The 57,671-nt window shown below is 41.7% G+C and carries 57 protein-coding genes (2 of these 57 cut by a window edge); 30 read left to right on the top strand and 27 right to left on the bottom strand.

All coding sequences use genetic code 11. From position 1 onward, the window contains the following. Positions 1–1,313, bottom strand: the 5' portion of a protein-coding gene (gene asnS / locus CQ839_RS07030) for an asparagine--tRNA ligase (protein WP_103667565.1). Its footprint begins 88 nt before the window's first position; only the first 1,313 of its 1,401 coding nucleotides appear in the window; it begins with the start codon at positions 1,311–1,313; its stop codon lies beyond the left edge, outside the window. Positions 1,314–1,580: 267 nt separating this feature from the next. Further along, a complete protein-coding gene (locus CQ839_RS07025; RefSeq protein WP_103667564.1) occupies positions 1,581–1,790 on the bottom strand; it encodes a hypothetical protein in 210 nt (69 codons plus the stop codon). Positions 1,791–2,070: 280 nt separating this feature from the next. Between CQ839_RS07025 and pgl the strand changes: the two genes are divergently transcribed. The 3 genes from pgl (at position 2,071) to CQ839_RS07010 (ending at position 4,296) form a co-directional block, all read left to right on the top strand. Continuing rightward, positions 2,071–2,781: a 6-phosphogluconolactonase gene (gene pgl / locus CQ839_RS07020; RefSeq protein ID WP_103667563.1), complete on the top strand. Its 711-nt coding sequence runs from the start codon at positions 2,071–2,073 to the stop codon at positions 2,779–2,781. A gap of 81 nt (positions 2,782–2,862) precedes the next feature. Further along, entirely contained in the window at positions 2,863–3,114 is a 252-nt protein-coding gene (locus tag CQ839_RS07015; protein ID WP_103667562.1) for a DUF3493 domain-containing protein, read from the top strand. Positions 3,115–3,249: 135 nt separating this feature from the next. Continuing rightward, the gene (locus CQ839_RS07010) at positions 3,250–4,296 is read left to right on the top strand and encodes a late competence development ComFB family protein (RefSeq protein ID WP_103667561.1); all 1,047 of its coding nucleotides are present in this window, start codon (positions 3,250–3,252) and stop codon (positions 4,294–4,296) included. 200 nt (positions 4,297–4,496) lie between these two features. On the opposite strand, the gene CQ839_RS07005 is transcribed toward CQ839_RS07010, so the two are convergent. The 3 genes from CQ839_RS07005 to ndhC are packed head-to-tail and all read right to left on the bottom strand — an operon-like array spanning position 4,497 to position 6,122. Then, a complete protein-coding gene (locus tag CQ839_RS07005; protein WP_103667560.1) occupies positions 4,497–5,033 on the bottom strand; it encodes an NAD(P)H-quinone oxidoreductase subunit J in 537 nt (178 codons plus the stop codon). Beyond that, positions 5,023–5,763 (bottom strand): NADH dehydrogenase subunit K, encoded by a 741-nt coding sequence (locus CQ839_RS07000; RefSeq protein WP_219817735.1) that lies wholly within the window; start codon positions 5,761–5,763, stop codon positions 5,023–5,025. The genes CQ839_RS07005 and CQ839_RS07000 overlap by 11 nt, the downstream gene beginning before the upstream one ends. Then, positions 5,760–6,122, bottom strand: coding sequence for an NADH-quinone oxidoreductase subunit A (gene ndhC / locus CQ839_RS06995; RefSeq protein ID WP_103667558.1), 363 nt, complete (start codon positions 6,120–6,122; stop codon positions 5,760–5,762). The genes CQ839_RS07000 and ndhC overlap by 4 nt, the downstream gene beginning before the upstream one ends. 387 nt (positions 6,123–6,509) lie before the next feature. On the opposite strand from ndhC, the gene CQ839_RS06990 reads away from it, so the two are divergent. Continuing rightward, complete coding sequence (locus tag CQ839_RS06990) at positions 6,510–7,247, top strand: heme oxygenase (biliverdin-producing) (protein ID WP_103667557.1); 738 nt, start codon at positions 6,510–6,512, stop codon at positions 7,245–7,247. A 60-nt stretch (positions 7,248–7,307) separates the two neighbouring features. On the opposite strand, the gene hemH is transcribed toward CQ839_RS06990, so the two are convergent. The 6 genes from hemH to CQ839_RS06960 form a co-directional block, all read right to left on the bottom strand. Beyond that, the gene (gene hemH, locus CQ839_RS06985; protein ID WP_103667556.1) at positions 7,308–8,459 is read right to left on the bottom strand and encodes a ferrochelatase; all 1,152 of its coding nucleotides are present in this window, start codon (positions 8,457–8,459) and stop codon (positions 7,308–7,310) included. Positions 8,460–8,778: 319 nt separating this feature from the next. Continuing rightward, positions 8,779–9,546 (bottom strand): cobalt-precorrin-6A reductase, encoded by a 768-nt coding sequence (locus tag CQ839_RS06980; protein ID WP_103667555.1) that lies wholly within the window; start codon positions 9,544–9,546, stop codon positions 8,779–8,781. Positions 9,547–9,558: 12 nt separating this feature from the next. Beyond that, entirely contained in the window at positions 9,559–12,036 is a 2,478-nt protein-coding gene (locus CQ839_RS06975; RefSeq protein WP_181016130.1) for a response regulator, read from the bottom strand. 96 nt (positions 12,037–12,132) lie between these two features. Further along, a complete protein-coding gene (locus CQ839_RS06970) occupies positions 12,133–12,687 on the bottom strand; it encodes a Rab family GTPase (protein ID WP_103667553.1) in 555 nt (184 codons plus the stop codon). Beyond that, positions 12,688–15,486, bottom strand: coding sequence for a BON domain-containing protein (locus CQ839_RS06965; protein WP_103667552.1), 2,799 nt, complete (start codon positions 15,484–15,486; stop codon positions 12,688–12,690). It abuts the gene before it with no gap. A gap of 196 nt (positions 15,487–15,682) precedes the next feature. After that, the gene (locus CQ839_RS06960) at positions 15,683–16,534 is read right to left on the bottom strand and encodes a hypothetical protein (protein ID WP_258040649.1); all 852 of its coding nucleotides are present in this window, start codon (positions 16,532–16,534) and stop codon (positions 15,683–15,685) included. A gap of 158 nt (positions 16,535–16,692) precedes the next feature. Between CQ839_RS06960 and CQ839_RS06955 the strand changes: the two genes are divergently transcribed. After that, entirely contained in the window at positions 16,693–18,384 is a 1,692-nt protein-coding gene (locus tag CQ839_RS06955) for an AarF/ABC1/UbiB kinase family protein (RefSeq protein WP_103667551.1), read from the top strand. 33 nt (positions 18,385–18,417) lie between these two features. Here CQ839_RS06955 and CQ839_RS06950 read toward each other — a convergent pair whose 3' ends face one another. Together CQ839_RS06950 and CQ839_RS06945 are read right to left on the bottom strand one after the other, a co-directional pair. After that, positions 18,418–19,047: a DUF7003 family protein gene (locus CQ839_RS06950; RefSeq protein ID WP_103667550.1), complete on the bottom strand. Its 630-nt coding sequence runs from the start codon at positions 19,045–19,047 to the stop codon at positions 18,418–18,420. A 39-nt stretch (positions 19,048–19,086) separates the two neighbouring features. Next, positions 19,087–20,211 carry a phosphotransferase enzyme family protein gene (locus tag CQ839_RS06945; RefSeq protein ID WP_103667549.1) on the bottom strand — a complete coding sequence of 375 codons (1,125 nt, stop codon included), beginning with the start codon at positions 20,209–20,211 and terminating at the stop codon, positions 19,087–19,089. A gap of 254 nt (positions 20,212–20,465) precedes the next feature. Here CQ839_RS06945 and CQ839_RS06940 point away from each other — a divergent pair, with 254 nt between their 5' ends. Next, positions 20,466–22,157 (top strand): sulfate permease, encoded by a 1,692-nt coding sequence (locus tag CQ839_RS06940; protein ID WP_103667548.1) that lies wholly within the window; start codon positions 20,466–20,468, stop codon positions 22,155–22,157. A 51-nt stretch (positions 22,158–22,208) separates the two neighbouring features. On the opposite strand, the gene CQ839_RS06935 is transcribed toward CQ839_RS06940, so the two are convergent. Both CQ839_RS06935 and CQ839_RS06930 read right to left on the bottom strand, forming a co-directional pair. Then, positions 22,209–22,415 carry a hypothetical protein gene (locus tag CQ839_RS06935; RefSeq protein ID WP_094535358.1) on the bottom strand — a complete coding sequence of 69 codons (207 nt, stop codon included), beginning with the start codon at positions 22,413–22,415 and terminating at the stop codon, positions 22,209–22,211. A 216-nt stretch (positions 22,416–22,631) separates the two neighbouring features. After that, on the bottom strand, positions 22,632–23,291 hold the full coding sequence (locus CQ839_RS06930; RefSeq protein ID WP_103667547.1) for a HEAT repeat domain-containing protein: 660 nt from the start codon (positions 23,289–23,291) through the stop codon (positions 22,632–22,634). 51 nt (positions 23,292–23,342) lie between these two features. Between CQ839_RS06930 and CQ839_RS06925 the strand changes: the two genes are divergently transcribed. Then, entirely contained in the window at positions 23,343–23,924 is a 582-nt protein-coding gene (locus CQ839_RS06925) for a phycobilisome protein (RefSeq protein ID WP_103667546.1), read from the top strand. Between the two features lie 31 nt (positions 23,925–23,955). On the opposite strand, the gene CQ839_RS06920 is transcribed toward CQ839_RS06925, so the two are convergent. After that, complete coding sequence (locus CQ839_RS06920; protein ID WP_103667612.1) at positions 23,956–24,687, bottom strand: phycocyanobilin:ferredoxin oxidoreductase; 732 nt, start codon at positions 24,685–24,687, stop codon at positions 23,956–23,958. Positions 24,688–24,974: 287 nt separating this feature from the next. On the opposite strand from CQ839_RS06920, the gene CQ839_RS06915 reads away from it, so the two are divergent. Continuing rightward, the gene (locus tag CQ839_RS06915) at positions 24,975–27,038 is read left to right on the top strand and encodes a zinc metalloprotease HtpX (protein ID WP_258040647.1); all 2,064 of its coding nucleotides are present in this window, start codon (positions 24,975–24,977) and stop codon (positions 27,036–27,038) included. A gap of 238 nt (positions 27,039–27,276) precedes the next feature. Here CQ839_RS06915 and CQ839_RS06910 read toward each other — a convergent pair whose 3' ends face one another. Together CQ839_RS06910 and CQ839_RS06905 are read right to left on the bottom strand one after the other, a co-directional pair. Next, the gene (locus CQ839_RS06910; RefSeq protein ID WP_258040646.1) at positions 27,277–29,082 is read right to left on the bottom strand and encodes a phosphodiester glycosidase family protein; all 1,806 of its coding nucleotides are present in this window, start codon (positions 29,080–29,082) and stop codon (positions 27,277–27,279) included. A 74-nt stretch (positions 29,083–29,156) separates the two neighbouring features. Then, a complete protein-coding gene (locus CQ839_RS06905; protein WP_103667543.1) occupies positions 29,157–30,209 on the bottom strand; it encodes an NADP(H)-dependent aldo-keto reductase in 1,053 nt (350 codons plus the stop codon). Positions 30,210–30,450: 241 nt separating this feature from the next. Here CQ839_RS06905 and CQ839_RS06900 point away from each other — a divergent pair, with 241 nt between their 5' ends. From CQ839_RS06900 to CQ839_RS06890, 3 genes are all read left to right on the top strand, one after another. After that, positions 30,451–32,205, top strand: coding sequence for a DMT family transporter (locus CQ839_RS06900; RefSeq protein ID WP_103667542.1), 1,755 nt, complete (start codon positions 30,451–30,453; stop codon positions 32,203–32,205). A 96-nt stretch (positions 32,206–32,301) separates the two neighbouring features. Beyond that, positions 32,302–33,036 carry a hypothetical protein gene (locus CQ839_RS06895; RefSeq protein ID WP_103667541.1) on the top strand — a complete coding sequence of 245 codons (735 nt, stop codon included), beginning with the start codon at positions 32,302–32,304 and terminating at the stop codon, positions 33,034–33,036. 64 nt (positions 33,037–33,100) lie between these two features. Then, positions 33,101–33,604, top strand: coding sequence for a hypothetical protein (locus CQ839_RS06890; protein WP_103667540.1), 504 nt, complete (start codon positions 33,101–33,103; stop codon positions 33,602–33,604). Between the two features lie 83 nt (positions 33,605–33,687). Here CQ839_RS06890 and CQ839_RS06885 read toward each other — a convergent pair whose 3' ends face one another. Then, positions 33,688–34,038 carry a hypothetical protein gene (locus tag CQ839_RS06885; protein WP_103667539.1) on the bottom strand — a complete coding sequence of 117 codons (351 nt, stop codon included), beginning with the start codon at positions 34,036–34,038 and terminating at the stop codon, positions 33,688–33,690. A 311-nt stretch (positions 34,039–34,349) separates the two neighbouring features. Between CQ839_RS06885 and CQ839_RS06880 the strand changes: the two genes are divergently transcribed. The 3 genes from CQ839_RS06880 (at position 34,350) to CQ839_RS06870 (ending at position 37,506) form a co-directional block, all read left to right on the top strand. After that, on the top strand, positions 34,350–34,751 hold the full coding sequence (locus tag CQ839_RS06880) for a pentapeptide repeat-containing protein (RefSeq protein ID WP_103667538.1): 402 nt from the start codon (positions 34,350–34,352) through the stop codon (positions 34,749–34,751). A 151-nt stretch (positions 34,752–34,902) separates the two neighbouring features. Beyond that, positions 34,903–35,979, top strand: coding sequence for a PIN/TRAM domain-containing protein (locus CQ839_RS06875; RefSeq protein ID WP_103667537.1), 1,077 nt, complete (start codon positions 34,903–34,905; stop codon positions 35,977–35,979). Between the two features lie 87 nt (positions 35,980–36,066). Then, the gene (locus CQ839_RS06870; protein WP_103667536.1) at positions 36,067–37,506 is read left to right on the top strand and encodes a hypothetical protein; all 1,440 of its coding nucleotides are present in this window, start codon (positions 36,067–36,069) and stop codon (positions 37,504–37,506) included. A 47-nt stretch (positions 37,507–37,553) separates the two neighbouring features. On the opposite strand, the gene CQ839_RS06865 is transcribed toward CQ839_RS06870, so the two are convergent. After that, entirely contained in the window at positions 37,554–38,021 is a 468-nt protein-coding gene (locus CQ839_RS06865) for a tetratricopeptide repeat protein (protein WP_103667535.1), read from the bottom strand. A 272-nt stretch (positions 38,022–38,293) separates the two neighbouring features. Here CQ839_RS06865 and CQ839_RS06860 point away from each other — a divergent pair, with 272 nt between their 5' ends. Further along, positions 38,294–38,632: a rhodanese-like domain-containing protein gene (locus CQ839_RS06860; RefSeq protein WP_103667534.1), complete on the top strand. Its 339-nt coding sequence runs from the start codon at positions 38,294–38,296 to the stop codon at positions 38,630–38,632. Positions 38,633–38,690: 58 nt separating this feature from the next. On the opposite strand, the gene CQ839_RS06855 is transcribed toward CQ839_RS06860, so the two are convergent. Then, complete coding sequence (locus CQ839_RS06855) at positions 38,691–38,876, bottom strand: hypothetical protein (RefSeq protein WP_103667533.1); 186 nt, start codon at positions 38,874–38,876, stop codon at positions 38,691–38,693. Between the two features lie 196 nt (positions 38,877–39,072). Here CQ839_RS06855 and CQ839_RS06850 point away from each other — a divergent pair, with 196 nt between their 5' ends. The 8 genes from CQ839_RS06850 (at position 39,073) to CQ839_RS06815 (ending at position 47,796) form a co-directional block, all read left to right on the top strand. Next, positions 39,073–40,452, top strand: a complete 1,380-nt coding sequence (locus CQ839_RS06850) for an anthranilate synthase component I (protein WP_103667532.1) — start codon at positions 39,073–39,075, stop codon at positions 40,450–40,452. A gap of 69 nt (positions 40,453–40,521) precedes the next feature. Further along, a complete protein-coding gene (gene purC, locus CQ839_RS06845; RefSeq protein ID WP_103667531.1) occupies positions 40,522–41,241 on the top strand; it encodes a phosphoribosylaminoimidazolesuccinocarboxamide synthase in 720 nt (239 codons plus the stop codon). A 212-nt stretch (positions 41,242–41,453) separates the two neighbouring features. Next, positions 41,454–43,457 carry a BamA/TamA family outer membrane protein gene (locus CQ839_RS06840; protein WP_103667530.1) on the top strand — a complete coding sequence of 668 codons (2,004 nt, stop codon included), beginning with the start codon at positions 41,454–41,456 and terminating at the stop codon, positions 43,455–43,457. A gap of 2 nt (positions 43,458–43,459) precedes the next feature. Further along, complete coding sequence (gene lpxC, locus CQ839_RS06835; RefSeq protein WP_103667529.1) at positions 43,460–44,287, top strand: UDP-3-O-acyl-N-acetylglucosamine deacetylase; 828 nt, start codon at positions 43,460–43,462, stop codon at positions 44,285–44,287. Positions 44,288–44,345: 58 nt separating this feature from the next. Further along, complete coding sequence (gene fabZ / locus CQ839_RS06830; RefSeq protein WP_103667528.1) at positions 44,346–44,852, top strand: 3-hydroxyacyl-ACP dehydratase FabZ; 507 nt, start codon at positions 44,346–44,348, stop codon at positions 44,850–44,852. A 98-nt stretch (positions 44,853–44,950) separates the two neighbouring features. Then, on the top strand, positions 44,951–45,769 hold the full coding sequence (gene lpxA / locus CQ839_RS06825) for an acyl-ACP--UDP-N-acetylglucosamine O-acyltransferase (protein WP_103667527.1): 819 nt from the start codon (positions 44,951–44,953) through the stop codon (positions 45,767–45,769). 276 nt (positions 45,770–46,045) lie between these two features. Beyond that, positions 46,046–46,378, top strand: a complete 333-nt coding sequence (locus CQ839_RS06820) for a Mo-dependent nitrogenase C-terminal domain-containing protein (protein ID WP_103667526.1) — start codon at positions 46,046–46,048, stop codon at positions 46,376–46,378. Between the two features lie 149 nt (positions 46,379–46,527). After that, on the top strand, positions 46,528–47,796 hold the full coding sequence (locus CQ839_RS06815) for a hypothetical protein (RefSeq protein WP_103667525.1): 1,269 nt from the start codon (positions 46,528–46,530) through the stop codon (positions 47,794–47,796). Positions 47,797–47,917: 121 nt separating this feature from the next. Here CQ839_RS06815 and CQ839_RS06810 read toward each other — a convergent pair whose 3' ends face one another. From CQ839_RS06810 to argH, 5 genes are all read right to left on the bottom strand, one after another. Continuing rightward, positions 47,918–49,237 carry an ATP-binding protein gene (locus CQ839_RS06810; protein ID WP_103667524.1) on the bottom strand — a complete coding sequence of 440 codons (1,320 nt, stop codon included), beginning with the start codon at positions 49,235–49,237 and terminating at the stop codon, positions 47,918–47,920. Between the two features lie 46 nt (positions 49,238–49,283). Further along, on the bottom strand, positions 49,284–49,574 hold the full coding sequence (locus tag CQ839_RS06805; RefSeq protein ID WP_103667523.1) for a DUF3181 family protein: 291 nt from the start codon (positions 49,572–49,574) through the stop codon (positions 49,284–49,286). 69 nt (positions 49,575–49,643) lie between these two features. Then, positions 49,644–50,216, bottom strand: a complete 573-nt coding sequence (locus tag CQ839_RS06800; protein WP_103667522.1) for a Uma2 family endonuclease — start codon at positions 50,214–50,216, stop codon at positions 49,644–49,646. Between the two features lie 16 nt (positions 50,217–50,232). Continuing rightward, complete coding sequence (locus CQ839_RS06795) at positions 50,233–50,478, bottom strand: 2TM domain-containing protein (RefSeq protein WP_103667521.1); 246 nt, start codon at positions 50,476–50,478, stop codon at positions 50,233–50,235. 99 nt (positions 50,479–50,577) lie between these two features. Then, positions 50,578–51,969, bottom strand: a complete 1,392-nt coding sequence (argH, locus tag CQ839_RS06790) for an argininosuccinate lyase (protein ID WP_103667520.1) — start codon at positions 51,967–51,969, stop codon at positions 50,578–50,580. Between the two features lie 274 nt (positions 51,970–52,243). On the opposite strand from argH, the gene aroF reads away from it, so the two are divergent. The 7 genes from aroF (at position 52,244) to CQ839_RS06755 (ending at position 57,469) form a co-directional block, all read left to right on the top strand. Next, complete coding sequence (gene aroF / locus CQ839_RS06785) at positions 52,244–53,278, top strand: 3-deoxy-7-phosphoheptulonate synthase (protein ID WP_103667519.1); 1,035 nt, start codon at positions 52,244–52,246, stop codon at positions 53,276–53,278. A gap of 39 nt (positions 53,279–53,317) precedes the next feature. After that, entirely contained in the window at positions 53,318–53,737 is a 420-nt protein-coding gene (locus tag CQ839_RS06780) for a thioesterase family protein (RefSeq protein WP_103667518.1), read from the top strand. Continuing rightward, positions 53,737–54,360: a class I SAM-dependent methyltransferase gene (locus tag CQ839_RS06775; RefSeq protein ID WP_103667517.1), complete on the top strand. Its 624-nt coding sequence runs from the start codon at positions 53,737–53,739 to the stop codon at positions 54,358–54,360. The genes CQ839_RS06780 and CQ839_RS06775 overlap by 1 nt, the downstream gene beginning before the upstream one ends. A gap of 112 nt (positions 54,361–54,472) precedes the next feature. Continuing rightward, entirely contained in the window at positions 54,473–55,672 is a 1,200-nt protein-coding gene (locus CQ839_RS06770) for a lipid-A-disaccharide synthase-related protein (protein ID WP_103667516.1), read from the top strand. Positions 55,673–56,073: 401 nt separating this feature from the next. Continuing rightward, complete coding sequence (locus tag CQ839_RS06765) at positions 56,074–56,664, top strand: hypothetical protein (protein ID WP_103667515.1); 591 nt, start codon at positions 56,074–56,076, stop codon at positions 56,662–56,664. A gap of 16 nt (positions 56,665–56,680) precedes the next feature. Next, positions 56,681–57,073, top strand: coding sequence for a hypothetical protein (locus CQ839_RS06760; RefSeq protein ID WP_103667514.1), 393 nt, complete (start codon positions 56,681–56,683; stop codon positions 57,071–57,073). 129 nt (positions 57,074–57,202) lie between these two features. Next, a complete protein-coding gene (locus tag CQ839_RS06755) occupies positions 57,203–57,469 on the top strand; it encodes a hypothetical protein (protein WP_103667513.1) in 267 nt (88 codons plus the stop codon). Between the two features lie 81 nt (positions 57,470–57,550). Here the strand turns inward: CQ839_RS06755 and CQ839_RS06750 are convergent, their stop codons facing one another. Continuing rightward, a protein-coding gene (locus CQ839_RS06750; protein WP_103667512.1) for a TldD/PmbA family protein crosses the window boundary here: on the bottom strand, positions 57,551–57,671 show its 3' end. 1,247 nt of this gene lie beyond the right edge of the window; the window shows 121 of its 1,368 coding nt (coding positions 1,248–1,368); the start codon falls outside the window, past its right edge; its stop codon occupies positions 57,551–57,553.

Genomic DNA, 57,671 nt, shown 5'->3' with positions numbered 1-57,671 from the left:
AAACCAAGTCCAAAACCAGCATGTGGAACAGTACCATAACGACGTAAATCCAGATACCACCAATAATCTTCAGGATTTAGACCAACACTGCGAATTCTGGCTTCCAATACATCAAGGCGCTCTTCCCTCTGTGAACCACCAATAATTTCACCCACCCCTGGGGCAAGAATATCCATAGCTCGTACAGTTTGGCGATCGCTGGATGTATTTTCATTTACGCGCATATAAAATGCTTTGATCCCAAGGGGATAATCCATCACGATTACTGGCTTTTGGAAATGCTCTTCAGCTAAAAATCTTTCATGCTCCGATTGCAGATCTAATCCCCATGACACAGGAAATTCAAAGGTTTTGCTGCACTTCTCGAGAATGGCGATCGCCTCTGTATAGGTAACTCGCTCAAATTGCTCATCGACAATTTTACGAGCATTGGTCATCACTTGATTATTGACCCGTTCTTGGAAAAACTCCATATCTTCGGGACAGGTTTCCAAAACATAATTAAAAATATATTTGAGGAAATCTTCGGCAAGATCAGCATCACCTTCAAGATCGCAAAAGGCAACTTCTGGCTCAATCATCCAAAACTCAGCAAGGTGACGCGAAGTATTCGAGTTTTCCGCTCGAAAAGTAGGACCAAAAGTATAGACATTAGAAAATGCCATCGCCATAATTTCTGCTTCTAGCTGACCACTTACGGTCAAAAATGCTGGCTTTCCAAAAAAGTCTTGCGCAAAATCTATGGGTTTACCCGCTGCCGCCACTTTATTTAAGTCAAAAGTGGTGACACCAAACATTTCGCCTGCACCTTCACAATCACTAGCTGTGACAATCGGCGTATGCACCCACAAAAAACCACGTTCTTGAAAAAACTTATGAATTGCAAAAGCACAGGCATTTCGCACTCGAAACACAGCCCCAAACATATTGGTGCGAGGACGCAGATGGGCGATCGTACGCAGAAATTCAATGGAGTGACGTTTTTTCTGCAAAGGATAAGTCTCTGGATCGGCTGTGCCAAAAACTGCGATCGCTGTCGCTTGCATTTCCACCCTTTGTCCTTTGCCCATAGACTCAACTAGAGTTCCAGATACCTCAATCGATGTGCCTGTTGTTATCTGTTTAACTAGAGTTTCATAGCCATCAATTGTCTGTGGTAAAACGATTTGTAATCCCTGTAAAGACGATCCATCATTAAGTTCTAAGAAGGATATCCCCTTACCTTCGCGCTTTGTCCGTACCCAACCACGAACAATATATGAGTCATTAGTTTGACCACTACGCAATAGGTCAATAATTCTTGGAGATACCATATGCTAGAAATAATCGCTAGAAATATCTGTGAATAGTTGGCAGAGCGATGAAATCAGCAATCACTCAGCTCAGGCAAGTATCCTAACATTTTGGAGCATAGGATCGTCAGAAACCTTATTTCCCCTCTAGAAAAATTCCCCAAATATTTATAGTTTTGCCTCGTCAATGATCAAGTCGTAATACCTGAAAAATGATAAAGCACAGTCAAAATCTAAATAAAATATTAAAATTAAAATCAAATTTAAAGCTTTCAGCCTTCGAGCAGCCTAGTTCTGATATGCCATTTCTCGAATTAAAGGCAAGCGATTACTAATGTAGTTGCTGAGATCATTTTGTTGGTGGGAGTCGAGTGAAGAGCGCTGCTGGACTTGATCAACTAACCAACTCATGAGACCGTCGTCATCAAGATTTAGGAGTAGATTTGGCTGGGCTTGACTGACTGAGTCCCAGAAGAGGCGTATGATAGCAGGTGTCATGACGATTTACCTTAACCTTAATATTGTTCTAACATTTTATAGGTTAGTACATTTGCTCGTTAGTATTGTTAAAAATCACACAAAATGAAATAAAAGACACCTCTCGCAAGATTGATTCATCAAAACAGATTTTGAGGATTTCAGCACCTAAGGTGCTGAAATCCTCAAAATCTGTTTCATAATTGCTGCAATTGATTGATATTACTCAAATCGATATTTATCAAAAAACATACAAAACGCAACATTAGTTCATTCCCTATTCGCAACAGAGGTATTTTTTATGGCTAGACAGGTAGAAATTTGGAACGATCGCGCTGAAATCGCCTCAAGAGCGCTGTTATTGTGTCAGCTTGCCTATGATGAAGCGATCGCTAAGAATCAAAGATTTACTATTGTCGCCGCAGGTGGCAGCACACCTCGCGTCTTGTATGAACTCTTAGCAAATAAAGAATGGGACTGGTCAAAAGTACATGTTTTTTGGGGAGATGAGCGCTATGTACCTGTTAGCGATCCTCAAAGTAATGAAGGTATGACTCGTGCCGCATGGCTTAATCACGTAGCAATTCCTGCATCAAATATTCATGCAGTCCCCACTGATGCTGATGATCCTGCGATCGCGGCAGCAAAATACGAGCAGCATATTCAAGAGTTTTTTGGTGTGAGTGCAGGAGAAATTCCTCAATTTGATTTGATGTTGCTAGGAATGGGTGATGATGGGCATACGGCTTCGTTATTTCCTCATACTAAGGCGCTCAAAGTTATTGATCGTCTTGTAACCGTCGGCGAAAAAGATGGACAACCTCGGATCACGATGACTGTACCTTTGATTAATCAGTCCAAAGAGATTATTTTCATGATCGAAGGTGCTGCTAAAGCGAAAGCTTTAACTGCGGTGTTAGCTCCCAAAGGCGATATTAATCAATATCCATCACGATTGATCACAGGAAATACGATCTGGCTATGCGATCGCACGGCGATGAAATCAAAATAATTAAGAATGGCAATTTGTTCCACCCTTAATTATTTCGATTTTAATTAAGCGAATCTTCATTAAATAGAAATAAAACAAATCGTGGCTAAACTAAATCCTGAGCAGTACGAACGTCTTAGACGTGAAGCTAAATCACCCTATCGTGGTCTCCGCATATTTATATATATTGCTTTTGCTGGATCAGGATTTATTGGCGCGGTTATTTTTTTTGCAAGATTAATTGCTGGGAATGGAGATTTAGAGCCAAATTTAGGAAACTTTGCCTTGCAGATTGGGGTTTTAGCTTTGATGCTATGGCTATACCGAATTGATCGCAGCAAAAAATCAAAGTAGTCCATTGCTATAATGTCTAAATGATTTTAATTTTGACTTCTTTGCAATTCCAAAAAACTTGCAATTTAGTCTAAAATGATATTTTTTTAACCTTAGAAACACTTCAATTTCATATTAGGTTTGGGACGGCTTGATATGCAAAGTTGCAAAAATGCAATAGAGGAATTGGTAATCGCAGAAATTGACTTACAAATTTCTCATTTACCTCAATACCGCCGCGATCAGATTAACTTAAGCGAAGTCGCAGCCTATGCGCTAAATCGCCTACCGCCGATGTATGCCACATCAAAACTAGGTTGGTTGAGACAACGCAAAAAAGCTGCAACTGAAATGAGATCGCAAATTGAATCCGCAGTCCGTCGAGCGTTAGTCAGTGTTAAGCCTGATGCGTTAAGAGACTCAAGACCTCTACCATCGCAAGAGGTCGCCAGTCATGCACGTTCTCTTGCCGCACTCCAACAAATTTTAGGTGCTGAAAATGCATCTTGGAAGGATATTCCCACGGCTCTAGAGAATGCCTTAATGACAGTTAAGCTAAAAAGTGCTGTGAGTAACACCTACTTGGTTACGGGTAGAAGAGAATCAAATGCTGGAAGGGATGAAACCGTTTTTGATCGCAAGCCGCCTGAGATTTCTTGGAAAGGCAGACAGGTTAAAACCTCAGTTAATTCGAGCCGAGATCTGCAAAAAGCTAAAGATTTTCAGACTTACATGGTGGATGTTAATTATCAATTTAGCAATGTATTAGAAAAATTAGTACTATCGCTTGCCTATCATCAAATCCAGAAATTACATCCTGCGATCGCAGAAACAGTAGATCTAGGTGAAGCAACTGCCTATGTATTAAATCGGCTTCCTCCCATGTATGCAACTTCAGAAAAAGGCTACAAATCTTTAAGGCTGAGGGCGCGAGAAGTTTATGGTAATGAGGTAGTTGCAGCACTCAAAGAGGCGATCTCAGTTTGCGTAGAGGCTCCGAATTTAGAAAAAGTCCCCTTGCCTTTAGCTCGTTTTGAAGCGGAGCTAGAAGAATCATTGGAGCAACTGAGTTGGATATTGCAACGCGATGATATCAATTGGCGCAATGCACCATTTATTGTGGAGGAATGTCTACTGAAAGTTGTCAATAATGAAATGGAATGGCGTAAACGCAGCGATTATAACTATCCATACACTCCGTAAATCATCTCTTTTTTGGATGCTTATTATTAAAAAATCGCACCATGTGGGTGCGATTTTTTAATAACTGACGTTAGGACATAAAACCCAAATTAATCAAGGCGGAGCTTTGCTCCGCCTTGATTAATTTGGGTTTTGATTTGTCCTAGTACACTTGGCGACAGCTATATAAGTAAAAAAGCACCCAATGGGTGCTTTTTTACTTAGTATGCGTCTTGTAACTCGTAAAAGTCTGGTGTGACGTAATCCTTTCTCATCGGATAGCCGATCCAGTCTTCTGGCATCAAAATTCGCTTGAGATTGGGATGTCCCTCGTAGATGATGCCGTACATATCGAAAGTTTCGCGCTCTTGCCAATCGGCAGTTTTCCAGATCCAGTAAACCGATGGACAACGTGGATCAGTGCGAGGGAGAAATACTTTGATGCGGACTTCTTCAAAGCGATCGCTTTTATCAATTCCATCATCAGTCAGCTTAGCTAGGTGGTACATACTCACCAAACTGTCACCAGCACCAGCATCATAACCACATTGACACATCATGTAGTTAAAGCCATATGCATACAACGCTGTTGAGAAAGGTAGAAGAAACTGGCGATCAATTTTTAGAATTGGTACACCTTGCTTATCCAATCCCAAAAACTCATGTTCAAAGCCATTGCTAGTTAACCATTGCGAAACTGGCGCAGTTACTTCGGTAGTAGCTAAGGCTGCTTCTTGATTTTCTTGATTATCTGCCAACGGTTTCTACCTCCTTCTGAGCCATTTGCAAAGCGGGTAAAGGAATGCCAGATTCCACCAATTCCTTAGGCGGAGCCATTCGACTAGGCATTTCTAGATATTGTCCAGTCAGAATTGGACTTACTACCTTCATTTCATGCTTAACGGCATAATACCGATGAGTACGGTTGAGGTTAGCTCTTTCGTTAAATCCTTCAGTACCGATCTTTTTCCGCAATTTGATAATTGCATCCATAATCGCTTCAGGGCGAGGAGGGCAACCTGGGATATACACATCCACAGGGATTAGCTTATCAACACCGCGAACTGTCGTGTAAGAATCAGTGCTAAACATGCCACCCGTAATCGTGCAAGCGCCCATGGCAATTACATATTTCGGTTCTTGCATCTGCTCATAGAGACGCACTAGAGCAGGAGCCATTTTCATCGTGACTGTCCCTGCGGTGATGATCAGGTCAGCTTGGCGAGGGCTAGAACGAGGCAATAGTCCAAAGCGATCGAAGTCAAATCTGGAGCCAATCATTGCCGCAAACTCAATGAAGCAACAGCTAGTGCCATAAAGCATTGGCCATAGGCTGGACATTCTCGACCAGTTATAAAGGTCGTTGAGGGTAGTCAAAACGACATTATTTGATAAGTCTTGGGTGACTTGTGGCGTTGCCGCAGGATTGATGAGGCGTTGGGTTTGTTCTTCGATACTGAAGTCCAAGCCAACATTTTCGGATTTCATGACCATTCTAAGGCTCCTTTTCTCCAAGCGTAGACTAGACCTAATACCAGAATGCTAATAAAAATAAGTGCTTCCACAAATGCAAGCAAGCCTAGTTTACTAAATGCAACTGCCCAAGGGTATAAAAATACCGTTTCTACGTCAAAAATAACGAAGGCAAGCGCGAACATATAATAACGAATATTAAACTGTATCCAAGCTCCCCCAATAGGTTCACAGCCTGATTCGTAGGTGGTACGACCTGCGGCTCCAGACTGTTTTGGGCTTAACAGAGCAGAAAGTCCTAGCCCCGATAGCGGGACTAGCGTACAAACGATGATGAATACCAGTAAGTATTCGTATCCGCTTAAAACCAAAATTTATTACCTCTTCAAGCTAGCTTGACTAAAATCTAATTTGTAATGAACCTTAGCTCTTCTACACATTAGGAGATTCTAGATACATTATATGGGAGGGATGGTAGATGAAAATTTGTTACAGACTAGAAATTTTTCTATGGCTTGGCTTATATAATTGAAACTTATGTCAAATGCTGTTGATCTTGAGGCTTTAGCAGCGATCGCAGTTTTTTGGTTCACATGCAATTATCTGCATTAATTTGTCTCAGCATATATTTCTTTAATCGTTTTTATTGCTGTTTTTACTACTAATTTTAAATTTATGTTAGGCGGTGAAAAGCACTGTCTATCATGAGCAATCACGTTGTCGCTAATTAAAAAAATAATTAAAAAACTTTAGGAGAACCTATGAGTCAGGGTTTAGCAACGCTTTTGCGTGTAGGTACACAAAAATCTCATTCAGCAGCAGAGAGTACCGATTTTATCAAATGCTTTTTAAAAGGCGTGGTTGACAAGACCTCCTACAGTAGACTTGTTGGAAACCTTTACTTTGTTTACAAAGCGATCGAAGCTGAGTTTGAAGTCCACAAAAATGATCCAGTTCTCAGTAAACTTTATTATCGCGAACTATGGCGCGAAAAGAGTCTGGAACTGGATATGCTGTTCTACTTTGGCTCCAATTGGCGCGAAGAGTTTAAGCCTACTCCTGCCTGTGAAAAATATCTTGCACGTATCCGCGAGATTTCAGCTAATGACCCTGTATTGCTAGTTGCTCATGCTTACACTCGCTATATGGGTGATCTTTCTGGTGGTCAAATCCTGAAGAAAATTGCTAAAGAGGCAATGGGTTTACAGGACGACAAGGGCACTGCATTCTATGAATTTGATGATATTCGTAATCATGGTGAATTCAAAAAGCGCTACCGTGAAGCTCTTGACACCTTGCCTGTAGATTCAGAAACGGCTGAACGCATTGTTGATGAAGCTAATGCTTCGTTCCATATGAACATGGCAATGTTTCGTGAACTAGAAGGTAACTGGTTTGTTGCTTTAACCAAGTTCGGTTGGAACTCACTACTCACAAAGATCAAGGGTGAGCCCAAAGAAAACAGTTCGGCTCGTCGTGAATCTAAAGCGGCTAGTTAGCTTTTAGCAAACCCAAAAAGAAAAGCGCCCGCTACGCGGGCGCTTTTCTTTTTGGGTTTGCTATTGCGCCAACATTCCTCGTCCTAGCCATAGCTCTAGTAGCAAAATCAGAAAACCTATCATTGCTAAGCGTCCATTCCATACTTCTGCGGATTGGGTCATTCCCCATTCCCAACGCTCTTGAGGATAGAGTTTAGTATTTTTTTGAGGCTGAATAGTTTCCGAAAAGGTAATAGGGCGATCGCTTAAAGCTTTTGTCACAACATCGGCTAAGGCTTGAATAAAAATGGGGTCAGTATCAGGAGCAGGAACTCTCGCAAAGGTTTCAATACCAGCATGTTCGGCAATTTCGCGGTATTCCATATCGATTTCTTCGAGGGTTTCGATATGCTCGGAGACAAAGCTAATGGGCACTACTACCAATTCTTTTACACCCTGCTCAGCAAGCTCAACGATCGCTACGTCAGTATATGGTTGTAACCATTCGACAGGGCCAACACGACTTTGGTAGGCAAGCTTGTAGGGATTAGAGCGATTAAGTTTTTGCATGATCAGAGCCGCGCAAGTTTCAATCTCTTTTTGATAAGGATCGCCTGCTTCTTTGATGTAGCTGACAGGTACACCGTGGGCACTAAAGAATATATAAGCTTCACTAGGATTTTTAACTTGATCAAGCTTGGTTGCTATCAGATTTGACATTGCTTGCAGATAGCCTGAATTGTCGTACCAAGAAGGCACAACTGTATATTTAATTTTTTGTAATTCTGGATCTCGTTGCCAAATGCGATTTAGTAATCTAAAGCTAGAACCTGTGGTACTAATTGAAAATTGAGGATACAGAGGCAAAATGACTAATTCTTCGATTTTGTCCCGTTTGATTTGGGCGATCGCTTCCTCCGTGAAAGGATTCCAGTAACGCATTCCGATATAGACATTAACATCGTGACCATTTTGCTGAAGCTGCGATCGCAATGCTTGTCCTTGAGCTTCAGTAATGCGCCGTAGCGGAGAACCACCGCCAATTTTTTTGTAGTTTTCCTGAGATTTTTTAAAGCGCAGGGTCGAGATTAGCCAAGCCAAAGGTGCTTGTAGTAAAGGCGAAGGCAAACGAATAATTTCTGGATCAGAAAATAAGTTATACAAAAATGGGCGGACATCCTCTAGTTTGTCGGGTCCACCGAGGTTCAGAAGTAAAACGCCTAATCGCCCCATATCAATCGTTATATCCCTTTAAAATTTATTTATCATTAAGATCAAGTTTCACTAATTATAGCTAGCGTCAGGAACGTTATACCATTTTATCCAGATATTACAGCAATTTCCGAGCTGACGAACCACAATAAATTTTTGAAAGTGTTTCAATGCAATGCTTTCAAAGGTTTATTGATTCGGTTTTGATTGAAAAATGCTGTAAGCATTGATTTTGGGAAAAGCTAATAATTCTCATTTATGAGACTAATTTTGGCTAGTCCTAAAAAGGAAAGGATTTATATCGTGAGGATGGGCGGCGCGAAGCGCCGCCCATCCTCAACTATTTAGCACCACCTAATTTTGAGGTTTTTAGATTCAACCATGAGATTGTTGCTTCAATACTTGTTGCCTTTTCGCCTTCGGGCATTACAGGACGCTGTACCATAATAATCGGAATTCCTAATTCTCTCGCGGCGATAATTTTGGCATAGGTCGCATCACCACCACTATTTTTACTGACAATCGCTTGAATCTGATATTTTCGCAATAAATGGCGTTCTTGTTCTAAACTAAATGGCCCTCGATCAAGTAGTACTTCACTATTGGGTAATTCAATGTCAGGAGGATCGATGGAGCGCATTAAATACCAAGTTTCTGGATGAAATTGCGATCGCTGTAAAAATGGCTCTAGTTGTTGTCTTCCTGATGTAATAAATACTCGATTTATAGATGCAGGAATAGCTTGGGCTGCCGCTGCCACACTTTCCACTTCAATCCAATTATCGCCAGATACTTTCTCCCATTGTGGACGAACGAGCATGAGATGGGGAATGTTAGCAGCTTTAACTGCGATCGCGCCATTCATGGTGATTTGCCCCGCACAGGGATGCGTTGCATCGATCAGGAAATCTATAGCATTTTCTTTCAAGAAGTTAGCTAATCCATCCGTTCCTCCAAATCCGCCGATACGAACTTCCCCAACTAGGGCTGAGGGCGTTTTGGTGCGTCCCGCAAGAGAACTAATTATTGCTATTTCGGGAATAGTTGCCAGTTTCGCAGCAAGTTTAACAGCATCACCAGTGCCACCTAAAATGAGAACTTTTTTCATGATAGCCGATGCTTACCTAATCCAATTTTCAAGAGTCTCCTTAAGTTGTTGCCTGCGGATCGGTTTACTCAGAAAATCATCCATTCCGACTGCTAAACAGCGATCGCGATCTTCTGTAAAAGCATTAGCGGTCATCGCGATGATCACGACATGGTTAGATAGTTCAGCAGTAGCTTCGAGTTGGCGGATGGTCTCAGTAGTCTCATATCCATCCATTAATGGCATCTGACAATCCATCAAAACAATGTCGTAATCTTTAGTCTTAATTAACTGTAATACCTGTTCCCCATTCTCCGCTAAGTCTGATTGACAACCTAGTTGTGATAAGTATGCCATTATAACTTTCTGATTGACAATATTATCTTCTGCCAATAGAACTTTTGAGTTTTTTAACTTGTTCAAGCCACTATTATCTTTGGGATTACGACGAAGATTGGGAACCGCTGCGCTAGAAGGAAGAGAATCGCTCGCAAAAGTAGGGAGATCAATTCCCAAAGATAAACCAACTGCTTTTAATAGTCGTTGCTCTTTAAAAGGTTTTGTCACATATCCACTAAAGCCCTGATTAATTAATGTTTTGATTTCACCTTGGCGACTTGCGGTCAACATCGCAATAAGGGGTAAGTCTGCCAATTTCTCTCTCCCATGAATTTGTTTAGCAAATTCAGAGCCATTAAAACCAGTTAAACTCCAATCGATTAATGCTACATCAACTAGCTTGTCTGATTCTAAATAAGCGATCGCTTCAAGCATATTAGATGCTTCATAAGTTTCAGCACCTAGTTTAGTGAGGTAATAACGAATTGCATAACGAGAATGTTGATTTGCATCAATTACTAAAACATTTCGATTACTTAAAGCTTGTGAAGCATAACTCAAAGATTCAAGAGATTGGTTTGGCTGGAGAGAAAAAGGAATTCTGAACCAAAAACAAGTACCTTTTCCATTTGAGACAGGACTAGATACTCCTATCTCGCCTTGCATTAACTCCACTAACTGGCGACTGATCGCTAATCCTAATCCAGTCCCCCCAAAATGACGATTTGTAGATGTATCAACTTGCGAAAAAGGCTTAAAAAGTTTGTCCTGATTGGCGAGATCTATACCAATACCTGTATCTATAATGGAAAAACGTAAATAGATTTGAGGTTGTATTGCCAAGGTCAGTTCAAAGTCGCGATCGCGTTCAACTCGCACAATGATCTCACCTTCGGTTGTAAACTTAATAGCATTGCCAATTAAATTCACCATAATTTGCCGAAATCGAACTGCGTCTGCCATTAGAAAATTAGGTAAACCTTCTTCAAAACAAGCATTTAGTTCCAATCCCTGCTTATGTGCTTGTAGTGCAAAAAGCTCAAGAATTTCTTCTATAGATTGTTCTAAATTAAAAGGTAAACTTTCTAATCTCAACTCCCCTTCTTCTAATTTTGATAAATCCAAAATACGATTAATTAAACTAAGTAATAAATTTCCACTTAGTCGAATATTTTCCACAAAATCCTTCTGATTGTCGTCTAGAGATGTCCCAAGTAACAGGTCAGTCATCCCCAAAACGCCACTCATGGGAGTACGAATTTCATGACTCATATTAGCCAAGAAAATGCTTTTAGCTTTGGCTGATTGCTCGGCAAATTGCCTAGCAGTTAACAACTCTTGCTCTTTACGCTTTAGCCCTGTAATATCACGACCAACATAAACAAAGCAGTTATTTGGTTCAATACTATATTCGATTTGTTGATTCTGTATGTTTGAGCAAGAAAATTCTATCAAAATTTCTTCTTTCTTTTTTGATAGGCATGATATTTCAATGTTTGTAAAATAGTAATCACTATCTAAAGATTGTTGATTATCTGATTGAGCTTCAAGATAATTTTGATAAATTAAATCTAGTTGGTTTGGATATTTAAATAGTGAAGTGATCGACCTATCAACTAGCTCTTCTTGGGTATAACCAAACAAATTAATTGTCGCAGGATTTACAGTTTTAATTATGCCTTGATCATCAGTGACAATCAACGCATCTCCCACTGCAGAAATAATTTTGTCAATATACTCATTTGACTTTATTAAGGCATTAGCTAGTAGCTCAGACTCATTCGCTCTTTGCATTAACTCCTGAGACATAATCATCATATCTGTCACATCTTCAATACAGATCATGATATTTTGGTCTTTCTCCTCTAGTTCATCTGTGCCAATTATATAGAAATTAAAATAGAGAGGTTGTTGATGACTCGCAGAACGGGATACTCCTTTAATTTCAAAACTGGTGAGTTGGTTGAGCCAAATATTATTAAAAGCTTCTTCTAATCCAATTATTTCTGGAAATGCATGACGAACATCTCTATTTAACAAGGAATCATAAGGATATTCAGAAAATCTTTCGGCTCCGAACGACCTATCAGTGATTATAAACTGGCGATCAACCATAATGAATGATCGCTCTGAAGCAGCAAAAAGTTTTTTGAGGAGTTGTGAATATTTCATGGCAGATCCTCGCATAATAAGGATACTGAGTTGTTGTTTACTTAGAATATTTTCGCTTATAGTTTTGCTAATGTTTGGAAGCTTGTAATGATGAACTCATTCTATCATTAGCATTTGCCGTGCTAGTTTTTGGAATGTCTCATCAACCCCTTCACCTGTTTTAGCTGATGTGGTATGTATAGATATGTTAAGGTTCATAAATTCAGGTGGGATAGATTTCAATAGGGTTTCTCTTGCATTACTTTCTATTAAATCAACTTTATTTAAGACAACAATTGAACTAGATGTAGGATTAATAGATTGAAAAAGTTGCACATGATCTTTGAGGCTTTGCATACTGGATTGCCTTGTCACATCTCCAACAATTAACGCTCCCTTGGCACCCTGCAAATAGCTAGGAGCGATCGCCTTAAATCTTGTACTCCCTTCAATATCCCAGACAATTAATTGTAATTGTTTTAATTCTACTGGAGTATCATCTGACAAGCTGTTAATAGACACTAATTTGCGAGAGATCTTTACGCCAACTGTTGACAAGTATTTATCACTAAATTGACGATCAACAAACTGGCGGATTAGGCTGGTTTTGCCAACACCAAAATCACCGATAAGACATATTTTCTGAGAAATTACTTTGGCAGGAGAATGCATTTAATTAGATACGGACATTGGCTTTAAAATCGGTTGAAACTCTACCCACCTTAACATTTGGTCAGAGGGCTGCTGTATAGATATATCTATTATCCCAGAAATATGGATACGTTTAGCATTTACACCTCTTTGTAATAGTGCAGCTCGAACTGTTTGGGCGCGTTTTATTCCAAGTTGATAATTGATGGCGGGATCGCCAATATTATCATTTTTGACAAGAACCTTAATATTATAATCTGGATAAAGGTCTAGAAAAGCCTGAACTTCTATTAGCTTTTCGGTGTCGGTTGGTTCTAGGGTTGTCACCCACAGAGGAAAGTAGATTCGCGTTGATAACTTTGGGGTCAATATCGTGGCAGCATTACTAACCATAGTAATACCCGCGATTTTAGTGAATGCCTGTGTGATTTTTGGGATCATTCTAGGCTGTTCAATCTGTCCTGTAATTGTTACTTGTCCATCTTTAAATTGGCTCTGGATGTTGACACCCTGAGTATAGTTTAGGGCTTTAGTAAGGCGCTGGACTTCGAGCGCTACGAGTTCGGGATCAGGAGGTATATTGACGGTATAAATATTATTGTTGATTTTACTGTTGGCTATTTCTGATTTTGTAGATGCGATCGCTACTTGGTGGGCACGATCGCGTAAAGATTGATTTGGTAATTTACCTGTTAATTTGATGCGATCGCCATCGGCATTAACATTAAGTCGATAAACGGCAAGTTCGGGCGTACTGGCGAAGGCTTCTAAAACCTTAGCTTCAAGTTGGCGATAGCGATTAGATTGATATTGAAAAATCCCTATGGGCACAAAAACCAGTGCAAGTATAGCTAAACTCATAAAAAGCAAGGCTTTGGGTGATTGTTTAGAAGCTTTAGCCTGCTCAAATCCCATTAAATTCTTAAGTTCAATTTCAGCCTCCATTGGAACCGTACTGGGATCGCCATCAAATTCTTTGAAGCCCTCGCCATAAACTTGCACAATCCGACCAAATACATCGCGAATTTTGTTTACCAAAGCCGCGTCAGGTTCTCCCTTAATAATCACTGCGAGATAGCAATATCCTGCAACTTCCAGCAATATTTTGGAACCACTATAGTTAATTGCATCAAGTTCCGTTGTACTTTCCGATCTGGACATACATTCATTAGCAAAGCTCCGAATTGCCGTCAACATCCCTGCTAGCATATCTGAGTCGATAGGATCGCTCAAAGAATCAAGGTCACTTTTTTGGATGTCGATCATTACTAATCCCGAAAGATTATGGATCAGAAATATGGATTGAATTTCAAAGGGAACCGATTCTTTGAGGATTAACTCGGCTTCAGAAACACCTTGCATTTTGGCGCGAAACTTTCGCTGTACGCCTTCTACACTAAATGTTTGTTCGACTTTTTGGTTGATGGAGCGGATAGCTTCAGCGAAATATTTAGCGATCGTATTCCCAATTACAGGATAGAGCGCGTCAACCATGGCATCACGTTCGAGCACGATCTGTTGCTTAATTGCTGCTCCCATTTCTGGCGCAAGCGCATCAACGATTTCATCGCGATCAAGTCGAATTTGCTCGCGAATTGCTGCGCCAACTTCTGGTCCAAGTGCTTTAGCAATTTGCTCAGGGTTATTACGAATTTGTTCACTAATCGCATTCGGTAAAAGATCAGCGATCGCATGGCTCATTGACACTCGATCTAGTTGCGATCGCTCAAAAATCACCTCGGCTATAATTGGCGTAATCGCCTGACACATCTCTTCTCTAGCCTGATCTGCTTTGATGCTGAGCAACTCAGCAATAATTGGCAACAAAAGCTGAACTAATTCTGCTGGTTCATTAATTTGATTTTCTAACTGAGCAACGCGATCGCTAACCTTGTCAATCTCCATGGGGATATTGCTCTGTTCATCATCCATTGCTGAAAGTCGGCGAGAAGCATTTTGCAGCAAACTTTCCAATCCTTCAATTTTATTCATGATTGCAGGATTATTAACCTGACTTTCGACAATTCCCAGCTTTTGCTCAACCGCAATTTTAAAGTTTCGCAAATCTTCTAGCTCAGGAACAACCAGAATATCCTGTAACATATGAATTGCTTTGTCATCATCCTCTGTCAATTCTTCTAAATTGGTGATTGGTGAAAGGGATTGGGATATAGAAGGAGTAGAAGATGGAGATGGGATCTGAGAAATTGCTTGAGAAGGTGATTGAGTAATAGCTTGAGGTGTTTTCCGAGGAGTTGGAAGTGATGCTGATTGAGGAATCTGTGGCGATGCTATTGGGTTCTTTTCACTACCCAACAGAAGCTCTTGGATGAGATTTACCGTCTCTATTTCTCCTGTTTTTGAAGATTCGATTTTTTCTAAGATTGCATCGTCACTATGATTAGCTCGATTTAAATTTTCATGGTATCGATTTTGATCGTGATTCTGATCAAGCCCATTTAGATTAGCTGGCTGAATATCTCTTAAAAATGGCAGCTCATCTAACAGACTAGGGAAAGGATAGACTGAAGGCGATCGCGCTATATCTAAAACTTCTTCGTCTGAAGTTTTTTTTCTTGGTTTAACCGATAGTTTCTGTTCGATTTCCAATAATTTAGATCTGGGCTGAATCCCTCCATGACTATTGTCTTTATTGTCTTTATTTTTAATATTTAACAGACTTGAATTATCTATCCTTTGCTGTTTCTGGATGGTTTTAGGCTTTTCAGAATCAATAATATTTAAATCAGAGAGCAGGAGCAAAAACTTCTCAACGTCGCTGAGAGAATTATTTTGAGAATCGCCCTTTCGCTCCGACATAATATTTGGCGTAATGAAATATTTTGTACTATAGCAAATATGAAGGAACAAGAGACTTAAGCCTCTTGCTTTACAATAAAAAATTACCCAACCCGTAAAGTTGCGCCCCTGCGGGGCGCAACTTTACGGGTTGGGGTAATTTTTGCACAAGCACTTATTGGTTTAGGTTGCAGCTTAAAGTGATGTAATTTTGAATCTATGCCTTAGCTTTAGTAGATCGTGATGTGGTTCTAGCAGAAGTACTTACAGTGTCAGGGCTAGATGCAGTCGATCGCTCAGATTTTGGCTCCGAATCAAGTATACTGACTCGCTCGTACTTCTCTTCGACCTTTTCTTCAGCTGCCTCGCGCAGTTCAGGTACAAACTCAGAACCTTTGAGTCTCATGCCTAGTTCAAATAGCAACTCCGCCATGTCATCTTTAGAAAGCTTGTCTTCCCGAAGAATTGAAAAATGGCGATCTAGTTCCTCTAAAACTAGTGTTCGTAGTTCACGATTATCATTTTGTAAATTATCTCTAGTTTGTGCGAGTTCATCCCGTAAAGCCACACGTTGAGCTTCAACAGTTTCGTCGAGGGTTTCAATACTATTGGTAAACTTGCGGTTGATGCGATCAAATTGTTGACGCAGGTCGGCGGCTTCTTCTTGAGTTGATGCACTAATCGATTTTAGTCGCTTATCAATGGACTCAACCGCAGCCCGTAACTCACTTGCTAAAACTGATTTTAAGTCGCTAAGGCGATCACGGACATCTTGCTGCATAGCTGCAATATCCGACTCAGCCTTATCTAACCGACTTGTGTATTCGCGCAAATGTGCGCCGAAAATGATATCGCGAATTTGATCAATATTGCCTAAACGTTCGCGGATCTCATCTCTGGTGATTTCACCCATTAGGTTACCTCTAGGAATGATTTGAACAGATATAAAGTTTTCGCCCCAAGGACGTGAATGCGCATCAGGTCTTTGGCTATAACCAATACACATAACCATAGCAAAGTCTTGCCATTTTTGCTGTGTTTTGAGAAGAGTGCCAGCAATTCTAATCATGAGCCCAATTTTGAGAGTTCCAGCGACTACGGTGCTGAAACTCTCAAAATTGAGTTTGATATATAAAGAGTGCTTTGCTTTCCCCTCTACATTTTCGGCGTTAATTTGGGTAATATAAACAAAGCAATGCTATTTGGCATAGCTACTATTAGCAAAATATGTCTGCGATCGCCCAATTACCATACAAAAAGCTACGCTGGCAGAGAAATAAAATCTCTTCGTTTGCCCGCCAACGTGAGGTGTTTTTAGCTTCATTTACATTTCTGTTTTTTATCTGGTGGGATAGGTTTTGGCAAAACGAAACATCTAGTACACGCAGCAAAAGAGCAGAATGGCTTGTCCGCAACATGCTTGAGCTGGGCCCAACATTCATCAAAGTTGGCCAATCACTGTCAACAAGGGTTGATTTATTGCCGCCCGAATACATTATTAATTTGGCTAAGCTCCAAGATCAAGTTCCTGCTTTTAGCATTAAGGAAGCTAGAGACATCATCGAACTCGAACTTGGTAAATCTCTTTACACCATCTACCGAGATTTTGATGAGATTCCGCTAGCAGCAGCCAGTCTTGGACAAGTGCATCGCGCTACGCTACATACTGGGGAAGAAGTTGTTGTCAAGGTGCAACGCCCAGGATTAAGAAAGCTATTCGATCTAGATTTGCTTACAGTTGGCAAACTTCTCAAGGTCTTTTATCGCTATTTTGCTTGGACTCGCAGATATAATCTCGAAGGTATTTTTGAAGAATTTTTTGCGATCCTCTATCAAGAAATTGATTATGCGATCGAGGGAAGTAATGCCGATCGCTTTCGCAAAAATTTTGAGGGCTATCCACGCATAGTTGTACCCAAAATTTATTGGGACTATTCCACCTCTATGGTTTTGACCTTAGAATATGTACCTGGCATTAAAATTGACGATCGCCAAGCCCTTGAAGCCTGTGGCTTAAATCCCAAAGAAATTAATCAATTAGGAATTTGCTGCTATCTCAAACAACTGCTTCAAGATGGATTCTTTCATGCTGATCCGCACCCTGGTAATTTAGCAGTTAGCCCTAGTGGAAGCTTGATTTTCTACGACTATGGCATGATGTCGGAAGTTAAAACCATGGCAAAAGATCAAATGGTGAAAACCTTCTTTGCTGTGTTGCGTAAAGACACCAATGAAGTCGTTGACACATTGATGAGCATGGGTTTCATCGAACCAGTTGCAGACATGAGTCCGATTAAACGCATGTTGAAATTTATTTTGGATCGTTTCACTGAGAGACCTGTCAATATTTATGAGTTTGAGCAGATTAAAGGGGAAGTGGTCGCCATCTTTGAGAAGCAACCTTTCCGCTTACCTCCCAAAATGACCTATTTGCTCAAGTCCCTAACTACCCTTGATGGCATTGCCCGAATTCTCGATCCAGAATATAACTTCACTACAGCTGCCCAACCCTTTGTGAAAAGTATCGTTCTCACGAAAGGTCGGGGCAATACTTTAGGAGCCTTGGCTCAACAAGCTAAGGACTTTCTGGTCTATCAACTCAATAAACCTAGTCGCATGGAGATTTTGCTAGAACGTTTGGAAGAGAGGATCGAGCGAGGTGAGTTGATGATTCAGGTCAAATCTTCCGAAAGCGATCGCACTCTCAAGCGGATTAACATTGCGGTTAAAGCTTTAATTTATGCCTGCTTAACTGGTTTCTTGGCTCTAGCGGGAGCCGTGCTATTAGTCGGTACGACAGCGTACACTGGTTGGGCGATCGCTGCATTTACAGGTTCTTTTTTCTCTGGATTTTCACTAATTCGTGCTCTAGTCCAGCTCTCAATTCGCGAAAAAATTGATAATATTGCTGAACAATAACAAGAGAGATGGTGCTTTGCACCATCTCTCTTGTTACTTGGGGAACCAAAATCTCCAGTCAGTATTAGGATTCGTTGGTGGTTTATACAAATCAGGATTGCCTGTAAATAGAACTTCAGCAATTAGAGGGAAACTCTCAGTTTGGCTCGGTAGACAATTCCAATCTGGATGATGCCACTCATCAAGGCATAAAATCTCAGTCAATCCAGCGGGAATAAACGTTCCATATTCTTCTCGATTAGCAAGTAACTCTTCACGATAGTTTTCTAATAACGCGATCGCAATATTTGGCTCATGCTCAGAAAATAAATCTGGACGCAAAATAATCTTCAACTCTGATAAAGGAATAGGCTTACCGCGCACAGTTACATGATAGTCATTAGGCATTTCATCATATTTGATTTGTCCTGTGATGAGGTGGCGATCGCTATCAAATCCTTGTTTTCCTTGTACGCAGTTACCAACGCATTCCAATATAGTCACTAATCCTTCGCCCGATGGCCACCAAGCAATCGAGTTAAATAGAATTAGCCATCGGTTATCATCTCGAAACGCCAATAATCTGGAAGAAATATAGTCAATATTCACATTACCAAAACAAGGCATATCAAACGCATCAAAACGGCGATCGAGAAATTCTAGAATTTGTTGTGGTGATTCCATATATGTTTGCGGCGATGAAGGCATTGCAAAGGAATGTCTCTATCTTATATCTTTGATAATTTTATTGATAACTGACTGTTGAGATTCGATGCTCTTTACTAGACGAAACTGGACAAGCGATCGCAATAGATTATGTTCAGGATGTTTGACATGAAAATAGATATTTCCTGCTAAATAATCGGTTAAAAAACGTAATCCCAACTCAAAGGTAATCACACGAACTGCATCATAGATATAGGCATAATCATGCTCCGTGAGAAAAGATTGCGCCATTGAAAGATATCCCTGCAAAATCCCTTGACAGAGTTCCGTATCAAATTGAACATCTTCCCATTGATTAGTCTCCTCTCCAGCAGGATTACATCCCGATCGTAAACAATCACCGATGTCATAATGTACTAATCCAGATTTCACCGTATCGAGATCAATCACACTCACTGATAATTTTGTCTGCCGATCAAACAAAATATTATTCACCTTGGGATCGCCATGCATTGTTCGCAATGGTAATTTCCCTGTCGCTTTCGCATCTTCTAAAATATATGCTAAGCCCTTGCGATCGCGTACAAATTGCAAACAATAATCAACTTCAGGCGATCGATTAAAATTGCCTGTAGCAAGAACTTCCTCATACTGGCGAAAATAGCACGGGGTAATATGAAACCCCTCCAAAGTATCCGCTAATCTCTCTGGCGCTAAATCACTAGTCAGATGATGGAACGTTCCCAAAGCATAGCCAACTTCTCGCACTTGCTCAATACTTTCCATAACATCAAAGGATTGAGAATCTGCAATAAAACTCAGCGATCGCCAGAACTCTCCACTTTCAGTTTGCCAATAGTCTTGACCTTGATCAGTTTGCAATACTTGCGGCACGTCCCATCGCCTATCTAGTGGCGAGTTTTTAATGCGATCGCGCACATGATTTGCGTAGGTTTGCATATTCTGCATGACTAACTTTGGTTCGCGAAATACCTTTGTATTTATGCGCTGCAAGATAAAAGACTTAGCTGATGATTCTTGCAAAGAAACTAAATAAGTATCGTTAATATTGCCACTGCCAAAGGGTTGAATGTCAGCAACTTGTCTCTTGGCAGAAAACTTGTGAGCGATCGCCATAATTTGCGATCGCTCAAATTTATCGAACTGATTGTTTTGATCCATAATTTTTAATTGATATAGCTATAGACACTTATGTTAAGACAAAAACAAAACCCAAAAGAGAATTGCGGCGCTTCGCGCCGCAATTCTCTTTTGGGTTTTAGCTATACCAGCAATACTTTGGCTAAGCATAGTGTCATTTTTTAGGTAATCTAGACAATCTATCTAAAAATTTACATTGAGGTGCATTGTTGACAAAGCCCCCACCAATTATTCCGTTCCAACTTGCTTCCCGTCCTCATGGGTTGGCTAGATGGATGCCAATTATCGCTGTGTTGAAAAACTATAAGCTCCCTTGGCTAATGCAGGATATCGGGGCTGGACTGGTGTTAACCGCAATTCTCATTCCCGCAGGCATGGGTTACGCCGAAGCCGCAGGCTTGCCTGCCATTTATGGGCTATATTCCACAATCGTCCCGCTAATTGCCTATGCCATTTTTGGACCTAGTCGGATTTTGGTATTAGGCCCTGACTCTGCGCTGATTCCCCTAATTTCTGCGACAGTACTGCCGCTAGCTAATGGTGCTCCACTGCGGGCGATCTCGATCGCAGGAGTGTTAGCAATTTTCTCAGGCATCATATGCGTTGTTGCGGGGCTTGCAAGATTTGGCTTTATTACCGAATTGCTTTCTAAACCAATTCGGTATGGATATCTTAATGGAATCGCTGTAACTGTTTTGATCAGTCAATTGCCAAAGATCTTTGGGTTTTCGGTGAATGGCAATACGATTTGGGAAGAACTGATCGGCTTGCTACAAGGGGTTCACGATGGCAAGACAAACTTTACCGCCTTGGCGATCGGTTTATCTTGTTTGCTGGTGATTCTAATTCTCAAGCGACTAACAACTAAAATTTCAGGGGTCTTGGTAGCGGTGGTGGCGGCAACGGTAGTTAGTTCGATATTTGAACTTTCGCAGCGATCGGGAATAGTTGTGGTTGGATCCTTGCCACAGGGCTTACCCGCATTCCAAATTCCCAATATCGCTCCTATTGAATTCAAAACTTTGTTTTCTAGCGCTTTAGCGATCGCCTTAGTATCTTTTGCCGATCTGAGTGTGTTATCGCGGACTTTTGCGATAAGAGGAGGGTATAAAGCCGATCGCAATCAAGAGTTAATTGCTTTGGGGATTGCCAATATTGCAGCGGGATTATTTCAAGGATTTTCAGTGAGTAGTAGTGCTTCGAGAACACCCGTAGCTGAGGCAGCAGGATCAAAAACGCAGATTACAGGAGTAGTAGGTGCAATTTGTATTGCCTTAGTTTTGTTGTTTGCGCCGATGTTGCTACAAAATTTGCCCCAAGCAGCTCTCAGCGCGGTGGTAATTTCGGCGGGGCTAGCCATTTTTGAAATTAGCGGAACTTTGCGTCTATTCCATTTGCGACGATTTGAATTCGTTTTGTCAATTGTTTGTTTTTGTGGAGTCGCAATACTGGGAGTAATTCAAGGGATTTTTGGTGCAGTCGTTTTGGCTTTACTTGCTTTTGTTTGGAGTGCATGGCGACCATATTCTGCGGTACTCGGTCGTATTGATGGCATCAAAGGCTACCATGATATCCAAAGACATCCTGACGCTAGGCAGATTCCTGGGTTAGTAATCTTTCGTTGGGATGCACCGCTGTTTTTTGCCAATGCCGAAATCTTTTGTGAGCGGGTGCTGAATGCAGTTGCCTCAGCACCAACGGTCACAAAGTGGGTATTAGTAGCCGCAGAACCTGTAACCGATATCGATCTTACGGCTGCCGATGCGATCGCTGAACTTGATAAAACTCTATGCCAAGCAAGAATAGAATTATGTTTTGCGGAGCTAAAAGGTCCCACCAAAGATCGGCTCAAACGTTACGGACTATTCACTAAAATTGGAAAGGACGATTTTTTCCCTACCATTGGTCAGGCTGTTGATATGTATTTGGAAGTAAATAAAGTGGAATGGCACGATTGGGATGAATAAACAAAAGAATGCGGCGAATGAATACCGTCAAATGCACCGCATTCTCTTGTTTTAGGACTTAATGGCGATCCAATCTTTTTTTAGTAATGTGACAAAAGTAGCAATACCTTTAGAAAAGCCGACTGGGTCTTGCATCGCATACTCGGGGAAATCTTCGTAGTGTCGCCATTGTTCCGCTGCATTATGACGTAAATGTAAGACACGTTCGCCATCTTCAAGCTTCCAAAGCATTTGACCGCCAGTTGGGATATTAGACATGGTCTCCTCCTGTTATGTTAACCAGAATTCTCAACATTGGCATGAGCTACCAGTTGTTATTCACAATTTTGGCGATCCCAATATTAAATTCTGTAAATATCGATACCTTTGGTATAGCCATTAGTATCAAACTAGTGTATAGGTGAACACTTCGAGTCTAACTATGTCTAGAGAGATAAATAGGCAGCATAAAGTGAAACCTATTCATTTTGGTTCTTAAGGCAGTAAATTTTCCATCGCTGCCCCAACTACTCGATAGTCGCTATCCTGTCTGAGAGTAGACATTGCTTCCTTTGCTTCAGGAGTATCAAACTGCATCAAAGCATAGGCAAGTCTGACTCGAATATATTCCAATTCCGAATCTTTGAAACTTAAGAGTTTTGCGAGTGCTGCATCAGACTGACGTGATTTAGATAAAGCCCCTAAGCCATCAATACAAGATTCTTTTACCCCTGCATCCTCACCTTCTAGACCAAGATTACAAATTTCCAAAACTTCTTCATAACATTCCATTTCTACTAGGGCCGCTAAGATACTACGACGCACTAGCCAGTGAACATCCTTGACAAAAGCTTGAACTAGATGGGAAGCAGAAATTCGATCAAAGAGAGATAGCGAGTTTGCGGCCTCTGCCCTGACATTGGGAGTATTGTCAAAGCGCATGATTTGAAGCAGTGCAGCAAAGGATTCTGATGTTTTCTGTCTACCGAGTTCACGAGCAACAAAGGTACGCACTAAAAATTCTGGATCTTTTATCTGTTCCATTAAGATGGGAACGGCAATATCTGCTGAATAATCTTTAAGGGTTGCGATCGCTTTAATCCGATATTGAAAATCAGGATTTTGGAGATCGGTTTCGATTTGAGTGAGATCCATGGGATGAGATACTTCGATAGGATAACAATACTTTAATTAAACCTTTTAACTATGTCTCAATTTCAACTGAGTGATAAAGTTCGCGAGCTAATTAAAAAATCACGAATAGTAAGTTTTACAAATTTACAGGATGCCTACCCTATTGAAGTAATTCAGTGCTTGCAAGCTGCCGATGATCAAAGTCGCTATCTTACGGATCAAGATTTACAACAGATGCAAGAGCTTGCTCCAGCGATCGCAAAGTTTATTCCTATTGTGCAGCTTCTGCGCGATCGCGTTAATGACATCATCGACGAAGCCAGAGCCGAGGTTTTACAGGCATTTCCCAAAATCACCCAAGAAGGCGGCGGGTTATATCCTGCTGAGAGAGCAAATGCTTGCTGGCGAGATTTCTGGCATTTTTTGCGGTGCATTACTTACGGCATCGCCGAACAGCGTACTGACTATCTAAGTGCAGAGGGTTTGCAATATATGAACCTGTTGTATCAAGAGTTACAAGTACCGCTAGATGCTATGGTTGTGGGTTTAGAGGGGATTAAGACTGCAAGTTTAAAACGTTTGGAATCAGAACAAAAATCTGAATTAGCTCCATATTTTGATTGCTTGATCGATCAGCTAAAAATGTTTGCATAAAGTATTTGCCGTGAAAAAAGCGGCAAATACTTTATGCAACCGAATCAAATAACATCGTGGTCATGTAGCGATCAGCCCATTCTGTGCCAAAGGATTTTTCTAGCACCCGACGAGTTTTGTCGTTTTGTTGTTGCTTTTCGCAATAATATTGCTGACCAGCGATCGAGCTTGCCACTTCAAGATCAGAAGTCAGAGGCTTGGTTGCACTGGCTATTTGGCAATGGATCGTCAAAAAGTCTCCCACTCGTTGCAAAAATGCTTGCTCTTCCAGTGCACCCATTGGACGCACAAACAAACAAAATTCCGAGAAAATATCTGCCCATTCTGGCAAAGCACGGGGCTGCGAGAAGTTGAGATCAGGTAATGCAGACAAGGCTAGATTGTATACAACTGGGAGCGATCGCTCGGTATTTACAGGCGAAAGATCAGCGATCGCAGCACTAATTGCTCCACCACGACCACCAACAATATCAGCTCCAAATATGGGCAAAGCATATTCGGGATTAGGAAACATCACACAATGCAAAATATCCAGCCCGTTGCCAACTTGAGCTAGTTCGAGATGCAGCTTACGAAATTGGGGCGCTTGATAGCAAAGATTTTCGATCACCAGCTTTTCTCCTTCCAGATGACCCTCAATATAGCCAAGTCCCTCTGGGACTCTATAGGGGGATAGCTCTAGATTGGTTTGCCATACTTTTTCGATGCATTCAGCTAACTGGCAAATTAAAGCATGTTGGCGGTTTCGCAATGATGCTGGCATAAACATTCGATATACGTTTCTATTTGAGTATAGAACGGCGATCGTAAAAACTCTACAAGAAATAAAAAGCTTTGCAAAGTAAAGTTTTTTAAAATCAGCACTCCTGATAAAAAACAATTTGAGGGATTCCAGCGCCTCCGACGCTGGAATCCCTCAAATTGTTTTTTAGAAAGTCCGCTGTATGCAGACTTTCTAAAAAACAATTTTTAAAATGAAAATTGCTATTTTAAAATTATTTAGTGTGGTAAGTGTCAAAATAGTTTTTAAAGTTGCGAGATTGAGGCGAAATGATGTCACTAAAAGCTGGCAAAGAGGCTTTATTGCGAAAGCACTACACTGAGGCGATCGCCATCTTGACTGAATATAGCCAAGAGAGTACCGATCTAAGCTCTAAAGACTATATACAAGCCCAAATATGGCTAGTTTCAGCATACAAAAAAACGGGGCGTGCCGATAAAGCGATCGCTATTTGTGAGCAATTAGCAACAACTTCTGACCCACAGTTGCAAAAATGGGCGCAAAAATCCTTAATTACACTTCAGAAGGCGCTTGATGCTCCAACTGATGATCGGATCAAGCGGAATGAAGATGTCGCCTCGGTCATCAAATCAGATCCTCGTCGTTATCGCAAAAAAGACGTTACCTTATCGCTTCCCTCTCGTTATACATATTTTCTGATTGCGGCGATCGTGTTGACGATCCTTGCAATTATCGGTTTGCAATTTTTAATTGGTTATGGAATTTCGCGAATTTTTACAGATTTTTTCTCTGAAGCTTGGCTAACAACAACGGCGATTATTACAACGATATTCAGTATTTTGCTGTTCTTTATGTCGCCTTGGATTATCGACATTACACAAAAGCAATATCATCGTATTCAATGGATTACGCTTGCCGATCTAGATGAAAAAAGTCCTGAATCTGTGGAAATCATTGAGAACTTTTGTGAAAAGTACAATATTTTTGTGCCACGACTGGGATGGATTGAAGATGATGCTCCTGTGGCTTTTACCTATGGCGTAATATCCAACTCAGCTAGAATAGTGGTCAGTCGTGGGTTATTTGAGTGTCTAGATGATGACGAAATTGCAGCGGTTTATGCCTATCAGCTCGGTCGGATTCGGAACAAGAGTTTTGCAGTTTTGACTTTTGTTTCTGCGCCCGTTCAAGTTCTCTATTACATCTATGTCCTCCTTAGCCGCCAAAGCTATCGTGCTAAAAGTGCTAAGCAAGTCTGGCAAGTCGTTGCTACCTTTGCCAATATTCTTTACTCTCTTAGTAATTATTTGTTGGTTTGGCTTTCTCATGCGAGTACGATTGTCAGCGATCGCTTTGCCGCAGAGCTAACTGGGAATCCCAATGCACTGGCAAGGGCGCTCCCAAAAATGGCGCGGCAGATGTTGCCTTACAATCAGCCTGCCATGCCCACCAATCGGCTTTTAGAATCGACAAGAGCAATTGGCATCTGCGATCGCCAAACCATGACTGCGATCGGGCTAGCGATGGAAATTGCCCATTCAGGACAGACCGATCAAGATCCCTATCGAGTATTTCTCTGGGAACTCTTTAATCCTTGGCGGCGTTGGCTAGAAATTCATTCTACTCATCCATTGGTTGGAAAAAGAATGAAATTTTTGGCTGGATATTCCAAACAATTGGGGCTGTTAACAGAATATGATTTTGCGGAACTATTAAAGGAAGAGAAGAAACTTAATAAAAAGCTTTTATATCGAAATTTTTGGCGCGATTTATTAATTCAAGTCTCCCCAGTTGTCGGTGTTGCGATCGCAATCATTGCTGCGATGCTGTTATCACAATTATTTAACCGATGGTTATTACTCAGCCTATCAATGATTGGTTTAGGTTTAGGTTTTATGCTGCAAGGCAGTTTACGCTATCCAGATTTTCGCAAAGTTGCCGACACCGATCTGGTGAGCTTACTGATCGATCCCTATGCCAGCTATGTCCAAGGCATTCCTGTGCAAATCCCAGGCGAATTACTAGGCTATGGCACTGATGAATTTTATATTGGCTATTCGATGCGGTTGGAAGATCAAGGCGGTTTGGCTTTTATTAACTACATTCCCAATTTCCGTCAATGGATTATCGATCCTTCTAATACAATCAAGAATCTAGAAATCCTCTGCGATCGCTCCGTAATTGCGACAGGCTGGTTTCGACGTGGTAAGTTCCCAATTATTGATCTATCAACGTTGCAACCAATCATGGAGGATCGCCCCAAGCAACGCGCCTCTCTTACCAGTTATCACCAGTTCTGGAACAATATCGGCAGTTCAATTCTAGTTTTGATGGGTTTATCTCTTTTACTATTAACTTCTAGATTGTTCTAAAATCTGAAGTTATACCAAAACACAAAGTGGCGCAGCCATTTTGTGTTTTTCAAACCCTTACATGGTTTTTAATTTACAGAAGTGTTGTCACACTTTTGTGAATTGGTATTATGGCAATGATTGAGTTAGTTAGGATAAATAAAATTCCAAAATAGTAATGGCGGCGCTTTGCGCCGCCATTACTATTTTGGAATTAGGGTAGGGGGAATCTCTATGATAGTAAGAGGGCTTTAGCTCTTTAAAATTGTGGTTTAGTTGGCTGTGGAGTGATAAAAATAGCGATCGCATTATGTACAGGTGCAATCTCAGTTATAGGACGATTGAGAATCTCACCGCCAAGAAATAGGCTCGAAGAACTACCGCCATCAAGATTAAGAGCATCAACTGCTCCCATCTTTTTGAGAACTTCCGCAGTTTGCAAAAGATTTGGGGCAATTCCTTCTGGGGCTGCTTGGACAGTAGCAAGAATTAGTTTACCCTTCTCTTTAGTAGTAGCGATCGCACTGCGATTAGCTGCTTGAGTATCAAATCCCGCTTGGAATTGTTCTAATTTTCCATCTAGAGATAGACTGCCATTTTTGAGGAGCAACGGCCCTGCTCCAATCAAATTGGCGAAACTGGCAAACTTATCAGGGATAAAAGCTTGACGACCGCGAACAGTCATCCCTACAGGTAATTTTTTGGCTGCTTCAGGAGTTTGTCGCGCCACTAAAATATAGCCATCGCTGGGGATGGCTATCTCTCCAACTCCAACTGCATTGCCTTGATATTGGGCAACAACCCGTTCACCACGCACCACGATTAAAAGCTCATTTTCGGTAAGTGGAGAGTATACACTGCCCCAATTAGGAGTGTAGCGAGCAATGCCTCTTTGCACATAGCCACTATTGAGATTAGTAAGTGCGATGGTTTCTTGACTTGCTGTGCTAATCTCTTCTTTGAAATTGAGTCGATCAACAAGGGTTTCTCCTTTCTCATTCCAAGCGATCGCCCCTCTAACCAATGCGGTTCCTGCTAACCAGCGATTGCCTTCCCGAATTGCGCCAACGGGCAATTTCCGAATCCGATTAAAAAATCCGCCATTAATTGCTCCCACTGCTTGCGCTTGTTGCACCATTTGCGGAAGAGGCATTAGACCTAAGATTCCATTTGGCGATCCATCAGGATTACTCCAAATTGGACGTAATTTTAATCGTGGTGATTTCAAATCAACTTCTAAAGCTGTAACTGAAAACTTAATTGTTTTAGGATCTTTATCTGTTTTCGGTTTGGTGGGAATTTCTACAACTCGCTCAATCCTTCGCAACCCTTCCGCCCATTGTACCGTTAAGCTCGGTGGAATATAGTCGCGCCGTAAATCAATCACAATCTTGGGTGTCGGACTACTCAGCATCTCGATCGCAGGATTAATAGATTCATTCATTTGAATCTGAATCTGGGTTAATTTACCTTGTGGCTGCACATTAACCGACTTCACTAAATTCCCTGCGATCGCATTCAAGCCAATGGGCAACCCAGATGCTACTTCAGCGGATACAAATACCGTAATCACATTGCCTTGCTGAGTAACGCGCCAAGGAGTGCGGCGATTTAGATCAATTACAATGCGATCGCCCCAAGACTGCTTACTGCGTCGGACAGCTTGCATTGCAGCATCAGGGGTGTAAATATTCAGAGCATTTCCCGCGATTTCCGTCCGCCATTGCTCTGCGAAAGGCGCAAGATCGAGATAACGAAATTGCCCTGTATTGTCGAAAGCAACCTGCGAAAATGTGGGGGTAGAAAACCATCGCAATCTTTGGCGATCGGCTTTATCCGAATCCATCATCTGCACCCCTAAACCACCTGTCAGCCAGTCCTCCTGCACAAACAGGCTTTGCTGCCCTTGTTCTACTCTCCTGATCCAACGCCCTGACCAAGGCTGTCCATTTAATTGAATTACAGTTCCACTATCGGGTATGGTCGCCGAGGGGGCGCTGTCAGCAATTAGAAATTGGCAGCTAACAGCAACAAGAAAGGGAATTAGCGTTTTACGATATGTCATGGTCATAGTGCTAAACGAGGATTAATTTGAAAAATATTGAGCCACTTCGTGGCTCAATATTTTTCAGGGATAGCTTAAGGCGCAGGATTAAAATATTGTGCGTGAACGGTGTCTATTTCAGCCAAAATCTCATTATTTAACTGAATACTAGCACTGTCGATATTTTCCTTGAGTTGTTCCATCGTCGTTGCACCAATAATCGTACTAGCTGTAAACCAACGACCTCGAACAAATGCTAGCGCTAATTGGGACAATGGCAAATCATATTTTTTGGCGATCGCAGCATACTCTGCTGTTGCTGACTTAACATTCACCTTGTTATAGCGCTGCCCAAAGTTAGGAAATAGATTTATACGAGTATTTGTTGCCGAACCTTGAACATACTTGCCAGACAAATACCCAAATCCAAGTGGACTATAAGCTAGCAAACTCACTTGCTCCCGATAACAAGCTTCAGCAAGGTGGCTATCAAAGGTGCGATTGATCAAGTTGTAAGCATTTTGGATCGATAAAATCTTTGGTAAACCAAGCTGTTTTGCAGCATGGCTAAATTCACAGATCCCCCACGCAGTCTCATTGCTGACTCCTAAATGGCGAATTTTACCTACTTGAATTAATTCAGCAAAGGTTTCTAGTTGTTCAGCAATAGTGACTATTTCTCGCTCTTGCTGAGGATCGAAGGCAACTTGACCAAACATCGGTACGTTGCGATCTGGCCAATGAATTTGATAAAGATCAATATAGTCTGTTTGTAATCGCTTCAAGCTGTCATCTACGGCTTGCAAAATATTTTTGCGACTAAGTGCTGCGATCGCATCATCCCGTAACCACTTGTAATTGCGTCCTGTTCCAATAATTTTGGTCGCAATAATTAACTTGTCGCGTTGTTGCTTAATATGCGGTTGGGCTAACCATTCACCAATATATTTTTCTGTCCTACCTTGAGTCTCAGCCTTGGGTGGGACTGGATACATTTCCGCAGTATCAATAAAGTTTATTCCCTGTGCGATCGCATAATCTAGTTGCTCATGGGCTTCAGCGATCGTGTTTTGCTGACCATAGGTCATTGTCCCTAAGCAAATTTCGGACACCAAGAGTTCACTTGAGCCAAGTCTATTGTATTGCATGGTTAAAGCTACATATATACCGCAAACATAACAATACTATCCAAAACCCAAAAATGGGAAAGCTGCTTTGCAGCTTTCCCATTTTTGGGTTTTACCAAAAAACAAAATATGTCATATGCTCAAATTAGTGTTATAAAGTTCGCAAACTAGACGCAACCAATTAAGCCAATTAAAAAAATTAGTGCCAAACTTAGTCCCTAACGTTATTCCAGATGGCATTGTTACGAGGTGATTTCTTAAAATGGAGAACAATAATATTCGTAATAGTTCTTACGAGCAGACCCTCGCGGGAGTCACCAAGGACTTGTCAGATCTGCGGGCAAATATCTTGGGCAAGCTCAGCCGTGAAATTTTGATTTTACAAGCTCAAAAAAATGCCCTAACTGATGACATTCAGCGCCTCCAGTCTCAACGCAAAGAACTAGAGGTCTTAACTGTTGCACAGCAAGGGATGAATCAACAAGAAATCCAACGTCAGCAATGGATTGAGCAACTTGCCCAAGCGATTACTTTTCATCTTAAGAATGATGTGATCGTTACAAACTCAAAGGTGCTTAGCGATCACTCCGAAAATTTTGAGCAGTTAATGCTAAATCTTGATGGTGCTATTCGTGCCACATTCCAGTCCTTGCAACGGGATGTGGATACCTATCAGCGAGATCTTGATGATCAGATGCAGCGCATGTACACGCAGAGACAGCAAGGCGAGCTAATGCTCTCGGCTCTTGTTGAAAGAATTGATGAATATTTACGGCGATCTTCGGGCGATCGCTCTGGTGGGGGATATATAGCTGGAAATCCACCAATCAACTTCACTGGGACATCTGGTTTTGCGGGGGCGATTGGTACTAATGGCAACAGCACAGCCCCTACTGCTCCTAACGGCAATGGTAATTACAATCAGATTCAGATTCCCACATTTCACAGCAGTCAATTTAGGCAATATGACCAAAATGACACGCACCCCTATACAGGTGATCCTACTGAACCATTTAACTCTTTAGAGTCAGAACCTCCCATAGTTCAGCCAACTAAACGTCTTAATGATTGGTGGGTTGGATTTATATTGGTCTTGGGGGCTTCGGTGGTTTTGTCATTGCAGAATATTTTGGTAAGAGTAATTTTCTCGAACTCCAATATTTTGGGAATATTTAGCTTTGGTGGATTGATTAAACCAAGCATCCCCAACTCCTTCATTTTGTTGCTGTTGCGAATGTTGTTTGCTACACCGATTATGTGGATGGTTGCTAAGTTCATTTTTCGGGTAGATGTATTACGAGACTTTCAGCAACTACTTACCCCTAACCGCAGATTATTATTCTGGCGGGTTTCCTTTAGTGCTTTATTACAATTTGCTTCCTTTGCATTTATTTACCTTGCTCTAGGCATTTTGAAGCCAAGTCTGGCTGTAACACTATTCTTTATTTTCCCAACCGTTACCGTTTTGATGGCTTGGTTCCTATTTGGCGATCGCCCTAGTAAGGAGCGCTGGTTTATCATTGGCGTAATCTATTTGGGCATCATGCTGACCAATAATATTTTGGGGGGCATTAAGCCTGAAACATGGGGCGTAATTTCGGCAGTATCTTCAGGTGTAGCTTTTGCAGGCTATATCATTACCTCACAGGCTTGTTTCAAACAACTAAATCCTGTTTCATTTACGTCTATTAACTTCGCTATCATCTTGTTGCTTTGCCTAGGTACACTACCCTTCACATTAGCTTCAATTTCTCTCAATGGTTCGCTAGTATTCATGTGCTTCTTGATTTCTATGACCACTTTGGGTGGTTATCTATTAACCAGTTTTGGTACAAAGCTCATGGGTGCTGCCCAAGCATCGATTATTAGTGCTAGTGGCCCTGTATTTACTACATTTTTAGCATTCACAATTTTGGGTGACAAACTAGATCCGATGCAGATATTTGGGGTGTTTCTGGTTACGGGTGGAGTAGGTTTACTCAGTTTGCAAAATATTTACAAGAAGCCTGCTAAATGAAAAAGGTGAATTCGTGCGAAGTGTCCCTTCACCTTTTTGATCTAAAATCCTGTAAAGTAGCTATTACAAGTCCTTAGGGATAAAAGTGGTCAACCAGTGGTCAAAACCTCACATCATCAAGATCAAGAATCAACAACATCAACATCGCAAGCTCATCAGGTAATGCGATCGCTTTGGTTTGGGCTAGCTCGCAAACAGGGTTTACCAGTTTGGGCTTTGTTGGCAATTTTTCTTGTGCTGCTGCTGCTGTGGAATTGGCAACTAATTGCAGCAACTAGTGCAGGGATATTCGCTATGACTGCGGTCTATGTGATGCAGGACTGGAACTGGAATGTAGTTCTATGGCGAATTCAGAAGTTTTTGCAAAGCCCCTATCGACATTTGCCCCTATCGGTTGCTAGTGGGACGGTGACAGTTTTTCTGACCTATACTGTATTAGCAGTATGGTCAAATCAAGAAAATCATTGGTTAGCATCAGCTAACATTTTGCAGCTAGGCGCAACTTTAGGAATTTTGGTACTGCTAGTTCGTCAAGCTTTTAAACAATGGTTGCAACGTCAACAAGATAATTTTGACCAGCTCATTGCTCAGCTTTCAGTAAATGATGATCTGGCGCGACTAATTGCGATTAAGCAGATCAATCAATATGTGCAAAACAATCGGCTACCTGTAGCTCAAGAAAGAGCGATCGCTGATTATTGTCAGATATTGCTTAATCGGGAAACAGAGACAACCATGCAAGAAGCAATCTTTGAAACTCTAGAATCTTTGCAATCGATTACTGACAAACCTGCACTAAAACGATCAGCTTCAGCTACCCATATTAACTGATGTTATTTGTGACGCTCAGCGCTCCAAAAAACATTGCTCTAAAGGAGATGTTTACTAAAGATTCATGCTCACTAAAGATCAAATTCTCGATCGCCAAGTTGCCTTACTAGTTCAGGGTACTCCTGATGCAGAGACTGCCAGTGCAGTTAGTTTGATTGCATCGGTACTAAAGGCGATCGCTCAAAATCTTAAATATACGATCTATTTCGTGATTCAAGATATTGAAGGTGGCTGGTTACTGACACCACTTAGCAATCACGATAATCCTGAAATCGAAAAGACGACGATCTACGCCTATTGCGATCGCACTCCTGCCAATATTGACAGGTTTAGGCTAAATGATGAGCATCTCGAATGTGGGGAATACAATGTAATTGATATGCTGTTTCGGCTAATTGGCATGAAACAGGTAGATAGCATCGTATTTTTTGATCGGGCAACAGATACGCAAAATGGTATCGAAATTGTGCGTACGGATATTGAAGAATTATGCGAGAAACAAATTAAACGCGCTCAGTTTGGGCTGCAAAAGCTCAACGAACTGAAAAATAATGCCAATATTGCTTAAAACATCATAGGCAGCGCAACATGCTACCTAATTATAAAAAAAGAGAACGCTTTGCGTTCTCTTTTTTTATTCGTGATCGATTTTTATTCGTGGTCGATGAATCCGCACATGACTGCACCATCGATAGAACCTTTGCCACTAACTAAACAAGCGAGTTTATCTTGATGGCTCATGGTTACAATGCGATCGTAACTATGACCAGAGAGTAGATTGTCTGCGATCGCTATTACTTCAGGAGTGGTATTAACCGCAAGGATAATTTGATTGCGGTTAATGTCAGCATTTTCATAACGAACTTCAGTTTGAGGAGCAGTAGGACTTTGATAAAGGGCGGCGATGATCGCTTCTTGGGCATTTACTGGTGCAGCGATCCCGAAACCTGAAATGACGAAACCCGAAATGGCTAAAAATGTTGCTACGATTGTATTTCTCATGACTGCCTCTACTCTGCTTTCTCGAATTGCTTCCAACAAGTTAGAAAACTAAATTTCTATAATTTAATTTTCTAACAAAAGTAGCGATCGCTACTTCCTGCTATCAACTCAACCGACTGGGTGAACTCGATTCATGAGTGATTAACTCAATAACAACATCATCAAGCTTTATTCAATAGTTGCCAGTGACATCAGATATCTACCCTTGTGATTGCGATCGCAACCTATAGTGAAAAGTAAAGGCGGCTTAGCGTCGCCTTTACTTTTTAGGTTTTATACTGACAATAGACTAAACAGCTAAGAACTAAAAAATGAAGACTCTAATTAACTCTTGTTTGGTGGTTTTAGGATTAACTGGCGCGATCGCCTCAATTAGCTGGACAGACTCAGCCTTTGCTGATCCCAACCAAGTTCGTCAAGTTTTACAAACTAGAGATTGCCAAGGTTGCGATCTTTCGCGCACAAAACTTAGTTTTTCAAATCTGAGAAATGCCAACTTACGCTATGCAAATCTGTTTTCTGCTGATCTTAAACTTGCTGATTTACGAGATGCCAACCTAGTTGGCGCGATCCTTGATAAAGCCGATTTAAGAGGAGCAGATCTCACAGGTGCAGATTTGACAAGTGCTTATATGTCCGAAACTAATTTCTGTGGAGCAATCATGCCCGATGGACAAAAATCAAGCGAAGGCTGCCCTAAAGCTCCAAAATAGACAATTCTCTATTGTATTTGTGTAGAATTGTATGCAAAGGCTTGAGAAAGTTGGAAAAGTATTAACTAAACTCAATTAAAGCTTTAGGCTAGAGATTATTTGAGTTGATCTCACGTCCTTATATTTATTCGTCCAAGCGGAGTTCCGCCCTATGATTGACGCTATTATCATCTTTACATTCATCCTAGCGGGAGCAGGTACTGGCTTCCACGGTATTGATTTCCTACCATCGGATGCGATCGCCAATCTCAATATCCAAAATTTACGTTGGGTAACCCTTGGAGTTGGATCTGTTGTCGGCCTAGTCGCAGGATTGATTGTCCAAAATACCTATCGCCGTGTCGAGACGAATATTCGATCAATGCCGCTTGAGACGATTTTGGGTCGGGCTGTTGGTTTGGTCTTTGGATTACTGGTTGCTAACTTGATGCTAGCGCCATTATTTTTGATACCAATTCCCAATGACTTTGACTTTATTAAGCCACTCACTGCAATTTTGGTGAGTATTATCTTTGCCTATTCAGGGATGACTCTCTCTGATACTCACGGACGTGCATTGTTACGTTTGATTAATCCCAATAACGTCGAAAGCAGCCTGATTGCTGATGGCACATTGCGTACTGCTACAGCAAAGGTTTTGGATACTAGCACGGTGATTGACGGCCGGATTCAGACCTTAATGGAAACTGGCTTTTTAGAGGGGCAACTATTGATACCCCACTTTGTGATTCAAGAATTGCAGACGATCGCTGATAGTTCCAATGATCAAAAGCGCGTCCGTGGTAGAAGGGGTCTAGATATTCTCAATAACATGCGCGATCAATTTAGCGATCGCATCACGATTCATTCAGCAGATTACGAAGACTTACACACAGTCGATGCTAAATTAGTGCGCCTAGCTCAAGAATTAAGCTGTACCTTGATTACCAATGATTACAACCTAAATAAAGTTGCAAATTTACAACAAGTTGAAGTTTTAAACATTAACGATCTTGCTCAGGCTTTACGTCCAACCTATTTGCCAGGCGACTTAATCGAAATTAAGGTGCTTAAGGAAGGAAAAGAAGCTTCCCAAGGAATCGGCTATCTTGAAGATGGCACAATGGTTGTCATTGAAGAGGGTCGTGAATATCTCGGTAAGCAAATTATTGTGGTTGTCACAAGTGCTTTGCAAACTTCAGCAGGTCGGATGATTTTTGCACGTCACGAAGCGATCGCTACTGTCTAGCTTTTAAGGAAAAGGGAAAAAGGAAAAAGGAAAAACCAATTTCTAATTACCAATCCCCAATTACCAATTACCAATCCAAAATCACCTATGCAAGTTTCGCCATCCCACTCACAGCGACAATTGGTATCAGGTAAAGTCGGTTGGGGATGGAGACAGGCGACTTTGCCTATTTCTGCAAACTTTTTTTTTGCTGGGTTGTTGATTCTCGTAGTGGCGATTGCACAATTAGTGCGGATCGGAGAGTCAACTTTTTTAGCTATCGCCAGTCTTGCTTTGCTTGTAGGTTTTGGGATCGGCATATATTTAGCTAAATCAGTCGTGAACGTATGCCAACAAAATTCAGATTATCTATTTTCGCGATCGCAGTTAATTGGGATGACAGCTTATTGGTTAATTTTAATCGCAGGGCTTAGTTCAGCTTCAGAAACTTTCATTAAGGGTTTTGTGGCGATTTGGTGGATTGTGCCAGCCGCTATTTTTATCGGTATCTCTAGTTCGCTCACTTTGCGCTCAGGTAAATCTAAAACAACAGATAAAAAGCAAATCCTAGAAGCAGTTAATGCTGATGTCCTAAATGTAGTTACCTATTCTGATCAAACAGTTTTAGTCAGCCCCTCATCACTTGGTCAGCAACCACGACAGTTTAATAGCTTGGTGTTAATTGTGTTGGGCTTTTTCTTTTGGTCAATGATAGATTTATCTCCCAATCTGAGAGCGATCGCTGCGATCGGTTTGACCACTTCGGGAATGACAGGATTTTTTACATGGCAAGCCCAGTTGCGATCGCCCGAAAAAGTTTTACACCTAAGGTTTAGCGGTTTATGGGGACTTGCTGCCGAATATGTAATTAATATAAAACCATTCTCCTGCCTATCCGTCATCAAATTGCAAGAGGCTGGCGGAGAACTAAGCTGGATGCAGCTATCGGGAAATAATAGTGATATCACGCTCCCTTTAGCGATGACAATTTTGCCATCTAGCAATAAAGAAGCTACAAATCAAAAAGCTTCAGATCAAAACGATGAGTTAGGGCAAGCCATCCGTGAGGAGTTCCGCCTTGCGAAGCAAGAAACTGAGCGAGACAGCTTAGGCATGGCTACTGTATTACTACCTCAGGGTGCAGGGATTTTAGCAGGTACAGCATTTATTGTTTTAGGGTTGGTGCTCTTGTTTTTCTTTCCTTTGCCCACAAGCCTACCTACAGAAAGTGCGATCGCTTGGCTTGGTGTTTGTCTAGTTAGTCCTGCGATCGCAAGATTTTTCTTGCAACTAGTTGCTCCGAATAGTTTGCAAAGCGATCGCCCTAGCTACAGCAAAAATCATTTACAGTCATGGGAAATCGGCACGGCAATTTTATTAATTAGCGCATTTCTATCAACGCAACCGACAACAAAAACTGCACCTCTAATCATATTCACGCAATCACTACCGATATTAACGCTCATTTGCGGATGGCTTAGCATCAGTATTGGAGCCTGTATTCTAGCTTTTGTTCGTCGTACCCCTCTTTGGAATACAAATTACTAGTCAAAATTACTGGTCAAAAAAATTGCTAAGCAATTTTTTTGACTTTTTTAATTCAGCATGGCAGTACATTCGAGAATTAGTTTTTGGTTGGTGAGAGAGTAGGGCTGAATTTCTAATGCTCTACGAAAAGTGACGATCGCCTCGTGATAGTTACCGATCGCGGCATAGCATAAACCCAAACCGTGAACTGCCCCAAAGTGAAAAGGATTAAGAGAGATCGCTTTCAAACAATCCTTAATTGAGCGCTTGTAATCCCCCTGCATGTAAAACAAAACTGCTCGACGATTCCATGCTTCGACAAAATCTGGCTGAGCATGAATTAATTGCGTCAACATCAGTTCCGCCTGCCTGACATTGCCGCTATCTGCCATCATTTGGCTCTGTCGCAAGACCTGCAAACCCTGCATCCCCTTCTGCATAAACCACATTTCCCACAACCCCTGAGTGGCGCGATCGCGAATACCTTCATCTTCACTTTTGAGGTCTCTCAACAATTCTTCGATAGGCTGGCTCATTAGTCTAGACAAATAAATTTATATTATGCAAATACTCACTTCCTAGTGAATAATTAGTGGTGCGCAGCAAAGCTGCGCACCACTAATTATTCACTTTATAACGTCTATTCTTACGGTGGGAAGAAAGTAATGTTTGAAGAGCCTTGCTTTGCAAAATTATTCAAACATGATCTGGTTTTACTTTGATGACAAAGCTCAATCATCTAAAGTTTGAACTAAAAGCGGGACTTATGTTAGTTTTTTAACTCATACCTAAGAGATATTTTGCTCGCATGTCTATCATACAAATTACTGTCCAAGAGCTAGCCGAACGTTTGGCTAGCGATCGTCAAGATTTACAACTGATTGATGTGCGAGAACGGGATGAGGTGGAAATTGCTGCGATCGCCGATTTTACAGTTCTCCCACTTAGTGAATATGACCAATGGTCAACGGATTTCCAAGAAAAGTTTGATCCCCATGCAGAAACATTAGTGCTATGCCATCATGGAATGAGATCTGCACAAATGTGTCAATGGTTGGTCAATCAAGGCTTTACTAATGTCAAGAATATTGGTGGCGGCATTGATGCTTATGCTTATGTTGTTGAGCCAAGCATGGCTAAGTACTAAGGCTTAAAACTCACCAAAGTAAAGCGCCCGCAGCACAGGCACTTTACTTTGGTGGGTTTTAGTTTGCAGTCAAAAAGGGAATGCTGAAAAATATTGCTAAGCCGATCACTGAAACAATACTGGTGACAATCGTGATAATAATGAACTTGCGATCGCTAGCACCATAGAACCTATTCGGCAGTGAACTCGCTAATACCATTAGACCAATTACGACGAGAACCCCAATAAACAGGTTGCGATTCATAGCTTTTGTTGGTGTTTTTACTAAGATTTCGTGATGTCTCTCAGTATGCCATTAAAAATGCATGAGTTCGATATAGCCATTTGCACCGTGCGAAGCATGGTGCAAATGGCTATATCGAACTCACATTAAAAGTAGGGAGGCGGCGCTTAGCACTGTCTCCCTATAATGTATCCGTAATAAATTATTAAATCTCTTTATGACTGATTGGGTGTGGCTTCAGCGATCGCTACCTGAAAATATGACAGGTGCAGATATATGGGAATTGCTCTATGCTGACGAACCGATTACAGTTCTACTAGAAAGCCCAGTCACAGTCCCTTCAAAATTAGCAAGATATTCGATCGCCGCAGGAAAACCACGACAGGTCTGGACTCCTGAGGTAGGTGAGATTCTGCCTTGTCTTGAAAAATTGCGATCGCAGATGGAGACTTCTCGAAATTCTCAAGATTTACCCAATCATTTACCATTCACAGGCGGATATTTAGGTTGGTTAGGCTATGACCTCGCTTGGGAAATTGAGAAATTGCCATATACCAAGCCAGATACTTTGCCATTCCCAGTTGCTTTTTGGTACGAACCATCTAGCTTTGCGGTGATCGATCATCAGACTCAAAATATTTGGCTAGCTGCTAGCGATCATCATGAATTAGCTGAACTAAGTGATTGCTTAAACAAGAAGATAGCTAAATCTAATGAAATACAGGGACTTGTATTCCCATCCTTGTCGGGAATACAAGTTACTTATGCACCTGAGAAGCAAGGCTATGAAGCAATGGTGGAAAAGGCAAAACAGCATATTTATGCTGGTGATATTTTTCAGGCGAATCTCTCAATGAGGTTTGGCTACCCTTGGGCATCAGATGGATGGCAACTTTATCGCCATTTGCAAAAAATTAATCCATCACCCTTTGCCAGCTATTGGCGGACAACTTGGGGTGAAGTAATTAGCGTTTCCCCTGAGCGCCTAGTCAGCTTGCGTGATCGCCATGCTGAAACCCGACCGATCGCAGGCACAAGACCCCGTGGGAAAGATCGACAGCAAGATCTCGAATTTGAGAGCGAATTACTGGCCTGTACCAAAGAGCAAGCCGAGCATATTATGCTTGTTGACCTTGAACGCAATGACCTAGGGCGAGTCTGTGAATGGGGCAGCGTAATAGTCGATGAATTATTAGCGATCGAACGATACAGTCACGTTATGCACCTTGTTAGTAATGTAGTGGGGACTTTATGCAGCGATCGCACCTTTGTCGATCTCATTCGCGCCACTTTCCCTGGAGGGACAATTACAGGCTGTCCTAAGGTGCGCTGTATGGAAGTCGTCGAAAAGTTGGAGCCGCAGCGTCGCAGTTTGTTTTATGGTTCCTGTGGCTATATTGATCGACGCGGCAATATAGATCTGAATATTCTAATTCGGACTTTACTAAAAACTGATAATCATATCTGGGGTCAGGTTGGAGCAGGGATTGTCGCTGATAGTATTAGCGATCGCGAATGGTACGAATCTTTGCAAAAAGCTCAGGCTCAGTTAGCAGCCCTAGGCTTGGCAAACCCCATCAAAGATTTGCAACGTTAAGCGCTGCAAATCTTTGGTGGGGTTTGCGATCCTATAGAATACATAAGCAACTACTATCGCAATATATCCATGATTGGAACCAAGCTTTACGAAGGCAAAGCCAAAATCCTGTTTACGACAGATGATCCTAATATTTTGCTGTCGCGCTACAAAGACGACGCAACTGCCTTCAATGCTCTTAAGAAAGGCTCGATCACTAATAAAGGGGAAATGAACTGTGCGATCGCCTCGCATATTTTTCAGTATCTGGAAACCCAAGGGCTTGCCACCCACTTTATTAAGCAAGTCTCACCCAACGAGATGCAAGTTGTTGCAGTTAAGATATTGCCAATCGAAGTTGTCGTCCGCAATATTGCCGCAGGAAGTATTTGTAAACGTCTTGGTTTAGAACAAGGTCAACCTCTCAAAAAGCCCCTTGTCGAATTTTTCTATAAAAATGATGACCTTGGCGATCCTCTGATTACCGATGCCCATGTTGCTATGCTCGATCTCGCTACACCTGAACAAGTTGCCCAGCTCAAACAGCTAGCTCTAGATATTAATCAGCATCTGCAAACATTTTTTGAGCGCTGCAATTTAATTCTTGTTGATTTTAAGGTGGAAATCGGAGTTGATGCCAATGGACGCTTACTATTAGCCGATGAAATTAGTCCTGATACATGTCGTCTTTGGGATAAAGCGATCTCTGATCCAACTGCTCGAATCATGGACAAAGATCGTTTTCGTCAAGATTTAGGTAATATTGCAGAAGCATATCAAGAGGTAATGAAAAGAGTCTTGGCTGCTTAAATTTTGGGGCTGAGAGTTTTTTAGCATCGCCATCAACTGAACTGTTGATGACATATGGTGTGCCCAGTGCATATACTAAATAAAATAAGACTCTAGCAATATGGGGATATTGAAAGTTATAGTAATTTATTACTAGTTGAATAAATGTCCTGTTTGTATTTGATCGTTAATAGTTTCGTGTTAATAAATTCTGTAGGTGTTTGGAAGACTTTATGCGTATAAACTTGCTCTTATTCACAGCCATTGCCGCATCCAGCACTTTACTTACGAGCCCTTTGCTGGCACAGGCTGCTCCTGCAAAGCAAGAGATTGCTCAAGCGCCAACTCCGCAGCCAACAACTCCCCCATCATCTGAAAAGCCTGCGGAGCCAAGCACGCCAATCCCTCCCAGTTCATCCCCAACTTTTACGCTACCCTCTACCACGCCTGCTCCCGCAACTACAACTGAAACTCAAGTGCTGGTGGGCGAAGTTGCAATTAAAACTCCAGAAGGGCAACCTCCATTACCGCCTGAACTGGAGCAAAGAATTTACGATGCGATCGCCACAAAACCAGGTCGGACTGTAACTCGTACTCAACTCCAATCAGACATCAACGCTGTATTTGCCACAGGCTTTTTCTCAAATGTGCAAGCTGAGCCTGAAGATACGGATATTGGTGTGCGCGTAACGTTCTTTGTATTACCAAACCCTGTACTCAAGTCCGTCAACACAGAAGGAACAAAGGTCTTAGAAGCAGGTGTGGTTGATCGGATCTTTGGTTCTCAGGTTGGTAAAATCACTAACCTCAAAGATATCCAAACTGGAGTTAAAGAACTTGAAAAATACTACCAAGACAAGGGCTATGTCCTAGCTCAGATTGTTGATATCAAGGCAACTCCTGATGGAAATATTAATCTAGTTGTTTCTGAAGGTGTGATCGAAGACATCAAAGTTGCCTTTATCAATGAAGATGGCAAAACCGTTGACAAGGAAGGCAAACCAGTCACTGGAACAACTCGGGACTTTATCATTACCCGTGAGCTGACGATTAAAGAAGGCGAAATCTTCAATAAAAACACAGTTCAAGGTGACTTACAAAAAGTCTTTGCTCTCGGTTTATTTGAAGATCTCAACATTGGTCTTGCGCCTGGGACAGATCCACGCAAAGTGATTGTGACTGTCAATGTCAAAGAACGCAACACAGGCTCGATTGCCGCAGGTGCAGGTTTAAGTTCATCAACAGGCTTATTCGGTACAGTCAGTTTTCAGCAGCAAAACCTTGGTGGTAACAACCAAAAGCTTGGTTTAGATATTCAAGTTGGTGAACGCGAATTACTATTTGACCTCAACTTCACCGATCCTTGGCTTGCAGGTGACCCGAATCGGACTTCCTTCACAGCTAATATTTTTAACCGCAGTTTGTTTAGCTATATTTTTGATACCCCAATTGGGATTGGAGTTAATAACAATAGTCCTCGCATCAACCGACTTGGCACAGGTTTTAGCTTCTCTAGACCTTTGGGAACTGCCACAACTGCCTCATTGGGCTTGCGCTTTGAAAGAGTCAGCATTACCGATAGCAGCAATAATGCGATCTCTGCGACTGACTCACTCGGTAACCCTCTCTCTGCTAGTGGCACTGGACAAGATGACTTGCTGCTGCTGCAATTTGCCTATGCAACTGATCAGCGCGACAATCCCATTAAGCCATCCTCTGGTTCTGTATTTCGGATTGCCACTGAGCAGTCAATTCCCATTGGTTTAGGCTCCGTATTCTTGAATCGGGTTCGTGCTAGCTATAGTTATTTCATGCCCGTTAAGTTCTTGAATTTCTCTGAAGGTAATCAGACCCTTGCTTTTAACATTCAAGGCGGCACTGTGTTTGGGACTTTACCTCCCTATGAAGCATTTCAACTCGGTGGTAGTAACTCAGTCCGTGGTTGGGATGAAGGCAAAATTGGAAGCGGTCGTAGTTTTGGTATTTTCTCAGCTGAATATCGTTTCCCTGTCTTTAATATTGTCGGTGGAGTCCTGTTCTTCGACTATGGTACAGATTTAGGCTCAGCCTCATCTGTGCCAGGCAATCCTGCTGGAGCGCGAAATAAACCAGGTAATGGCGCAGGTTATGGTATTGGGGTACGTGTACAATCTCCTCTGGGTTCGATCAGAGTGGACTATGGTATAGGCTCAAATGGCGGTACGCAGTTTAGCTTTGGTCTAGGAGAGAAATTCTAGTCATGCTCTATCAACAGACGATCGTCGCCCCATTTTCGTTGTCGGGGATTGGGTTGCATAGTGGCGAGCAAGTTTCTGTGACTGTTAGTCCTGCGCCCATTGACTCAGGTCGTTATTTTGTTTACGGTGAGTCAAGAATACCTGCCGATACGACTGTAGTTTCAGCTTCGCAGCTATCAACAGAATTACGTCAAAATGGAACGGGTGTTCGCACGGTTGAGCATCTGCTATCAGCTTTGTTTGGTATGGGTGTGCATAATGCCTGTATTGAACTTGATCGGTCTGAACTGCCGATTCTCGATGGTTCAGCATTACCTTGGGTTGAGGCGATCGCCAAAGTTGGTGTCAAAACGCAAATAGAAGGAGATCGCCTAATTCCCTTAGCTGAAACTATTACAGTCACTAAAGGTGATAGCTTTGTCACTGCCATCCCATCAGATACATTGCGCTTTACCTACGGCATAGAATATCCAACTAAGGCAATTGGTGAGCAGTGGTTTAGTTGGTCGCCAGCGATCGCTAACTTTAGCGAAAAATTTGCTGAAGAAATAGCTCCTGCCAGAACTTTTACGCTTGCTGAATATATTGATCAAGCTCGTGCAGCAGGGTTGATAAAGGGCGGTAGTCTTGAAAATGCAATGGTTTGTGATGGCGATCGCTGGATCAATCCACCTCTAAGGTTTGAAGATGAACCATGTCGTCATAAACTTTTAGATCTCATTGGTGACCTAAGCTTGCTAGGATTTTTACCGAGAGCACATATTCTTGCTTATAAAGCTAGTCATAACCTTCATGCTGAATTTGCGATCTCCTTAGCGAGAAAGCTATAGCCACACAAAGCGTTAGCCAGACAACTCATTGACCTCCTATGCAAAATTATTAGTTAATATGCCAACTTTGACCGAAGAACCCACCATAGATAGTTCTGAGCTTAATACTGACGAGGAAAATAGTACCCCCAGTCAGATTTTGATGATCGAAGATATTCAGAAATTATTACCCCACCGCTATCCATTCCTGCTAGTTGATCGCATTGTTAATTTTGTACCGAATAAATCCGCTACAGGAATTAAAAATGTCACCTTTAACGAACCCTTTTTTCAAGGTCATTTTCCTGAGCGTCCGATCATGCCTGGGGTCTTAATTGTTGAGGCAATGGCGCAAGTAGGCGGTATTGTCTTGAGACACCTACCTGGCATGGAAAATCAACTGTCACTATTTGCAGGAATTGATAAAGTCCGATTCCGTCGCCCTGTAGTTCCTGGTGATCGTCTAACTATTACTACTGAGCTATTAGTTTCACGCAAGCGTTTTGGTAAGATGCATGGGCGTGCAGAAGTTGATGGTCAATTAGCCTGTGAAGGTGAATTGATGTTTTCATTAGTTAATCTTTAATCTTTTATCTCTAGTTTCAAATTTTAATTTGTTATCTGGCGATCCAAGCGATCGCAAATCAAGCGATCTAACTTAGTATCAAGCGAGCCAAACTTTTTATGCCTGTGTCTCATGCGCCTGTGTCTGAATTTATTCACCCGACAGCCATAGTGCATCCTGATGCCCAACTTCATCCGACTGTTAAAGTTGGAGCTTATGCTGTCATCGGTGAACAGGTGAAAATTGGTTCTCATTCTGTCATTGGACATCATGCTATTGTCGAAGGGAGAACTGAAATTGGCGATCGCAACCAAATTTATCCAGGGGCGGCGATCGGATTAGATTCTCAAGACTTGAAATATTCGGGTGCTGATAGCCTCGTCCGCATCGGTAATGACAATCGCATCCGCGAGTACGTCACGATTAATCGTGCTAATGAAGCTGATGAAGTTACTTATGTTGGTAACGGGAACTTGCTAATGGCGTATGTCCATGTGGGGCATAATTGCGAAATTGAAGATCGTGTGATTATTGCCAATGGCGTAGCTCTAGCAGGACATGTACATGTTGAACCTCATGCCAGAATCAGTGGTGTGTTGGGTGTACATCAGTTTGTGCGAATTGGGCGGCTGTCTATGGTTGGTGGTATGAGTCGAATCGAGAGAGATGTGCCTCCCTATACTCTAGTTGAGGGAAATCCTTCTCGTGTGCGAACTCTAAATCGCGTTGGGATGGATCGTGCTGGACTAGATGCGTCAACTCAACAGGCACTGAAGACAGCATTTCGATTGCTATATCATCAGGATCTGACCCTAGTTGAAGCTCTTGAGAAACTAGCTACTCTGATCGATAATTCCCATGTTCAGCATTTGCGCCAATTTTTACATGACTCGATCACTCTTTCTGCACGGCGCGGCCCAATTCCCCGCCGTATTTGATGACTAAAGCCCCAAAAAGGAAGAGGCGGCGCGAAGCGCCGCCTCTTCCTTTTTGGGGCCTAAATAAGTTGTTTGCGATCGCCTATACAGACAAATGGGTATGTTCTAAATTATCAAGGTCATAGAAAAATTCTTATCTTTCTTTTTGTATATACAATCTCATACATAAGAATGAATAATGTATTTTCTAAACTCTATTTAAAGCAATTATGTTAAGATTGGTAACGTAAATGTTTTAAATGTACATACTCTATTTTGAGAGAGCGTTTGGTAAACATGTCAAGTATTAACAGCACTGAATTTGGCGGGGAAAACTCATATATCGGCGGCAGACCTCAACCCAAAGAAACCTTCGATCTACTAAAACCTTTGCGCCAGAAAATTGACAGCTTTGAAATTCAGAAATCGCAGACGGCTCATCGCATCGCGAAACTAATTCCAGCTCAATGTCCATTTGAGCGCACTATTAAAATCCTTGGTCATGTGATTATCAATATCCCACCACTTTGTAAGCTCAATCCTCTCTACGATGAATTTGTTTTCCTGCGATTTCGGGCGCTATGCTTTTTAGTTGATCGCTGTGGCGAAGACATTAGCTCCTATTGCTAAGTGGCTTAGCAAAATCAAATATAAAACCCCAAAGATTTGGAGCGCCCGCTACGCGGGCGCTCCAAATCTTTGGGGTTTTATATTACACAAAAAATAAATGATGTAAGCTTTGCTTACGTCATTTATTTTTTGTGTCTAGGAATTTGGATATGCCAAAAAAAATGCGGTGGATATGGCGATCTCTGATCGCTGTACTTATTACTTGTTTGATTTCTATATCAGCGATCGCTTTGCAACCTAGTAACGCTGTGATCGCGCCATTACCCGATCCCTATCTCACCTCAGGAAAACTTGCTGAAGGGGAAAAAGTCTTTAAAGATTATTTAAAAAATAATGACAAAGATGACAAAGCTCGTTTTGGGCTAGGTGTAATCCAATTTATGAGCGGTACTGAGAGACTAATGCAGTCACTCTATCGCTATGGCATGATCCAAAACCCCGCAGGTGGTTCGATTCCTTTCTTTCGATTACCTGTTCCGACCAATCCCAAACCGCAAACATTAACTTACGATGGACTTCAGCAAGTTTTTCAGGGCTGGATTGACGATCTAGCTGCTGTACGTACTACACTCGAACCAATCAAAGATCAGAATCTCAAACTAGCATTACGTTTAGGATTAATCCGTTTAGATTTTGATGGCAATGGCAAGGCTGATGACAAAGAAATGTTGTGGCAGATTTTTAATGCGGTGACGGGCGCAAGGGTTACTGAAAAAGATGCACAGCAATTTTTAATCGCGTTTGATCGCGGTGATGCTTTGTGGCTACAGGGCTATACCCATGTATTAGGTGCGATGGGCGAATTTTTGCGAGCCTATGATAGCCGAGAGTTGTTTGCTGCTTGCGCTCATTTATTCTTCCAAAATGTGGATACACCTCATAAGTTTTTACTGAAACGCCCCAAGAAGACTGATGAGTATTCCTTCAACATTTTTGATCCTCTTGATTTAGTTACGGCTGTGCATCTAGCAAAATTCCCTTTGCAAGAACCGCAACGCATGACCACAATACTTAATCACATGAAGTCAGTGATTAGTCTGAGTCGTGAATCGTGGAAATCGATTTTAGCGGAAACCGATAGCGATCGCGAATGGGTTCCTAATCCTAAGCAATTGTCAGTAATTCCACAGGTTCGTGTTACCGATGAAATGGTCAAATCTTGGCTAAAATCTCTAGATGAAATTGCGATGATTCTTGATGGCAAAAAGAATATTCCGTTCTGGCGAGATGAAAAATTGAGTATTGATTTTGCTCGAATTTTTACTGAACCGCGTGCATTTGACCTAGTGTCATGGGTTCAAGGCACTGCGGCTACTCCTTATCTTGAGAAAGGAACTACTACTGATGCTCGTGTTTGGAATGAGATGCTAAATGCTTTTGGTAGCAATCTATTTGGCTTTGTAGTTTGGTTTAATTGAGAATCTCTACATAGCTTCTATAGCCATGCAAATTTTGCGTTAGTTCCCAAAAAAGGCAGCACGGAGTACTGCCTTTTTTGATATAGGAAAATGCCATCTTTTTTTCTTTTCTTTAGGCAATTTAATTGGATAAAACTACTGTAAAAGTCGTTCCCTGTCCGACTTTGCTCTCGACATTAATTTGTCCCTGATGGCTTTCGGCGATCGCCTTTGCGATCGCAAGTCCCAGTCCTGATCCACTGGTCATGGGATTGATAGATTTTGCACTAGATTTGCTGCTTTTTTGGGGTTGATAGCGATAGAACCGTTCAAAAATCTGGGATAGTTCTGCTTCAGGAATACCGATGCCAGTATCTTTGATCTGCACTTGAATTTGATTGTGAGAAGTGCTTGACTCGGAGATGATTTGGACTTTCCCGCCTGTGGGCGTATAGGCGATCGCATTGCTGATCAGATTTGTAAATAATCGCCCTAAGCGATCGCGATCGCCTGATACGACTAGTTTAGATTCTTGATCGGGGACTTCCAAGGTGATTTGTTTTTGATGCGCGATCGTCTGTTGTTCTTCTCCAACTTCACGCAAAATTTGCGATAAATTGCAAGATTCACGCTTCTGATTAGTAATACCGCCATCATGCCTTGCTAAAAACAGTAAATCATCAATTAATCTTCCTAATCGTCTGGTAATTCTTTCAATTGTTTCCATTTGCGATCGCTGAAATTCGGGATCGGGATTGGGATCGGCAAGGGCAACTTGGACATTGGTTTGAATGACTGCGATCGGGTTGCGAAGCTCATGGGAAGCATCGGCTGTGAACTGTTTTAAGCGCTGATAGGATTCACGCACTGGCTCCATAGCGATTCCTGCGAGCCACCAACCGCATAGGAGAACCACGAATACCATCAGCGTTGTGCCGATCGCTAAATCGAGGAATAATTGCTTGACAGGCTTAGTCACCTCAAACCAAGGATGACTAATTCGTAGATATCCTAATAATTTGCCATTAATTACAATCGGTTCAGTCATCTGTCGCAATGGCTCAACTTCTGACAAATGCACGGTGCGATAGACAGGCTGCAATATTCCTTTCTCACGGGGTTGTAATGACTCCGTATTCGCATTAGTTGTCCAAAGAATCTTGCCACTGGGGCTAAACCAGTCAATATCAATATGATCGGCATCGATCGCTTGAGCATTTGCCGAGAAATTGCTGCCAAAATCTGACTCTAAGTCAATTAAGTTAGACCGAATTAGCGATCGCTCTATTACTTCAGCAACATGGTCGATCGTGTCATCAATGCGATCAATCAAAGTTGTCTGCACATACAAATAGAACCCCGTCGCAAACACAATCAACAAAATTGCCGTGACGATCGCATACCACAGCGCTAGGCGGCGGCGCATTGACTGAAAAACAGGATTAGGAGGAGCAGTGGTCATGGGTAATTAATAACGAGAAATCGCGACGTGATTTCTCGTACAGGGTTTAGTAATCAAAATCTTCCAGAATAGTTAATAATCTATTTTGACAAGATTTGGGAATTAAGTCACTCAAAGGGATTTCACGATTGCCGCCACCGATCGCAATCATCGTTCCATTTAATACTTTTGTAACATCTGCCGATGTAATACCATCTGGCAACATCGGATAAAACTTTTCAGCAAGAGGGCGATGCAAATGCGCATCATTTAAATACAAATGCCATTTAGCAATATCGATATACACATCTTCTGCGATCGTGGCGGCGAGCTGTTCAATACGTTCAGTAGTACTCATTTTGTTTATTTGTATAAATCTAAAGTTTAGGATAGGCGGCGCAAAGCGCCGCCTATCCTAAACTTTAGATTATTGTAACTTTAGCAAGTCAAATATATTATCTACTGATATTTGCCAATCTCCCAAAACATCCAAAACTGGCAAAATATCTGAGCCTCTTTTGGTCTCAGGGAGATGATCGCCTACGTATACCATAATTAGTTCTTGACTTGGGGAAATTAGCCAACCAAGCTCAGAACCATTGGTAATTGCTAAGCCAATTTTATTCATCACCAGCAAAGGTGACTGCCCAGGAGAGAGAATCTCAATAATCCAATCAGGAGCAAGTGGCACTTTATTCCCAACTCTTCCATTTAGCATAAACGGAATGTTCTGCCATCGCAATACACAAATATCTGGTACAAGCGATATTCCACCAAAGCTACAACGTAATTCTGGGAAAGCAAAAGCCATTTTTTTTGGTTTGACTATTTGATTTATGGAATTAACAATTTCTGCTTGAAAGATACTGTGCTGAAACTGTGGCATTGGCTTTTGATAAACTTGACCATCAATATACTCACTTGCAGGCTTAGTTTCTGGGAGAAGAAGAAACTCATCTAGTGAAATTGTGTTTGGATTAGATTCTAATGAGATTGCCATAGAGTCACCATTTTTGCTATTGAACTTTCTGGATCTGCTTTTCCTTATACAAAACCCAAATACTATGCACTGTGACAATTATTCCCCAGATCACGGCTAGCCAAACTGACCAGATCCAGATTTTTTCGGTAATAGATTGAATAAACCACATACAGGTCATGCAAGCCGAATAGATGGCAAGGTGCAGATAAAAGTTAACACTGAGTTCGAGGGTTTGATATTCAGGATCGTTAGGATCTGGTGGCTTTAATAGCTTGGGCATAGAAAATCGAAAATTTGGCAAATTTAACTAAAACTTATGCTAGCGCAAAAACATCCACAAATGAGTGGCAGCGATTCGCGCTGCCACTCATTTGTGGGTTTAAGCAATAAGTTTTTTGGCTGCTTCTAATTGGATTCTGACTTGATCGAAGCCAGTTCCACCGTAGCTATTACGAACCTTGACTACCTGTGCAGGCGCGATCGCCTGTACAATATCCGACTCAAACTGAGGATGAAAAGTCTTCCAGCGTTCAACGGATAGATCCTTGAGCAAAATCCCTTCACTGGTACAGGTTTTTACCAACTTCCCAACCAATTGATATGCCTCACGGAAAGGAACTCCTTTAGATGCAAGATAATCGGCAACATCAGTCGCATTCGAGAAGTCCTCAGCTACGGCTTCTGCAAGACGTTTGGTCTGAAATTCGATGCCTTCATCGATCAAAATTGTCATCGCTTCCAAGCAGGCGCGAACGGTGACTACTGCGTCAAAGATACCTTCCTTATCTTCTTGCATATCCTTGTTATAAGCCAGAGGCAAGCCCTTAATAATTGTCAGTAGACCTTGCAAATGTCCAAATACACGACCTGTTTTACCACGTACCAATTCAGGAACGTCAGGATTTTTCTTCTGGGGCATGATGCTGGAGCCAGTGCTAACGCGATCGCTAAGTTTTACAAAGCTAAATTCCTGCGATGACCAAAGAATTACTTCTTCAGATAGGCGGCTAAGATGCACCATGATCAAGCTCGACGCGCAGAGAAATTCTACGGCAAAGTCGCGGTCTGAGACTCCATCAAGGCTATTACGTCCCACGGAACCAAAATCTAAAAGTTCAGCGGTGTAATGGCGATCGATTGGGTGGGGCGTGCCTGCTAATGCACCCGAACCAAGCGGACAAACATTTACTCTTTGATAAATTTCATCTAATCTTGTCCAGTCGCGCTGAGCCATCTCAAAATAAGCAAGGAGATGATGGGCGAGGCTAATCGGCTGGGCGCGTTGCAGATGGGTATATCCTGGGATGAACGTCTCGACATACTGCTCGGCTTTATTCACCAAAGTTTGCTGCCAAGTCCTAATGTCTGTCTGGATTTTGCGAATCTGGTCGCGCAAATATAAACGAACATCGGTCGCGACTTGATCATTACGCGATCGCGCTGTATGTACTTTTTTGCCGACATCACCGATCAACTCAGTCAGGCGACGCTCTACCGCAAAATGTACATCCTCAGCATCAATACCAGGATTAAAATTTCCAGATCGATATTCTTGGCGGATCTGCTCTAAACCATTAACAAGCATTTCCCCTTCTTCGGCGCTGATGATCCCTACTTTCGCTAACATCCGTGAATGCGCTTGCGATCCTGTGATGTCATATTCAATTAAATTAATGTCAAAACTAATGCTGGCATTAAATCTAGCGATCGCAGGATGCAGCGCTGTCTCGAAACGCTGACTCCAAGGTTGGGGGGCTGTTGGCTGGCTCATACAAAAAAACTGTAGTACTTGAAGATTTAGTTTACTTTTTGACCGTCAGTTTTGCGCCTTTTTGTCATAGGTTCATTATTTATGGCTTTAAGAAATAAAGCTCAAAAGAGATTTGTGGCGCTTCGCGCCGTAAATCTCTTTTGTTTTTTGATTTTCTCCTACAAATAAGTGGCAGTAGCTATAACTTTGTTTGCACCCTGAAAATTAAAGTGCAAACTGCGTTTATTGAACTCGCGTTAAAATAGGTGAAGAAAACAACTAAAGGAGACTAGCCGTGATCGTAGTAACCAAGATTGGTACACCCGCAGAAGAAGTGGGGCGGATCTGCGAAGAACTATCTAGTTGGGGATTATCGCCAGAGAAAATTGTGGGAAAACATAAAGTTGTGTTGGGACTAGTTGGTGAGACAGCCAATCTTGACCTGCATCGTATCGAAGAACTAAGCCCTTGGATTGAGACAGTTTTGCGGGTGGAACGCCCATTTAAACGCGCTAGTCGTGAATATCGCCAAAATGAATCAAGCGTGGTGATTGTACCTACGCCTAATGGTGATATTGCGATCGGCGAAAATCATCCTTTAGTGACAGTCGCGGGGCCCTGCTCTGTTGAGAACGAAGAAATGATTGTGGAAACGGCGATGCGCGTGAAGGCTGCTGGGGCAAATTTTTTACGTGGTGGAGCCTATAAGCCACGTACATCGCCCTATGCTTTTCAGGGGCATGGTGAGAGCGCACTATCTCTATTAGCTGCGGCTCGTGCGGCAAGTGGATTGGGTATTATCACAGAGGTAATGGATACTGCCGATATTGATAAAATTGCCGAAGTTGCGGATGTGTTGCAAATTGGCGCGAGAAATATGCAGAATTTCTCATTGCTAAAGCAAGTGGGTAAACAGAATAAGCCAATTCTTCTCAAGCGTGGATTAGCTGCTACGATTGATGATTGGTTAATGGCAGCAGAATATATTCTCGCAGAGGGAAATCCTAATGTGATTCTTTGCGAACGTGGGATTAGAACTTTCGATCGCGAATATACCCGTAACACTCTCGACTTATCCGCAATTCCTGTATTACGCAAACTAACACATTTGCCGATCATGATCGATCCTAGTCATGGTACAGGTTGGTCAGAGTATGTGCCATCAATGAGTTTGGCTGCGATCGCAGCGGGTGTTGATTCCCTAATGATCGAGGTTCATCCGAATCCGAAGAAAGCCTTGTCTGATGGACCTCAGTCGCTCACTTTCGATGATTTTGATAAGCTCATGATTAAAATCAATCGCATGGCACAAGTAATGGAACGGGCATAAACAAAGAAGGCGCAAAGCGCCTTCTTTGTTAAGAGAACTATGAATCAACCCTTTGTTTACGATCGCACAATTCATTTTCGAGATACCGATGCGGCTGGAGTGGTCTATTTTGCCAATGGATTATCTATTTGTCATGAAGCATACGAAGCTTCGTTAGCAGCATCGGGAATTGAAGTTCAATCTTTTTTTCGAGGTGGTGCGATCGCAGTGCCGATTACCCATGCAAGTATTGATTTTTTTAAGCCAATGTTCTGTGGCGATCGCATTGTGGTTTCTTTAGTAAAAACCTTGCTAAGTCCCGAATCTTTTCAGATTGAATATCAGTTGTTTTTTGATATAGAAAGTGTCGAAAAAAAGGCGATCGCTAGAGCCTTAACTAAACATGTTTGTATTGATTCCATCACTCGAAAGCGGTGTAATCTAGCCCAAGAACTCATGAAATGGATTGAATTGAATTAATGACCACGATTTTACGTGACTGGAGCTATCGCTATCAATGGTTTTATGACACTGTATCTGCACTGGCGGCGATTAGTGTTGGTGGGGAAAAGCGATTTCATCGTTTGTTTTTAAAAGATTTATCCATTAATCCTGAAGCCAAAGTTCTTGACCTTTGTTGTGGTGCAGGACAGGCGACAAGAGAGCTAGTTAACCATTTCCATGATGTGACGGGCTTAGATGCCTCACCGATCGCAATTAAACGCGCCAAGCAAAATGTGCCCCAAGCTGAGTATGTAGAGTCTTTCGCAGAAAAAATGCCTTTTAGCAATCGCACTTTTGATCTGGTACTCACGAATACAGCTATGCATGAGATGGATTCAGAGCAGTTGCAGCAAATCATTCAAGAAGTACATCGGATTTTGACACCTGAAGGACAATTTATCATTATTGATTTTCATCGTCCGATTAATCCCTTGTTTTGGCTACCTATTGCGACTTTCCTCTGGCTATTTGAGACAGAAACTGCATGGCAATTACTTAAAACCGATCTGCCACAGCTTTTAAGTAAATCTGGATTTACAGTTGAGTCTTGCCAACTTTATGCTGGTGGCAGTTTACAAGTTTTGCGATCAAGAAAATAAACTTATGAGGATATCCCGCTACGCGGGATATCCTCATAAGTTTATTTATGCGTAGCTACTTAGTTAAAGAAAATGTGATAATTTTTAGCTATCAGTTATTAGCTTTATCATCGTGACTTCAATCCCCAAACGAGTTTTATTTATTAGTAACGGTCACGGTGAAGACCTAAATGCTTGTGAAGTTCTCAAAGCTTTAAGGCAAAAATATCCAGAGGTAGAGACGATCGCATTGCCGATTGTTGGTGAAGGGAATGCCTATCGTCGGGCTGGTGTAGCGATCGCTACTCAGACAAAAGTCTTGCCATCGGGGGGATTTGCCTATATGAGTGTGCAGAAGCAGATTGCAGATTTCCAATCTGGATTGATTAATCTGACTTGGCAACAAATTAAGGCGGCGAGAGAATGTGGCAAAACTTGCGATTTTGTGTTTGCGACAGGTGATGTTGTGCCTGCGCTATTTGCCTATTTAACGGGGTTGCCCTATGCCTTATTTTTAGTGTCATCATCAGCATTTTACGAAAACCGTTATGTTCCTCGTTGGTTGCAAGCCCTAATGATGCGATCGCGCCGATGTCAGCAAATTTTGACCCGCGATGCCTATAGTGCAGAACTGATTAGAAAAAGAGGTTATCAGAATACAAATTTTGTTGGCTATCCGATTATGGATGTATTGGAACCGACAGGCAAAGATTTAGCTTTGAATCCTGATGTCCCTGCGATCGCCTTACTGTCAGGAAGTCGGTTGCCAGAAGCTGCCGAGAATCTAGTATTACAGTTACGCTTATGTGTAGCGATCGCTCAAGAATTCGCTCCCAATCCTGTACAATTTCGAGCTGCGATCGTCCCAAGTGTTGCTCCCCAATTACCTGAACTAGCTGCTCAAGCTGGTTGGCAATATGCTGATGGCAAGATGTACCTTACAAAAACAAACATCAGTGTTCTTTGTTTTAGTGATGCGTTTGCGGATATTTTGCATCATTGTGATTTAGCGATCGGCATGGCGGGAACTGCTGTCGAGCAGATGGTTGGGTTGGGAAAACCTGTAATTCAAATCATGGGAAATGGCCCCCAATTTTCCTATCGCTTTGCGAATGCACAGGAACGTTTGTTAGGTTTGTCAGTACAAACGATTGGGAAGGAACCAGCTACTTCAAAAATATTGCAGGAAGCGGCGCAATGTGTGAAGCGAACTCTTAGCGATCGCGGTTATTTGGAACGTTGCAGACAAAATGGAATGGAACGGGTTGGCGCAAAAGGTGGTTCTGAGAGATTGGCTGATGTGATCGCGCAAATATTGGCAAAGTCTTGTTAACCTTTAAAATCCATGCGAAGCGAGGATTTTAAAGGTTTTAGCATCAAAAAAGTATTGATTAACGCAGATTTTGTCACGAAAACACTCTAAAAGTTGTTAAGTTTCTGTTGTGTCGTGTTAATCTGCATTTCTCTGTATGTTACGCAAAATAGTTGTGTTATCCAAAACATTTCTTTATAATTGTCATGATTTAAGACTATCGCACTAAATTTTCAGTGTAATTATTTAGTTAGACTGCTAGGCTATTGGTAATGCGGTATACTGAGTTTATTTGCCGAAGTTTGAAGCTAAATCGATTTAAAGTACCTTGATATGACAGTTCACTATGTTTTTCTCTTGATCTTAATATCTGGTCATTAACATACTGACATAATGAGTTTGTTGCTCTAGATGGAATATTTATGAATACTGAGCCAGCCAACAAACACCAGTGCTCGTTTGATGAGTTTAAATTGATATACGATTCCGCCGAAAAGGTGACGGATCGACGACTATCTAAAAACAGCCAGAATTATTCGATTTCTGTCGGGATTGTTCTAGCTATAGCTGTAATAGCAAACTGGTCAATATCAAACTCACAGTATCGATATACTGGGTTCACGCTCATTGCTGTTGTCTCCATCATGGCATCAGTGTATGCGAAATTATGGCTTAAACAGATATTGGACTTCAAGTCTCTGAACACAGCTAAATTTGAAGTATTGAATGAGATGGCCCCCCTCCTAAAATTCAACTTAGAGGTAGATGGAGAAAGGAAAATTGTTTCATACGAACCTTTTAGGAGAGAGTGGGAGATACTTCAAAAATTGAATGCTCTTCAAGCTCCTAAAAAGCAAAGATTTAAAGCTCTAAAATCCACCAATGAAGAGTTATTCGTTCCAAATGCTTTTTTTGTTATATTTCTTTCAGCCACATTTATGTCTATTCTTGCAATCCTACTTAATTTAGGAAAGTTTGTAGATGGTTGGAGGGCATTGTTATTCTCACCTTAGAAATAGGTATTGATCCATGAAGTTGTTTGTAGTAACACCACATTATTCTGATCCAAACTTTACTAGTAAGAAAAACTTGCTGATTAAAATAGGTCACAAGTATGGGATAGAAGTGATTTTTGGCTTGAATAAAGGCTCTGAAACTGATGTTAACGAATCAATCGCCTTACTTGAAAGTTCTGATCTTGTATTAGCGGATCTCTCATTAGAAAGACCTAGTTGCTACTATGAAGTTGGATTTGCACAATCAATAAATAAGTCAGTATATTTAATTGCTCATATTGGTACTGAGATTCATCAAGTGAGATCGAAAGACAAAGTTCGGGTTTATGAAAATTTGTCCGATTATGAGGATTTAATAGATGGATTTTTTCAAGAACTTTATTCAGTGCGATCGCCTATCTCGTAGAGTTCTTTTATGAAATAGAACACACCTTATTTTTGTTTTAACGAAAGCAATCTATGTAGAGCAGTTTCTAGTCAGTTACAATTCGAGCAGATCGAGTTCGGATAATCAGCGCACGAGAGGCAACCCGAAATGAGCGGAGGTTTTACGAAGATGGAGAATAACCAAGATCTAGAAGACGATTTACGTCATGAGTACGACTTTAGTAGGATGAAGGGTGGTGTTAGAGGAAAATATGTCGAGCGCTACAGAACAGGCACAAACATAGTATTACTTGATCCTGATGTTGCTCAAGCATTTCCAACTAGTGAAGCAGTTAACGAAGCACTTCGGCTGCTCATGCAAATTGCCCAAAGGCAGAAACCTAACAATGCTTTGGAGCCGACCTCTCAAATATGATCTTTAAAATCCAAAGGTTATCTTTGGCAGAGCAACTGCATTGCTAAGCCAAACCGATAAGTCGATTGATGTCGTGGTTTTTTAGAGGGTGAAGGTAAAGTCTTTGACTAGCATTCCTGGGACGAGAATACTGCCAAGCGATCGCGTTTCATACGTGCCAGTATTAGGAATAAACTCACGAAAATCGGTAAAAGCTTCGAGA

The sequence above is a fragment of the Pseudanabaena sp. BC1403 genome (genome assembly GCF_002914585.1).
Lineage (GTDB): Bacteria > Cyanobacteriota > Cyanobacteriia > Pseudanabaenales > Pseudanabaenaceae > Pseudanabaena.
This window is presented reverse-complemented; position numbering and strand designations above follow the sequence as displayed.

Excerpts from the sequence above, each read along its gene's own strand:
- CQ839_RS07025 (WP_103667564.1), bottom strand. The coding sequence starts at position 1,790 with ATGACACCTGCTATCATACGCCTCTTCTGGGACTCAGTCAGTCAAGCC.
- pgl (WP_103667563.1), top strand. The coding sequence starts at position 2,071 with ATGGCTAGACAGGTAGAAATTTGGAACGATCGCGCTGAAATCGCCTCA.
- CQ839_RS07010 (WP_103667561.1), top strand. The coding sequence starts at position 3,250 with ATGCAAAGTTGCAAAAATGCAATAGAGGAATTGGTAATCGCAGAAATT.
- CQ839_RS07000 (WP_219817735.1), bottom strand. The coding sequence starts at position 5,763 with ATGAAATCCGAAAATGTTGGCTTGGACTTCAGTATCGAAGAACAAACC.
- CQ839_RS06990 (WP_103667557.1), top strand. The coding sequence starts at position 6,510 with ATGAGTCAGGGTTTAGCAACGCTTTTGCGTGTAGGTACACAAAAATCT.
- hemH (WP_103667556.1), bottom strand. The coding sequence starts at position 8,459 with ATGGGGCGATTAGGCGTTTTACTTCTGAACCTCGGTGGACCCGACAAA.
- CQ839_RS06980 (WP_103667555.1), bottom strand. The coding sequence starts at position 9,546 with ATGAAAAAAGTTCTCATTTTAGGTGGCACTGGTGATGCTGTTAAACTT.
- CQ839_RS06975 (WP_181016130.1), bottom strand. The coding sequence starts at position 12,036 with ATGAAATATTCACAACTCCTCAAAAAACTTTTTGCTGCTTCAGAGCGA.
- CQ839_RS06970 (WP_103667553.1), bottom strand. The coding sequence starts at position 12,687 with ATGCATTCTCCTGCCAAAGTAATTTCTCAGAAAATATGTCTTATCGGT.
- CQ839_RS06965 (WP_103667552.1), bottom strand. The coding sequence starts at position 15,486 with ATGTCGGAGCGAAAGGGCGATTCTCAAAATAATTCTCTCAGCGACGTT.
- CQ839_RS06960 (WP_258040649.1), bottom strand. The coding sequence starts at position 16,534 with ATGATTAGAATTGCTGGCACTCTTCTCAAAACACAGCAAAAATGGCAA.
- CQ839_RS06955 (WP_103667551.1), top strand. The coding sequence starts at position 16,693 with ATGTCTGCGATCGCCCAATTACCATACAAAAAGCTACGCTGGCAGAGA.
- CQ839_RS06950 (WP_103667550.1), bottom strand. The coding sequence starts at position 19,047 with ATGGAATCACCACAACAAATTCTAGAATTTCTCGATCGCCGTTTTGAT.
- CQ839_RS06945 (WP_103667549.1), bottom strand. The coding sequence starts at position 20,211 with ATGGATCAAAACAATCAGTTCGATAAATTTGAGCGATCGCAAATTATG.
- CQ839_RS06940 (WP_103667548.1), top strand. The coding sequence starts at position 20,466 with ATGCCAATTATCGCTGTGTTGAAAAACTATAAGCTCCCTTGGCTAATG.
- CQ839_RS06935 (WP_094535358.1), bottom strand. The coding sequence starts at position 22,415 with ATGTCTAATATCCCAACTGGCGGTCAAATGCTTTGGAAGCTTGAAGAT.
- CQ839_RS06930 (WP_103667547.1), bottom strand. The coding sequence starts at position 23,291 with ATGGATCTCACTCAAATCGAAACCGATCTCCAAAATCCTGATTTTCAA.
- CQ839_RS06925 (WP_103667546.1), top strand. The coding sequence starts at position 23,343 with ATGTCTCAATTTCAACTGAGTGATAAAGTTCGCGAGCTAATTAAAAAA.
- CQ839_RS06920 (WP_103667612.1), bottom strand. The coding sequence starts at position 24,687 with ATGCCAGCATCATTGCGAAACCGCCAACATGCTTTAATTTGCCAGTTA.
- CQ839_RS06915 (WP_258040647.1), top strand. The coding sequence starts at position 24,975 with ATGATGTCACTAAAAGCTGGCAAAGAGGCTTTATTGCGAAAGCACTAC.
- CQ839_RS06910 (WP_258040646.1), bottom strand. The coding sequence starts at position 29,082 with ATGACATATCGTAAAACGCTAATTCCCTTTCTTGTTGCTGTTAGCTGC.
- CQ839_RS06905 (WP_103667543.1), bottom strand. The coding sequence starts at position 30,209 with ATGCAATACAATAGACTTGGCTCAAGTGAACTCTTGGTGTCCGAAATT.
- CQ839_RS06900 (WP_103667542.1), top strand. The coding sequence starts at position 30,451 with ATGGAGAACAATAATATTCGTAATAGTTCTTACGAGCAGACCCTCGCG.
- CQ839_RS06890 (WP_103667540.1), top strand. The coding sequence starts at position 33,101 with ATGCTCACTAAAGATCAAATTCTCGATCGCCAAGTTGCCTTACTAGTT.
- CQ839_RS06885 (WP_103667539.1), bottom strand. The coding sequence starts at position 34,038 with ATGAGAAATACAATCGTAGCAACATTTTTAGCCATTTCGGGTTTCGTC.
- CQ839_RS06880 (WP_103667538.1), top strand. The coding sequence starts at position 34,350 with ATGAAGACTCTAATTAACTCTTGTTTGGTGGTTTTAGGATTAACTGGC.
- CQ839_RS06875 (WP_103667537.1), top strand. The coding sequence starts at position 34,903 with ATGATTGACGCTATTATCATCTTTACATTCATCCTAGCGGGAGCAGGT.
- CQ839_RS06870 (WP_103667536.1), top strand. The coding sequence starts at position 36,067 with ATGCAAGTTTCGCCATCCCACTCACAGCGACAATTGGTATCAGGTAAA.
- CQ839_RS06865 (WP_103667535.1), bottom strand. The coding sequence starts at position 38,021 with ATGAGCCAGCCTATCGAAGAATTGTTGAGAGACCTCAAAAGTGAAGAT.
- CQ839_RS06860 (WP_103667534.1), top strand. The coding sequence starts at position 38,294 with ATGTCTATCATACAAATTACTGTCCAAGAGCTAGCCGAACGTTTGGCT.
- CQ839_RS06855 (WP_103667533.1), bottom strand. The coding sequence starts at position 38,876 with ATGAATCGCAACCTGTTTATTGGGGTTCTCGTCGTAATTGGTCTAATG.
- CQ839_RS06850 (WP_103667532.1), top strand. The coding sequence starts at position 39,073 with ATGACTGATTGGGTGTGGCTTCAGCGATCGCTACCTGAAAATATGACA.
- purC (WP_103667531.1), top strand. The coding sequence starts at position 40,522 with ATGATTGGAACCAAGCTTTACGAAGGCAAAGCCAAAATCCTGTTTACG.
- CQ839_RS06840 (WP_103667530.1), top strand. The coding sequence starts at position 41,454 with ATGCGTATAAACTTGCTCTTATTCACAGCCATTGCCGCATCCAGCACT.
- lpxC (WP_103667529.1), top strand. The coding sequence starts at position 43,460 with ATGCTCTATCAACAGACGATCGTCGCCCCATTTTCGTTGTCGGGGATT.
- fabZ (WP_103667528.1), top strand. The coding sequence starts at position 44,346 with ATGCCAACTTTGACCGAAGAACCCACCATAGATAGTTCTGAGCTTAAT.
- lpxA (WP_103667527.1), top strand. The coding sequence starts at position 44,951 with ATGCCTGTGTCTCATGCGCCTGTGTCTGAATTTATTCACCCGACAGCC.
- CQ839_RS06820 (WP_103667526.1), top strand. The coding sequence starts at position 46,046 with ATGTCAAGTATTAACAGCACTGAATTTGGCGGGGAAAACTCATATATC.
- CQ839_RS06815 (WP_103667525.1), top strand. The coding sequence starts at position 46,528 with ATGCCAAAAAAAATGCGGTGGATATGGCGATCTCTGATCGCTGTACTT.
- CQ839_RS06810 (WP_103667524.1), bottom strand. The coding sequence starts at position 49,237 with ATGACCACTGCTCCTCCTAATCCTGTTTTTCAGTCAATGCGCCGCCGC.
- CQ839_RS06805 (WP_103667523.1), bottom strand. The coding sequence starts at position 49,574 with ATGAGTACTACTGAACGTATTGAACAGCTCGCCGCCACGATCGCAGAA.
- CQ839_RS06800 (WP_103667522.1), bottom strand. The coding sequence starts at position 50,216 with ATGGCAATCTCATTAGAATCTAATCCAAACACAATTTCACTAGATGAG.
- CQ839_RS06795 (WP_103667521.1), bottom strand. The coding sequence starts at position 50,478 with ATGCCCAAGCTATTAAAGCCACCAGATCCTAACGATCCTGAATATCAA.
- argH (WP_103667520.1), bottom strand. The coding sequence starts at position 51,969 with ATGAGCCAGCCAACAGCCCCCCAACCTTGGAGTCAGCGTTTCGAGACA.
- CQ839_RS06780 (WP_103667518.1), top strand. The coding sequence starts at position 53,318 with ATGAATCAACCCTTTGTTTACGATCGCACAATTCATTTTCGAGATACC.
- CQ839_RS06775 (WP_103667517.1), top strand. The coding sequence starts at position 53,737 with ATGACCACGATTTTACGTGACTGGAGCTATCGCTATCAATGGTTTTAT.
- CQ839_RS06765 (WP_103667515.1), top strand. The coding sequence starts at position 56,074 with ATGAATACTGAGCCAGCCAACAAACACCAGTGCTCGTTTGATGAGTTT.
- CQ839_RS06760 (WP_103667514.1), top strand. The coding sequence starts at position 56,681 with ATGAAGTTGTTTGTAGTAACACCACATTATTCTGATCCAAACTTTACT.
- CQ839_RS06755 (WP_103667513.1), top strand. The coding sequence starts at position 57,203 with ATGAGCGGAGGTTTTACGAAGATGGAGAATAACCAAGATCTAGAAGAC.